This window comes from Blautia sp. CAG:257 (assembly GCF_000433815.1).
GTDB classification, from domain to species: Bacteria; Bacillota; Clostridia; order Lachnospirales; family Lachnospiraceae; genus Blautia_A; species Blautia_A caecimuris.
Genome location: NZ_HF999018.1, coordinates 1 through 57671 on the forward strand (window position 1 = coordinate 1; position 57671 = coordinate 57671).

Sequence of the window (57671 nt, forward strand, 5' to 3'; positions counted from 1 at the left end):
AACACGGGTTCGATTCCCGTACTGGCTGTTAAAATGCAATCAAGCGATTTGATTGCATTTTTTGTTTTGTGTAAAAACATGCGGATAACTAACCATTATTAGAAAAACAGTTGCAAAAAATACAGGAATGGGTTATGATACAGAACGAATGTTTGAAAGAGGTAAGAAAAGTAGAAAGGAATTAAGACAGTCATGGCAAAGAAGGAAACGTATGATGCAGGCAGTATCTCTGTTCTGGAAGGACTGGAGGCAGTGCGGAAACGTCCCGGTATGTATATAGGAAGTGTTTCAAGAAAGGGACTGAATCATCTTATTTATGAGATCGTGGACAATGCGGTGGACGAGCATCTTGCAGGCTACTGTACCAATATCCATGTGGTTCTGGAAAAGGATGGTTCCTGTACAGTTGCGGACAACGGAAGAGGAATCCCTGTGGATATGCATGAAAAGGGCGTTTCTGCAGAACGCCTGGTGTTTACCACCCTTCATGCAGGCGGCAAGTTCGACAATTCTGCCTATAAGACAAGCGGTGGTCTTCACGGAGTGGGCTCTTCGGTAGTTAACGCATTGTCCACATATCTTGATATTAAGATCAGCAGGGACGGCTATGTACACCATGACCGTTATGAAAGAGGAATTCCCACCATTGAACTGGAGGACGGCCTTCTGCCAAAGCTGGGACGTACAAGGGAGACCGGAACCTGTGTGAATTTTCTGCCGGACCCGGAGATTTTTGAAAAAACAAGATTTTCTGCTACAGAGGTAAAAAGCCGTCTTCATGAGACTGCATATCTGAATCCGGAGCTAACCATTCTCTTTGAGGATAAAAGAGGGGATGAGACTGAGGCTGAGGAGTACCATGAACCGGAAGGAATTGTGGGTTATCTTCGTGATCTGAACCATAAATCTGAGGTGCTGCATGAGCCTGTTCTTTTAAAGGGAGAGGCAGACGGCATTCAGGTGGAGGCAGCTTTCCAGTATACAAACGAATTTCGTGAAAACGTTCTGGGCTTTTGCAACAATATCTACAATGCAGAGGGCGGAACTCATCTGACAGGATTTAAAACTACTTTTACTACTGTCATGAATACATATGCCCGTGAGATTGGCGTATTAAAGGATAAGGACGCCAATTTTACCGGAGCGGATATCCGAAATGGAATGACAGCAGTGGTGTCCATCAAGCATCCGGCTCCAAGATTTGAAGGGCAGACCAAGACAAAGCTTGATAATCAGGATGCGGCAAAAGCTACGGGAAAGGTTCTGGGCGAACAGCTGGTTCTGTTTTTTGACCGTAATCTGGAAACCTTAAAAGCAGTTCTTTCTTGTGCGGAAAAGGCTGCCAAAATCCGTAAAACCGAGGAGAGGGCAAAGACAAATCTTCTTACAAAACAGAAATATTCTTTTGATTCCAATGGAAAGCTTGCCAACTGTGAAAAAAAGGATCCTTCCCAGTGTGAGATCTTTATTGTAGAGGGAGATTCTGCAGGCGGTTCTGCAAAGACAGCACGTAACCGGAATTATCAGGCTATACTTCCTATCAGAGGAAAGATCTTGAACGTAGAAAAAGCTACCATAGATAAGGTGCTTGCAAATGCGGAGATTAAAACCATGATCAATGCCTTTGGCTGCGGCTTTTCTGAGGGCTATGGAAATGACTTTGATATCAGTAAGCTACGCTATGACAAGATCGTGATCATGGCAGATGCGGATGTGGACGGCGCCCATATTTCCACTCTGCTTCTGACCTTATTTTATCGTTTTATGCCGGAGCTTATTTATGAGGGACATGTATATATTGCCATGCCGCCTCTTTATAAAGCCATGCCGAAAAAAGGGCCGGAGGAGTACCTTTATGATGATAAGGCTCTGGAAAAATATCGTAAAACCCACAAGCCGGGAAGCTTTACTCTTCAGAGATACAAAGGTCTTGGAGAGATGGATGCGGATCAGCTGTGGGAGACAACCTTAAATCCTGAGACAAGAAGAATGAAACGGGTGGAGATCGAGGATGCCCGACTTGCCTCCAGTATTACGGAGATTCTTATGGGAAGCGATGTTCCGCCTCGAAAAGCTTTTATTTATGAACATGCTGCTGACGCGGAGCTGGATGTATAAAAGACAGGAACAGTATCAGAAGCGTATACGGCCCACTGTTTCAATGATTATAGAAAGACAGAAACGGCATCAGTGCTTTGTTTCAATGATATAGAAATACAGGAACGGTATCAAAATCAGATGCAGTGCTTTGCTTTAAATAATATAGAAATGGCAGCGCCAGAACTGCAGCAATGGAACAAGTGAAAGGAATAACAGATGGAAACAAAACAGGAAAATATTGTCCGGACAGATTATTCGGAGATTATGCAGAAATCATATATTGACTATGCCATGAGCGTCATTATTTCCCGTGCTCTTCCTGATGTAAGAGACGGGCTGAAGCCGGTGCAGAGAAGAACCCTGTACGATATGTATGAGCTGGGGATCCGCTATGACAGACCTTACCGTAAATGCGCCCGTATCGTAGGCGATACCATGGGTAAATATCATCCTCACGGCGACAGCTCTATTTATGAAGCCCTTGTTGTTATGGCTCAGGAGTTTAAAAAAGGAAAAACTCTTGTGGACGGCCATGGAAACTTCGGTTCCATTGAAGGCGACGGCGCTGCGGCTATGCGATATACGGAGGCCCGGCTGGAAAAGCTTACCCAGGAGGTTTTTCTGGATGATCTGGATAAAAATGTGGTGGATTTTGTGCCAAACTTTGATGAGACAGAAAAGGAACCTTCTGTACTTCCGGTAAAAATCCCAAATCTTCTTGTAAATGGCGCGGAAGGAATTGCAGTAGGTATGGCAACCAGTATCCCTCCTCATAACCTGGGAGAGGTGATCGATGCAGTCAAGGCATATATGAAAGACAATCAGATCAGTGTCAGAGGCCTGATGCGCTATATTAAAGGACCGGACTTTCCTACCGGGGGAATTGTGGTCAACAAGGATGATCTGAAAAAAATTTATGAGACAGGAACCGGTAAGCTGAGGATCAGAGGCAGGGTCACAACTGAGAAGCTGAAAGGCGGTAAAAAGCAGCTTGTGATCACAGAGATTCCGTATACCATGCTTGGCGCAAACATCGGCAAGTTTCTGAACGATGTGGCTTCTCTTGTGGAAACGAAAAAAACAACGGACATTGTGGATATTTCCAACCAGTCCTCCAAGGAGGGAATCCGTATTGTCCTGGAGCTGAAAAAGGATACGGATGTAGAAAATCTTACCAATATGCTTTATAAAAAGACCCGGCTGGAGGATACCTTTGGCGTAAATATGCTGGCAGTTGCAGACGGAAGACCGGAAACCCTCAGCCTGAAGCAGGTGATCGAGCATCATGTGGATTTTCTCTTTGAGGTGACAACGAGAAAGTATAATACTCTTCTGGGCAGAGAGCTGGAAAAACAGGAGATCCAGGAGGGGCTTATCAAGGCCTGCGACGTGATCGACCTGATCATTGAAATCCTCCGCGGCAGCAAAAACCGGGAACAGGTAAAGAAATGTCTTGTGCAGGGAGTTACTGAAGGCATCCGCTTTAAGACAAAGACAAGTGAAAAAGCGGCAAAAAAACTTCAGTTTACAGAAAAGCAGGCCACAGCCATTCTGGATATGCGCCTTTACAAGCTGATCGGTCTGGAAATCGAGGCTCTTCAGGCAGAGTATGAGCAGACCATGAAAAATATTGCTCTTTATAAGGATATTCTGGATCATTATGATTCTATGGCAGAAGTGATCATAAAAGAGCTGGATGCCATTAAAAAGGAATACAGTACAAAGAGGCGCACCTCCATTGAAAACGCAGAGGAAGCTGTTTACGAGGAGAAAAAAATGGAGGAAACAGAGGTCTGCTTCCTGATGGACCGTTTTGGCTATATGAAGCTGATCGACAAAAATGCCTATGAAAGAAACAAAGAAGCTGCCTGCAGTGAAAACCGCTATGTGTTTACCTGTATGAATACAGATAAAATCTGTCTTTTTACTGACAGCGGCAAGCTTCATACCATTAAAGCTGCGGACATTCCTCTTGTAAGATTCCGGGACAAAGGAACGCCTGCAGACAATCTGAGTAATTATGACAGTGCAGCAGAGCAGATTCTTTATGTGGCTCCTGTCAGCCAGATTAAAAAGGATGCGCTTCTTTTTGTAACCAGAACTTCCATGTGCAAGCTGGTGGAAGGCAAAGAGTTTGATGTTGCCAAGCGCACCATTGCATCCACAAAGCTTGCGCCGGAGGATCAGGTGATTTTTGTGGGCAGCGCCGGGGAAATGGAGCAGGTGGTTCTTCAGAGTGCGGGAGGAAGCTTCCTGAGATTCTTAAAGCAGGAGGTTTCCACTATGAAAAAGACCTCTATCGGAGTCAGAGGAATGAAGCTGGCAGAAGGAGATTATCTGGAACATGCCTACCTTCTGGGGGGACATCAGGAGTATACGATCACCTTCCGCGACAAGCCCTATGTACTGAACAAAGTGCGCCTTGCAAAACGCGATACAAAAGGGGTCAGACCAAGGCTCTGAAATTAATCCTTGCTTTTCCTTATGGAAGGTGCTATGATAATTGTAACATGATAACGGATAGCATAAGAGTGGACTTCGGTCCACTCTTTTTGCGAAAGTGATTACCCACCGGGAAATAACAGTGTGTGATCCGGCATCCGTATGTGCGAAAGGCAGGTGGAAAACATGAGCAGAAGAGAAGAATACGAACAGAAGGCAGAAGCCCTTCTTGCTCCCATTGTGGAGGAAGCAGGATTTGAGCTTGTGGATGTGGAGTATGTGAAGGAAGCAGGAAACTGGTACCTGAGAGGCTACATTGACAAGCCGGGCGGCATTACAGTAAACGACTGTGAGGCAGTCAGCCGGAAGTTCAGTGACAGACTTGATGAGAATGATTTTATTGAGGACAGCTATATCATGGAGATCAGTTCTCCCGGCCTTGACAGACCTCTGAAAAAAGAAAAGGATTTTGTCAGAAGCATGGGGAAGGCTGTAGAACTCCGTACCTACCGTCCCATAGAAAAACAAAAGGAATTCAGCGGAATTCTGACTGCATATGATGATAACAGTGTGACGATTGAGGAGGACGGTGCTTTACGCACATTTGATAAAAAGGAAATTGCCCTGATCCGTTTGAAAATCGAATTTTAACAGTGTAGAAAAACAGGAGGAAAGAAGAAAAATGAACAGAGAGTTAATGGAAGCACTGGATATCCTGGAAAAAGAAAAAAACATCAGTAAGGATACTCTGCTGGGGGCTATTGAGCAGTCACTGATCCAGGCTTGCAAGAACCATTTCGGCAAAGCAGATAACGTGCATGTGACCATTGATCCGGAAACATGCGATTTCAGCGTTTATGCGGAGCGTATTGTAACAGATTTTGTAGAGGATCCGGCGCTGGAGATTTCTCTTATTGATGCGCAGAAGATCAATGCAAATGCTGAGGAAGGCGATACCGTAAAAGTTCAGATCCAGTCCAAGGAGTTCGGACGGATTGCCACACAGAATGCCAAGAATGTGATCCTTCAGAAGATCCGTGAGGAAGAGCGCAAGGTTCTTTACGATCAGTATTACGGACAGGAAAAAGAAGTTGTCACAGGTATTGTACAGCGTATCATGGGCAGAAATGTCAGTGTGAACCTGGGCAAGGCAGACGGTATGTTAAGCGAGAACGAGCAGGTTAAGGGTGAAGAGTTCCATCCTACTGAGAGAATCAAGGTTTATATCCTTGAGGTTAAGGATACTCCCAAGGGACCGCGTATTCTTGTTTCCAGAACACATCCGGGACTTGTAAAGCGTCTGTTTGAATCAGAGGTGGCAGAGGTAAGAGACGGAACTGTAGAGATCAAGAGTATTGCCAGAGAAGCCGGCTCCCGTACAAAGATCGCCGTATGGAGCAACGATCCGGACGTAGATCCGGTAGGAGCCTGCGTAGGTATGAACGGAGCCAGAGTCAACGCCATTGTTGAGGAGCTTCGAGGCGAAAAGATCGATATCATCAACTGGGACGAGAACCCGGCGATCCTGATCGAGAACGCCTTAAGTCCTGCAAAGGTTATTGCAGTTATGGCAGATCCGGATGAAAAAACAGCTCTTGTAGTTGTTCCGGATTATCAGCTTTCTCTTGCCATCGGCAAGGAAGGTCAGAATGCCCGTCTGGCAGCCCGTCTTACCGGATTTAAGATTGATATCAAGAGTGAGACTCAGGCAAGAGAATCCGGCGAACTGTATGACTATGTCGACGAGTATGAGGATGACGAATACTACGGAGAAGAGGAAAATGGTCAGGAGACAGTTTCTGAGCAGGAAGCTGAGGTAACAGAAGAAGCTTCTGAAGAGGCGGAAAATACAGAAGCCGATGAACAGGCAGAGGTTTCCGCAGAATCCGGTGAAGAAGAGTATGAAGGCGAAAACTAAAATCCCCATGCGCCAGTGTACCGGGTGCAGGGAAATGAAAAATAAAAAAGAAATGATGCGGGTTTTGAAGACTCCGGAAAATGAGATTCTTCTGGACACTACCGGAAGAAAAAACGGAAGGGGCGCTTACCTGTGCATTTCCATGGAATGCCTGAATAAGGCAGTAAAGAATCACGGGATCGAACGTTCACTGAAAACAGAGATTCCGCAGGAGGTCTATGAAGACCTGAAAAAGGAGTTTGAAAAGCTTGAAAAACAGCAGTAAAGTTTTATCATTGGTAGGACTTGCCACAAGGGCGGGAAAAACCGTCAGTGGAGAATTTTCCACAGAAAAGTCCGTCAAAACAGGAAAAGGCTTTCTTGTTCTGGTGGCCGAAGACGCGTCAGAAAATACGCGGAAGAAATTCCGGGACATGTGCGATTTTTACGAAGTACCGGTTTATGTTTTTGGAGATAAAGAAGAACTGGGAAAATACTGCGGAAAGGAGTTCCGCGCCAGCCTTGCGGTTCAGGATGAAAATTTTGCGAAAGCAATCATGAAGGAACTTGAGAAATCACAGACCTGAAGGAGGAAATCGCATGGCAAAAATCAGAGTGCATGAGCTGGCTGCCAGAATCGGCAGACAGAACAGAGAAGTCATAGAAGCTTTAAAAGAAAAAGGTGTGGAAGTCAAAAGCCATATGAGCAGTCTTGACGAAGCATCTGTTGCATATATTAACCAGAAATTTTTACACAGGGGAAAGGAGCAGATTACCAAGGTGGATAATTCCAGAACAGAAGAAAAGATGGTAACAGCGAAGCCGGAAGCAGAAAAAGCGGAGGCTCCCAAAAAGAAAAAAAATATTATTCGCGTGTATCACGCACAGAATGCCAGCGACGGAGGTAAAAACAGACCGAAACGTCAGGCACAGGATAAGAAACCGGGCGCAAGAGGCCCGCAGGCGGCAAAAGCGCCGAGAAATACAGAGACAGCGCCAAAGAAACCTGCTGAAGCAGTAAAACGCCAGCCGGAGACTCCGGCAGAAAAACCGACAGAGCAGGCAAAGGCACCGGAAACAGCAGCGCAGAATCCAGGAAAGAACAGACCTTCCCAGGAGCAGGCAGGAGCCGGAAGAAACCAGAACCGTCAGCCAAGAGAGCGCAGGGAAGGAAGCCGCGACAACAATCGTGACGGACGTGACAGAAACCGTGATTTCCGCGGCGGAGACAGAAGACCTTCTGACAACAGAGGCCAGGGACGTCCTCAGGGCGGCGGCCAGGGCAGACCTGATGGAAACAACCGTTTCGGAGGCGGAAACCGTTCCGGTCAGCGTCCGGGAGGAAGAAGAAACGATGGCGACGCAGTATTTACTCCGGAGCTGACAAAGACTTCCAAGGACAGCAAGAGAGAGCGCGACAGAGAAAACAAAAACAAAAAGAAAGATTTTGATAAATCCCAGGGCGGCGGACACAGACCGAATCAGGGCGGAAGAAGAAACATGTCCAGACTTCCGAAAGCCCTTCAGAAGCCGGCTCCGCAGCCGAAGCAGGAAGAGAAGAAGCCGGAGATCAAGGAGATCACTCTTCCGGAGAAAATGACCATCCGTGAGCTTGCAGAGGCTATGAAAATGCAGCCCTCTGTAATTGTGAAAAAGCTCTTTATGGAAGGAACCATGGTAACAGTAAACCATGAGATCGACTTTGAAAAGGCACAGGAAATTGCTCTGGGCTATGACATTATCGCAGAGCCTGAAGAAAAGGTAGACGTGATCGGGGAGCTTCTGAAAGAAGAGGAAGAGGATGAGGCCGATATGGTTTCCAGACCTCCGGTAGTCTGCGTTATGGGTCACGTTGACCATGGTAAAACTTCTCTTCTTGACGCTATCCGTAACACAAATGTAACAAGAGGAGAGGCCGGCGGAATCACACAGCACATTGGTGCTTACGTGGTAGAAAACAGCGGTCAGAAGATCACTTTCCTGGATACACCGGGACATGAGGCATTTACAGCAATGCGTATGCGTGGCGCTAATGCAACAGATATCGCAGTTCTTGTTGTAGCGGCAGACGACGGTGTAATGCCTCAGACAGTAGAGGCCATCAGCCATGCAAAAGCGGCAGGCGTAGAGATCATTGTTGCCATTAACAAGATCGACAAGCCAAGCGCTAACGTAGAAAGAGTAAAACAGGAGCTTTCCGAGTATGAACTGATCCCTGAGGACTGGGGCGGAAGCACTATCTTTGTGCCGGTTTCCGCACACACAGGAGAGGGCATTGACACTCTTCTGGAAATGATCCTTCTTTCTGCCGAAGTGTGCGAGCTGAAAGCAAATCCAAACCGTGCGGCAAGAGGCCTTGTGATCGAGGCACAGCTTGACAAGGGCAAAGGTCCGGTTGCCACAATCCTGGTACAGAAGGGAACCCTTCATGTAGGTGACTTTATTGCGGCAGGAGCATGCAGCGGCAAGGTACGTGCAATGATGGATGACAAGGGACGCAGAGTAAAAGAGGCAGGTCCTTCTACTCCGGTTGAGATCCTGGGTCTGGGAGATGTTCCCAATGCAGGTGAGATCCTGATGTCCTTCCCAAGCGATAAGGAAGCCAAAAACTTTGCAGGCGCCTTTGTATCTGAGAATAAGAACCGTCTTCTTGAGGAAACAAAAGGCAAGCTTTCCCTGGATAATCTCTTTGATCAGATCCAGGCAAGCGATCTGAAAGAGCTTCCGCTTATTGTCAAGGCTGACGTACAGGGATCTGTGGAGGCTGTGAAGCAGAGCCTTACCAAGCTTTCCAATGAAGAGGTTGTTGTGCGTGTGATCCACGGAGGCGTTGGTGCAGTAAATGAATCTGATGTTTCTCTTGCAGCTACCTCAAATGCCATTATCATCGGATTTAACGTGCGTCCGGATGCCATGGCAAAACAGCTTGCAGATCAGGAGGGCGTAGACCTTCGTCTGTACAGAGTTATCTATCAGGCGATTGAAGACGTGGAGGCTGCCATGAAGGGTATGCTGGATCCGGTATTCGAGGAAAAGGTGATCGGTCATGCGGAGGTTCGTCAGCTGTTCAAGGCTTCCGGAGTGGGAACTATTGCGGGAAGCTATGTGCTTGACGGTATTTTCCAGAGAAACTGCAAGGTTCGTATCACAAGAGAAGGCGAGCAGATCTTTGAGGGCGAGCTTGCATCTCTGAAGAGATTTAAAGATGATGTAAAAGAAGTAAAGGCAGGCTACGAGTGTGGTCTTGTATTTGACGGCTTTAATGATATTAAAGAGGAAGACCGCGTAGAGGCCTATATCATGGTAGAGGTACCAAGATAGGAGTGAGCATAAATGAGAAAAAACAGCATTAAGAATACAAGGATCAACGGAGAAGTTCTGAAAGAATTAAGCTCCATTATCCGTGGGGAGATCAAAGATCCCCGTATTCATCCCATGACATCAGTCATGGCTGTAGAAGTGGCTCCTGATTTAAAAACATGTAAGGCATATATCAGTGTTCTGGGAAATGACGAGGCAAAAAAAGCCACGATCACAGGTTTAAAAAGCGCAGAGGGCTATATCAGACGCCAGCTTGCAAAGAACCTGAATCTCAGAAACACGCCGGAAATCCGTTTTATCCTGGACGAATCCATTGAGTATGGAGTAAACATGTCGAAAATGATCGACGAAGTGACCAGAAAAGATGCTTCTTCTGAGAAGCCTGAGGAAGAATAAGAGGGATGGATATGAAGAATATTTCAGAGGTACTGACTGGTGTAAAAACAATGGGAATCGCCGGACACATCAGACCGGACGGGGACTGTGTAGGCTCCTGTATGGCGCTGTATCTTTATGTGACAGAGCATTTCCCGGAAATTGATGTCAGGATATATCTGGATCATCCCAAGCCTGTCTTTTCTCATATTGACAGAATCGGCGATATCCGTACAGAGACAGACGGAGACAGAGAGTTTGATCTTTTTGTAACCTGCGACGTAAGCGCGTGGGACCGTCTGGCTGTGGCAGACGAATATTTTGACAGGGCAAAAAAGACGGTGTGCATTGATCATCATATCAGCAATCCGGGATTTGCGGACATCAATCATGTAAGAGGGGATGTCAGCTCCTGCTGCGAGGTCCTTTACGGACTTCTGGATGCAGACAAAGTAGACCGTCCGGTTGCGGCTGCCATTTATACGGGCATGATCCACGATACCGGAGTATTCCAGTATTCTTCCACATCTCCGGAAACTATGAGAATTGCCGGAGAACTGATGAAAACGGGATTTGAGTTTAACCGGATCATTGATCAGTCATTTTATGAGAAAACCTATATTCAGAATCAGGTTATGGGAAGAGTGCTGGCAGAAAGCATCCTGCTTATGAACGGCGCGTGCATTATCGGTTATCTGCGCAAAAAAGACATGGAGTTTTATGGTGTGGACGGCAAGGATCTGGACGGCATCGTCAGTCAGCTGCGTCTTACTAAAGGCGTGGAAGTTGCCATGTTCCTTTATGAGACAGACACTCAGACCTTTAAGGTTTCCTTAAGATCCAACGGTCATGTGGATGTCAGCAGAATTGCAGTTTATTTTGGCGGAGGCGGACACACAAGAGCTGCCGGCTGCGATCTTCAGGGTTCCATGTATGATGTGATCAACAATGTGACAAGAGAGATCGAGCGCCAGATCTGCACGGAGAAAGTCAGATGATGGATGGAGTTTTGAACGTCAGGAAAGAAAAAGGATTTACTTCCCATGATGTGGTGGCAAAGCTCCGCGGAATCCTGCACATGAAAAAAATCGGTCACACAGGAACTCTCGATCCGGAAGCAGAGGGGGTTCTTCCTGTTGTTCTTGGAAAAGCCACCCGACTTGTGGATATGCTGACAGAAAAAGAAAAAACTTATGAGGCGCTTCTGCATCTGGGAATTGAAACAGATACCCAGGATATGACGGGAACGGTATTAAAAGAGCTTCCTGTCACAGTTACGGAAGAGGATGTAAAAAAAGCCGCAGAAAGCTTTCTGGGAGAACAGCAGCAGATCCCGCCCATGTATTCTGCACTGAAAGTGGACGGAAAAAAACTGTATGAACTGGCCAGAGAAGGGAAAACTGTAGAACGTAAGCCAAGAACCGTATATTTTCGGGAAATCAGCATACTGGAAATGAAGCTTCCTCTTGTAAGGATTTCTGTTACCTGCAGTAAGGGTACTTATATCCGTACGCTTTGTCACGATATCGGGCAGAAGCTGGGCTGCGGAGGGTGTATGGAAGAACTGCTCCGCACAAGATCCGGTCAGTTTGCTCTGGCAGACAGCCTGACTCTTGATCAGATCCAGACGCTTACGGATCAGGGAGAAATAGAAAAGCATCTGATCGGGATTGAGGAAATCCTGGGAGAGCATCCTGTCCTTTTTGGTCGGAAAATGGCAGACAGGCTTCTGAAAAACGGAAATCCTGTAACAGAGGCGCTGACAGAAGGCAGCTACAGAGACGGATGGGTGCGGATGTATACAAGCGAAGGTGAGTTTATCGGAATTTACCAGTGGCATCAGGCAAGTGAAACCTACCGTCCGGTCAAGATGTTTTTATAATACAGACATCAGGAGTAAGACATGGAATACATGAGAATCGAAGATCAGTTTCCCAGACTGAACAACTGTGCAGTAACTCTGGGGAAGTTTGACGGCATCCACCGGGGACACAGGAAACTGATGGACAAAATTCTGGAGCGGAAAAAAGAAACCGGAGTCCAGGCAGTTGTGCTGGCCTTTGTTTCTGACAGAAAAACAGTTCTTACAAATTCAGAGCGCAGAGATTTTCTGGAACACATGGGAGCAGATATCCTGCTGGAATGTCCGCTGACCAGTGACATCAGGCATATGAAGGCGGATACGTTTGTCCGTCAGGTGCTGGCAGGCTCTCTGAAAGCATCCTACGTGGCGATCGGAGAAGATTTTCGCTTTGGTTTTGAGCGAAAGGGGACTCCGGAATTTCTGAAAAAATCCGGCGTGAAATATGGATTTGAGGTGGAGATCCTTCCAAAGGAGATGGATGGTTCCAGGAAGATCAGCAGTACCTATATCAGAGAGGAACTTGCAAAAGGAAATATGGAAAAAGTATCTTCCCTGCTGGGATTTGATTATTTTGTTTCCGGGATCGTAGAGCATGGAAGAGGAATGGGACGCCGGGAATTTTTTCCTACTGCAAACCTGATCCCCTTGCCGGAAAAGCTTCTGCCTCCAAATGGTGTCTATATTACTCTGTCCAGCTTCGGACAGGAGATTTATCCGGGCATTACCAATGTGGGATATAAACCAACGGTAGGGGAAAACTTTATCGGAGTGGAATCCTATCTTTTTGACTGTGAAAAAAACCTTTATGGAAAAAACTGTACTGTAGAATTCAGGAAATTTCTCAGAAAAGAACAGCGATTTTCTTCCTATGAAGCTCTGAAAGAGCAGATACAGAAGGATATCCGGATGGGCGAGGAATACTTTCGCAGGGACTGATCGGTTCTGAACAGCTACCGGTGTTTTCTGTAAGAGGAGGAATATTGATAAAAGGAGAATATACAAGGGAGAACAGAGAATGGCAGGGATTATTCTAGGTTTGATGGGCGGCCTTGGCATGTTTTTGTACGGCATGAAGCTTATGAGCGATGCTCTGGAAAAAGCAGCAGGGGCCAAAATGAGAAGTATTCTGGAGTTTTTTACTAAAACTCCGTTAAGGGGCATTCTCGTCGGAACATTTTTTACGGCGGTGATCCAGTCCTCCAGCGCGTCTACTGTTATGGTAGTCAGCTTTGTAAACTCCGGTCTGATGAATCTTTATCAGGCGGCAGGAGTGATCATGGGTGCCAATATCGGTACCACAGTAACTTCGCAGCTGATTTCTTTGAATCTGTCTGCACTTGCACCGGCAATCGTCATGGCTGGTGTGGTCATGGTAATGTTCTGCAAAAAAACAAAGATACAGAGAGCTGGAGAGGTTCTTCTGGGCTTCGGTATTTTGTTTATGGGACTTTCAGGAATGTCCGATTCCATGTCAGTTCTTCGTGAATCGCCACAGGTAGTGGAGATCATGAGCTCTCTGACCAGTCATTTCCTGGCAGTTATGGTAGGACTTGTTGTAACAACTGTGCTTCAGAGTTCTTCTGCTACAGTAGGTATTGTCCTTCTGCTGGCACAGCAGGGACTTCTGGATATCCGCATCTGCTACTTTATTATTTTCGGATGCAACATTGGTTCCTGTGTATCTGCGCTGCTTGCAGCGATCAATGGAAAGAAGATTGCAAAACGTGCAGCACTGATTCATCTTTTCTTCAACATTATCGGTACCGGAATCATGTATGTGGTATTCAGCTTTGCGCTGGAACCGATCACAGGCTTTATCAGCATGATCTCTCACGGCAATATTGCAAGAGAGGTGGCAAATGCCCATACTCTGATCAAGCTGGTGGAAGTGCTTCTTCTGTTTCCGTTTATCAAACAGATCGTCAAGCTTACAGGATTCTTTGTACGGGATGAAGAAAAGGTATCACCGCAGGAATTCCAGCTTCAGTACATTGGAGCAAAATCCGTATTTTCACCTGCAACTGCAGTGTTTGAGGCAACCAGAGAAATGGAACGCATGGGAAAAATCGCTATTGAGAACCTGAGACATTCCATGGACGCTTTATTTACCATGAATGACAGAGAAATCCAGGAGGTCTATGAGACAGAAGATCAGATCAACTTCCTGAACCATGCCATTACAGATTATCTTGTAAAGGTAAACCAGACTACCATTCCTACTGAAGATAAAAAGAGCATCGGCGGTCTGTTCCATGTAGTCAACGATATTGAGCGAATCGGCGATCATGCGGAGAATGTGGCAGACGCTGCCAGAAAGCGTATGGAAGACCAGGTGGAATTCAGCCCTCAGGCAAAACGTGAGCTCAGCGAGATGCTGGACGCGGTTGTCACCATCACCACCTATGCGCTGGATATGTTCTCTCATAATAATCAGGAGCATATGCAGGAAATCCTTGACCTGGAAAACAAGGTGGACCGTATGGAAAGAGAGCTTCAGGAATCTCATATTCAGCGTCTTACGAGAAATGAATGTACGGCAGAAGCAGGCATGATGTTCTCAGATCTTCTTTCCGGACTGGAGCGTGTGGCAGACCATGCAACCAACATTGCTTTCTCTCTTACAGAGGAAGACAGTACAGATTCTGTAAAAAAATAAATAATCATTTACAGCCAATATCTTTTGTGCTATACTGGTTTAGGTGTGAATCAGCCCGTATTCAGAGACAGGAATCTCCAACCATTTCTTAATACGAGGCGGTCAGAAAAAGATGTCCTGAGGACAATCTGAAAAATAATATTTTAAGGAGGAAATCACAATGATTTCAAAAGAGAAAAAACAGGCAATTATGAAAGAATATGCAAGATGCGAGGGTGACACAGGTTCACCGGAGGTACAGGTTGCAGTTCTTACAGCAAGAATTCAGGAGCTTACAGAGCATTTACAGACACATCACAAAGATCATCATTCCAGAAGAGGTCTTCTGAAGATGGTTGGTCAGAGAAGAGGTCTGCTGGCATACCTGAAAAAAACAGACATCGAAAGATACCGTGCACTGATTGAAAAATTAGGTTTAAGAAAATAATTAGTTTGCGGAAGGGCGGATTTCCATCCGCCCTGTTTTACTACAAAAAGAAGGGAAATTATGCTGTTTGTCTGAAATCAGTGAGTAATTTCCGAGACTACTGAAAAGCCCGTGTGGAGAGTCAGGCGGGTTTTTCAGTTGTTTCGGACTCCTGTTCGACAGGGCAGCAAACAGCCCGTACAATATTAAAAAAGGAGAAAGACTATGTACAAAAGTTATTCTATGGAACTGGCCGGAAGAACACTTACAGTAGATGTAGGACGTGTTGCAAAACAGGCCAACGGCGCAGCTCTTATGCACTATGGAGATACTACGGTTCTCTCAACAGCAACAGCTTCCAAGGAGCCGAGAGAGGGAATTGACTTTTTCCCGTTAAGTGTTGAGTATGAAGAAAAAATGTATGCAGTAGGAAAAATCCCGGGAGGATTCAATAAAAGAGAAGGAAAGGCAAGCGAGCATGCAATCCTTACTTCCCGTGTGATTGACCGTCCCATGCGTCCTCTGTTTCCAAAGGATTACAGAAATGACGTAACACTTGTAAATATGGTAATGTCTGTTGATCCGGAATGTAATCCGGAGATTCCGGCAATGCTTGGTTCTGCTATTGCAACCTGTATTTCTGACATTCCTTTTGACGGCCCCTGCGCTACCACTCAGGTTGGCCTCATTGACGGTGAGTTTGTGATCAACCCGTCTCTTGCTCAGAAGGAAATTTCTGATCTTCAGCTTACTGTTGCTTCTACAAGAGAAAAGGTCATTATGATCGAAGCCGGAGCAAATGAGATTCCGGAAGACAAGATGATCGAGGCAATTTATAAAGCTCATGATGTAAACCAGGAGATCATCCGTTTTATTGATAAGATCGTTGCAGACTGCGGCAAAGAAAAACATCTGTACGCTTCCTGCGCAGTACCGGAAGAGCTGTTTGCGGCAATCCGCGAGATCGTTCCGCCGGAAGAAATGGAAGAGGCTGTATTCACAGACGACAAGCAGACAAGAGAAGAAAATATCCGCGAGATCACAGCCAGACTTCAGGAAAAATTTGCAGATAACGAAGAATGGCTGAACGTACTGGGTGAGGCTGTTTATCAGTATCAGAAAAAGACTGTCCGCAAGATGATCCTCAAAGATCACAAACGACCGGACGGACGTAAGATCACAGAGATCCGTCCTCTTGCAGCAGAAGTGGATCTGATCCCGAGAGTTCACGGTTCTGCAATGTTTACCCGCGGACAGACTCAGATCTGTACAGTGACAACTCTGGCTCCTCTTTCCGAGGCTCAGAGACTGGACGGACTGGATGAATTTGAAACTTCCAAGAGATATATGCACCACTATAACTTCCCGTCCTATTCAGTCGGTGAGACAAAACCGTCAAGAGGACCGGGACGCCGTGAGATCGGTCACGGAGCACTGGCTGAGAGAGCGCTCGTTCCGGTACTTCCGTCAGCAGAGGAGTTCCCTTATGCGATCCGTACCGTATCTGAGACTTTTGAATCAAACGGTTCCACCTCTCAGGCAAGTATCTGTGCATCCACCATGTCTCTGATGGCAGCCGGAGTGCCGATCCGCAAACCGGTAGCAGGAATTTCCTGTGGTCTGGTAACAGGCGCAACAGATGACGACTATATTGTTCTTACGGATATTCAGGGACTTGAGGACTTTTTCGGCGACATGGACTTCAAGGTAGCCGGAACTCATGAGGGTATCACTGCCATCCAGATGGATATCAAAATCCACGGACTTACCAGACCGATCGTAGAGGAAGCGATCCGCAGAACAAAAGAGGCAAGAGAATACATTCTTACAGAGGTTATGGAAAAATGTATTGCAGAGCCTCGTAACAATGTAAATAAATACGCTCCGAAGATCATCCAGATCCAGATCGACCCTCAGAAGATCGGTGATGTGGTTGGTCAGAGAGGAAAGACTATCAATGCTATTATCGAGCGTACAGGTGTACAGATCGATATCAGCGATGAAGGCGCAGTATCTATCTGCGGCGTAGATCAGAGAGGAATGGACGAGGCTGCTCATATGATCGAAATGATCACAACTGATTTTGAGGCAGGGCAGCTCTTTACAGGAAAAGTTGTCAGCATCAAAGAGTTTGGCGCATTCGTTGAGTTTGCACCGGGCAAAGAGGGCATGGTCCATATTTCCAAGATCGCAAAAGAAAGAATCGACAAGGTAGAAGATGTTCTGAGCATTGGTGATGAAGTAAAAGTCATCTGTCTTGGAAAAGATAAAATGGGCAGAATCAGCTTCAGTATGAAAGATGTGCCGGAAGAGGCATAAAAAAGAGGTTTTATGAGATATCATAATATAACAAAGGACGATATGCTTAATGGAGACGGACTCCGTGTGGTACTCTGGGTAGCAGGCTGTAATCACTGCTGCAAAGAATGTCAGAATCCCATTACCTGGGATCCAAACGGAGGTCTTGCCTTCACAGAAGCAGAGGAAAATGAAATTTTTGCAGAGCTGGACAAGGATTACATCAGCGGGATCACCTTTTCAGGAGGAGATCCCCTGCATCCGGCAAACATTGCGGGCGTAACAGAATTTGCAAAAAAAATCCGTCAGAAATATCCGAAAAAGACCATATGGCTTTATACAGGATCTCTCTGGGAAGAAATTCAGAATGAAGAGATAATTCAGTACCTTGATGTGTGTGTGGACGGAGAATTTCTTGTGAAGCGTAAGGATCCTTCTCTTCGCTGGAAAGGTTCGGACAATCAGCGTGTGATCGATGTTCCTGCAACGCTCCGTCAGGGAGAAATCGTCCTTCACGCATAAGCATTAAGGAGAAAAGCATGAAAAGAATTGCAAAATTTCATAAAGTAAGTGAAAAACGTTTCCTTGAGGATTGGAAAGATACTTTTCCGGATGCAGAGGAAGAAGAGATCAAAAAGATTTATGCAGATATCCTGCTTCCTGAAAGAGCCACTGCAGGAAGTGCAGGCTATGATTTCTTTTCACCTGCAGACTTCAGCCTTGCACCTGGCGGGATCATCAAGATTCCCACAGGAATCCGGGTGGAGATGGAGCAGGACTGGGTTCTGAAATGTTATCCCAGAAGCGGACTTGGGTTCAGGTATCGTCTGCAGCTGAACAATACAGTGGGCATTATCGACAGCGATTATTTTTATTCTGACAATGAAGGCCACATTTTTGCAAAGCTGACAAATGACGGACGTGAAGGAAAAAACGTAGAACTTGCAAAAGGAAACGGATTTATGCAGGGAATTTTTGTAGAATACGGGATTACCGTAGATGACGATGCCCAGGGTATTCGAAACGGCGGATTTGGAAGCACGACAAATAAATAATCAATACATTACAAAAACAGGAGAGCCTGGAAATTAATCCAGAAGCTCTCCTGTTTCTTCTTTATGAGCATTTTCAAGTCCTGTTTCTTCTGCTTTGCGGGCATTCTCAAGGATTGTGTTAAATGCGTCTGCAGCCTTTGCATATTCATCGTCGCTTTCGATATTTTCCAGCATGGGATTTCCGTCCTCTGTGCGGGAGAATACATAAAGATATACTTCTCCGTCACTGTTCTGACCGTTTTCGTCAAGAGGGAGAAGGGCAATGTATTCTTTTTCATCTACAGGATAGATGGTAAGAATCGCACATTCTACTTCTGTATTGTCATCCAGTGTAAGAGTAATGGTATTTGGTGTTTCATTCTGATCAGAGCCGCAGCCTGAGCAGGAAGCGCAGTCGCTTGCGCTGCAGGAACTTGTAAATTCTTCGTTCATGTGGTTTCCTCACTTTTTTGTATTTATCCGGGGTCATCTGACCAGGGATTATGAACCATTTTATCAGATAAGCGTCAGCTTGTAAACAGCTGAAAAAACGCCGTGTCTGCTTTAGGGGCTACGGGATACAGAAAAACAATATACGATCTTCTGATCCGGAGATTTATATGAAGCTGTCAGAATATCGTGGGAAGCCGGTTGCTGCGAACAGTAACAGAAGCCCTGACAGGAAAAGCGGGATTCCGTAAAAACAGGTTTGGTATCAAAGGTTAAATATGGTATACTGTAAGTATCAAAGACTGAGAAACGTTACAGGAGGAAAAAATTGAAGCTTATTTCGTGGAATGTAAATGGGATCAGAGCCTGCATCACAAAAGGTTTTGAGGAGAGCTTTCAGAAGCTGGATGCAGATATCTTTTGTATCCAGGAGACAAAATGTCAGGAAAATCAGGTGAAACTGGAACTTCCGGGCTATTATCAGTACTGGAATTTCGCCAACCGGAAAGGATATTCCGGAACCGCAGTATTTACCAGGCAGGAACCGATGAATGTTGTAAATGGAATCGGGATAGAGGAACACGATAAAGAGGGACGCGTGATCACCCTGGAATTTGAGAAATTTTATCTGGTGACAGTGTACACCCCCAATTCTCAGAGCGAGCTGAAAAGACTTTCTTATCGGATGGAATGGGAAAGAGATTTTCTGGCATATCTTCTGAAATTACAGGAGAAGAAACCTGTAGTCTGCTGCGGTGATCTGAACGTGGCGCATCAGGACATTGACCTGAAAAATCCAAAAAGCAACCGCAAAAATCCGGGATTTACCGATGAAGAAAGAGAATGTTTTACCAGAGTCCTGCAAAGCGGCTTTATTGATACGTTCCGATATTTTTATCCGGATCAGGAAAACATTTATTCCTGGTGGTCTTACCGGTTTAAGGCAAGGGAAAAGAACGCAGGATGGAGAATTGATTATTTTATTGCCTCTCCCCAGCTGGAAAGCCGGCTTGAGGACGGAAAAATACACACAGATATTCTGGGCTCCGACCATTGTCCGGTAGAACTGGATCTTAAAATCTGAGGTTTTCTGTACAGGAAATGGAATAAACGGGACTGAAACAGGCTGTCGAAAAGGAGAGACGATCATGGAAAAATGGGACAGGATAGTGATTCGAAATGGAAATCCCGTAATGCTCGGAGCAAACAAAAATGAAGAAGGAATGAACTTTGCGGCAGAGGTTCTGCCGGGGGCAGAGGCGGCTCTGGTTCTGTACCAGAAAGGCAGCGCAGTTCCATGCAGAGAGATTCCTTTTACAGAACGCATGGGAAAGGTATGTACCATGCTGGTTTCCGGGCTGAACACTAAAAAATATGAATATAATTTCCGCATTGACGGAAAAATCGTGCAGGATCCGTTTGCTCATGGAATCTGCGGAAGGGAACAGTTCGGAATTCGGGGAAACGGAGAAAATGAAAACCAGATCCGCTGTACCTTTCTTACAGAAAAGGAATATGACTGGGAGGAAGACCGGTTTCCGGAGATTCCATACCGGGATCTGATTCTGTATAAGGTACATGTAAGAGGATATACAAAGCAGCAGAAGCTACCTCAGAAACGGAGAGGAACCTTCAGCGGACTGAAAGAAATGATCCCTTACTGGAAGGAACTGGGCATTAACGCTGTGGAATTAATGCCGGCCTATGAATTTATGGAACTGCCGTATTCCAATGGGAAACAAAGCCATATGATCACAGAAAAGAGAAGCCAGGATAGGATAAACTACTGGGGCTATGTAAAGGGCTTTTATTTTGCGCCAAAGCGCTCCTACTGTGCCACAAAGGAACCGGAAAATGAATTCCGGGATCTGGTCAAAGCTCTGCATCAGGCAGGGATGGAATGCATTATGGAGCTGTATTTTCCCGGGGGAACCAACCCTCTTACAGCCCTTCGTGCGGCCTGGTTCTGGAGAGATTATTACCATGTGGACGGCTTTCATTTTATGGGAGACGGCGTGCCAACAGAGCTTCTTGCAGGAGATCATATTCTTTACGGGACAAAAAAGCTTTTTGGGGATTTATCTGTCAGCGCTGAGGATGAAATGTCTGCAGAGTGTACAGATGCCTTTCAGAGGGACATGCGCCGTTATCTGAAAAGCGACGAAGGAATGCTTCCGGCTGTGGAGTATCATCTGCGTCATATTCGGAATGCAGGTGGAACGGTCCACTATATGGCAAGTCAGGACGGTTTTACCCTTTATGATACAGTTGCCTATAATTATCGTCACAATGAAGAAAATGGAGAAAACAATCAGGACGGCAGCGAGTATAATTATTCCTGGAACTGCGGGCTGGAAGGCCCTACCAGAAAGATGGCTGTAAAAAAAATGCGGGATCAGCAGATCAAAAATGCATTTCTTATGCTCCTGCTCAGCCAGGGAACTCCTGTGATCTACGGAGGGGACGAATTCTGCAATTCTCAGAACGGAAACAATAATGCCTGGTGTCAGGACAATCCTGTTGGATGGACAGACTGGAAAGCCTTCCGAAAGAACAAAAATATTTTTGAATTTGTAAAGGAAGCGGTTGCCTTTCGGAAAGCTCATCCCATTCTTCACATGGAGAAAGAGCCAAAAGGAGCTGATTATCTTGCAAAAGGTTTTCCGGATATTTCTTTCCATGGAGAGCGCGCCTGGTATCTGAATCAGGAAAATACCAGCCGCCTTCTCGGAGTGATGTACTGCGGCTCCTATGCCAAAAAAGAAGACGGTTCAGAGGATGATTTCATCTATGTAGGCTATAATTTTCACTGGGAAAACAGAACCATTGCTCTTCCCAACCTTCCGGAGGGTATGACCTGGAAAAAAACAGCCGATACCTCAGACACAGAGGAGGGTGACTCCTTCCGGGAAAGAGAAGAGTCTTATGAAAAAAATATAGAGATCAGTCCCCGCACCATTGTGGTGCTGACAGGTAAAAAGGAGGAATAAGCAGTGCATCCGTGGCTTCATTTTAAGACCATTACCAGACACAAGCTCCTTGTGATGAAATACTGCTTTCGCATCGGGCTTTACAAACAGGGACTTCTGCACGATCTGTCCAAATATTCGCCTGCAGAATTTCTGGTAGGCTGTAAATATTATCAGGGCACAAGGAGTCCAAATAACGCAGAAAGGGAGGACATTGGTGTTTCCACCTCCTGGCTTCATCATAAAGGAAGAAACAAGCATCATTTTGAACACTGGGTGGACTATTCACTGGATGGAGAGCATGTGATCATGGGTGCGCCGATGCCCCGGAAGTATGTGGCGGAAATGGTCATGGACAGGATCAGCGCATCCAGGAACTATCTGGGGGATGCCTATACAGAAAGCCAGCCTCTGGAATATTACCTGAAAAGCAAGGACAGTCTGTGGTTCATCCATCCCCGGACCAAAAAAGAACTGGAAGGACTTTTAAGAATCCTGAACGATCATGGAGAGAAAAAGCTTCTGCATTACATCAGGCATGTATACCTGAAACAGGGGCCAAAAAGCAGAGTAAAATATTAAAAACGGAATAAAAGAGAATGGAACTGTCTGAGAAGGATGGTTTCATTTTTTTTGCGCAAATATAAAAAGGGAATATTGAATCCAGGAATTTGCCGCACTTTTGTATATAAACCAGTTGTAATCTGGATGAAAAGAATAATCATAGGAATATTATGAATAATAATGCAAAATATATAAAAATGATTTTATCAAAACTAATAATATGTACAAAATATATAAAAAACTTCTATGCATGGTGAATATTCTGTGTTAGTATTAGTCGTATAAGGAGGGCAGCCGATGAAGAAAAGAATGTCAAAAAGAATGATGGCGTTTTTTCTGATGTTTCTGTTGATTTTTGGACTGATTCCCCCGGGTACGGGAAATTCTCTGTCTGGATTTAAAACAGCAGAAGCGGCAGAACAGAATATGCCGGAAGCAGATTTTTCTGCAGAGGCAGAAGCAGAGGAAGACTTTGGAAGTATAGAGATCCCTTCGGAATCCTCCGGGCTTCCTCAGATGGATTCAGAACTTCCTCAGGAGGAACCTGAAATATCGGAGGAGGATCTCGGAAGCGCAGATGATGAGCTGGGAGATGACATCATCATAGAAGAGAATACCGATCCGGAGCTGCCGGAAGAGTTTTCGGATGATACTGTGGATTTTTCAGACGATACGGGACTGCTGGTATCCTCTGACGGATCACTGGCAGGTCAGGAACTGTTTTTTGTAAATCTGTACTGGAAAGATTATGATATGGACAATATCATGGCTGTTTTTCAGGGAGGGAAAGACAGTGAGCAGATCATTCCCATGACAAAAGGTGACAGGGGAAGATATTCGGTTCTGATTCCTCAGGGAGATTATTCTGCAGTATCTTTTATCCAGGCAGATGGGCAGTCAGTGGAAAACAGGGAGATTCTCTCCGGATATTTCTATCAGCTTTATGGGATGGAAACGGAAATGCAGGGCTATATTCCGGTGAACTTTTGTGCGGGATCATTTAATACCTTTTATTACGATATGAACGTTCCGGAATATTCCTACTGGGGCGCAGATGCTTTGTATGAGTCAGAGACAGTTATGGCGTATTCTGAACGGGAGATGGTAGATCAGGCCGGCAAAACAATTTACTTTGTAGATATTGCGCAGAGCGACAGAGGCCGGGTAAAACGTGTTACCATGCAGTTTTATGATGAACAGAACACTTCTGATACCCCGGATCACACAACTCTTATGTATGAGGGCAGATCCAGCATTTTTTCTGCTCCTATTCCCCAGGGTGGTTATGAAGAAGTAACTTTTTTGTTGGAATATGAGGATAGTACTTCTTATCAGATTGTAAGACGTTTTAATATTTATAAAGAAAGTGATGCAGGAATAGAAGACCCTAATTATACGGAATCCCTGATTTTTGAAGAGGGTATCATGGATACGTTTTTCTATAACCATGAGGGACAGCCGGGAGTGGAGTCCATCAGTGATTCCTATTGGGGATCGCATCCCTCTGTTGCAGACAGAAGTCTTGACGGACAGAAAATTTTTGTGAATACAGCCGATCTGAATCACAATGGGATATATCTGGATCCGAATACACTGGAACTTTACTATAATGGAGTTTCCTTTAAATTAACAAGAGAGACAAGAGAACCCGGAGTAAGGTATTATCAGTTTCCCCAGGCCTGCGGAGCTACAGAGCAGACGCTTCTTACGCTGACAGGAAATCTGGCATATAATGAAGATTATCAGGGAACGGAGGAAGAGAAAACCTATGAAAAAATAACCTTCCGGTTTTATTTTCCTTATAATACAAACAGAAAGATGATTCAGGCAGATAACATCCGTGAGATGAAGCCTGTTTTTACAGAAAGAATTATCAGTGAACAGTCCAGAATTTATGTGTGTTATGACAATACTCTTACAGGATTTGAAAACATACAATATTCTGTCAGCAGGGATGGGACAGACTGGACAAATCAGGAAGACTTAATAAAAACAGATCCAGACAGCTGGCAGGGTGAAATTAGTTCTGACTTTGTAAAAAATGTATGGGGTGTTGAAATAAGCTCCGAATACAAATATGTACGGTTTTATGGGAAAGAAACCGGCTCATCTCAACATGAGTGGAACAGCAGCAAAGATATTGCGGATAAATGGGTGACGATTCCTGTAACAGAATATTCCTACCCCTGTTTTGTGGGGGCAAAAGAAACGAAACCAACTTTGACAGGCTCCTGGAAATCTGTTCTTGATATTAAGTCCATGGGAGATAAAACGGTTTCTGTTCCCGAGGGATCTTTTGTTCAGGAAAACGATACATACTATGGAAATGCTGAGTTTTATGATTATTACAGCAATTATGAGCTGAAGGGAATCAGCCTTTCTACATTGGACGCCAGTTATTATGGAAAAATAATTTCCAGTGTGTTTAATGATGCGGCAGAAGATTACTATGAAGAAGCTGGAAGTGAGAAAGCTCTGTATTTAAGCGAAGCACCGGATAAGCCAAATAAAGACCGATATCAGTATGGCGGCAGCCATGAGTGGAATGACTGGACTGGCCGGGAAGGAGGACCAGTACCCCAGATTGTATCGGACACGTTGACAGATGATACTCTGAAAATGTCTGACGGTGTAGAACTCCCTTTGTTCAGTGAGGATTTTCTAAGAGGAAACAACAGCCTTGGAGCAGCAGTGGGAAATGTATATAAAAATGTAAGCTTTCCGTTTACGAAAAATCAGAAGGGATACTGGGAGTTTGACAGTATGAATGAAGAGCAGTCTGTACGCCTGTATCAGGATTCCGATACAGGATATTATATGGAACGGGTTGGAAAAGACGGCAATAACTATATTGCAACAGAAAGTACGGAAAAAGGACCTGATAATCAGCCTCTTAACGGATTCTTTCCATATAATACAGCCTATGGAGAACATCAGAATGTCAAAAATCCAGCGAGGGTAGGAAATCTTGGCGTGAATTATCTTTTTGGCACACACTTTACCATTCCCTTTACCTTACCGGAAGGCAATGAGCTTGTAATGGATAAGGATGACAAAGACCCCAAGCCGGTTACTTTTGAGTTCTCAGGCGATGATGATACCTGGATCTATATTGACAATCATCTGGTACTTGATATTGGTGGTATCCATGACCGATGTACGGGAACCATTAATTTTAAGGAGAAAACATGGGAAATTAAAAACCGTGTTGACAAGGTGATAAAGGCAGGAACATTTGAACTTGATGAAAGCATCCGGGAGCATAAGCTGACCATGTTCTATATGGAGAGGGGACTTGGTGCATCCAATCTTAGGATTACGTTTAACTTTCCGAAAAGCAATACTCTGGATGTAACCAATAAAATTATTACAGACGGGGCAAATGAGATTTTTCGGGAATCACTGGAAAGAATCGGAAGCTTTGAGTATGAAATCCGAAACCGGGCAGTATCCGGAGAGCCTTTAGCGGTAGAGGATTCTGCAGGATATTTTAAAGACGGAGAAAATACTGCTTTTGACAGTATTACTATGACAAGTAATGTTCAGTTCGGATATTCTGTTAACATAAAAATGGTGTATGACGCAGTAGTCTCATCACAAAAAAGAGAATGCGTTCTGTGTATTCTGGAACAGTCTGAACTGAAGCATGGCGTACAGCCTCCGGAGGAAGCGTTAGTATCATTCAGTATCGACAGACCAAAGGACATCAGCAAATATAATTATCTGAGGCTGGAAGCAAATAATCAGAGCCACAAAATGGATACTGCAGGAGAAAGTCTTTATGTTTCGCTGGAAGATAACAATGGCAATCGTATTGGCGGCTGGGCAGATATGCTGACTTATAACGGAACCAGCAACGGCATTGGACAGGACAGCTGGAACATGGTGCGTCTTGATCTGGACAGTATGAAATATCAGAAAAAAGAAAACGGTTCAGACAGCGTAAGCTTTGACCGCACCAGGGTAAAAAAAGTAAATATCGCATCAGCCATAACAGAGCCGCTGTATGTAGATAATCTGGAATTTTATGCGGATCTGGAGGATATACCAGGACATGGTTTTTCTGTGGAGGAAGATCAGATTTCTGATTATGGTTCCATTGAATCCAACCAGTTGTCACCGGCCACAGGCGCATGGTACGGCCATTACAGTACGGATTTTGCTCAGGCGAAACTGCGTATGGTAGATGACGGGGTGTTCAGTCTGGGAAGCGGAGAACGGGCAGAATTTCTGGACAAGTTCCGAATGGGAAGTTATCTTCAGATCCAGCAGAGTAATGTAGACCCCAGAGTGTTTGATACTGTGTGGAGTATTCTGGAAGGAAGAGAAAAAAAGGATATTGATGAAAACTATCTTCTTCCGGCAAGAAATGATATCCATACACTGGAAAATACAGGGGCGATTCTGGACCTGACAGAGGTTCCGCAGGGATCCCAGAAAAATGCGTTCCCTTATGACGGAAGGATTTCAGTTCCCAGAATTTCTATGTCAGATAATGAAAACGGACAGACGGCATTTGTATACAGAAGCTATGAGGATCCTGATAATAATGAAATTAATCCGGTGTACCTTACAGCAGCGTTTGTGAACAGGCTGAAGTTCGGGTCTCTGGAAATCGTGAAAAAATTAAATGTTCCAGAAGAGGAGCTGGGAACTTATGCAGGTCAGACCTATCGGTTCCGGGTTGAGTTTTCTGACATTGCCGGAATGGGACTGGAAACAGAACCTGTTGTAAAAGATGTGGAGGTTACAGTAAACGAAAAGGGTGAAGGAAGAACTGTTATCGACGGTATCCCGGCAGGAACTTCGTACACGATCCGGGAGCTGGCAGGCGACGGACTCCAACTGGAACAGATTCAGGGTACCCTGAATGCACATGAGGGACATGATACAGATGAAATTCGTGACGGCGTGGTTCCGGCAGAAGGACAGGAAGCTCCCTATGTGGATGCAGAAGTTTACACAGGAGACGCGGCAGTTTATACTTTTACCAACACAGTTGCTCCTTTTAAGATCAAAGTAAGAAAAATCTGGGATGATAAAGGATTTGAAGAATTTCGTCCAGATGAGATCAGAATCAGAATTCTCAGAAAAGCAGTGGGAGAGCCTGACAGTGCCTACAGTCCGGTAACAGAAGACTTTGACGGAAATCCTCTTGCAGAGGGAGTGGATGAGAACGGTTATTTTATACTGTCTACAAAAGACGCTGTTTCCGGCAATGATTCTGTGTGGGAATTTACAACTCCCAAGCTTCCTGTTGTAAACGAGACAGGAACTGCCTATACCTACAAAATTCAGGAAACAGCTTCTCTGAATGCAGGTGACGGAAAATGGGATCTTAATAATTATGATGCTGTTTATACAGCCGGAGAACCGGAAAGTCAGGATGGAATCCCTGTTTCTGTTTATGTGGTAACAAACCGTACACACTCTCTTACGGTAAAAAAAGTATGGAAGGATTCCAATGACCCTGCCCGTCCGGTTTCTGTGAAGGTGGAACTTCAGAGAAAACTGGAATCTGAAGAGGATTCGGCATACAAAAAGATTGCGGAAGCAGAGTTTGGCGTAAACAGCAGCCCGGCGTGGCAGCATGTATTTAAGGGCCTTGAAAAAACAGACAAAGGAACAGGAGAAACCTATCAGTACCGTGTTCTGGAAACAGCGTTTATTCTGAAAAACGGAGAAACGATCTCTGTAGACAACAAGGATAATATTCCGGCAAAAGAAAGCGGAGGATATTCCATTTCCTATTCACAGGAGGGCGATATACTGACCGTTACCAATTCCAAAGGTACGGGAAAAGTGATCGTAAGAAAAGCGGACAGACAGGAGCCGGATAAATTTCTTCCCGGAGCCGAATTCCGGCTGGAACGTCTGAAGCCCATAAAAGGAAAAGAAGAGGAAGCGCTGAAATCTTTTGAAACCGGAAAGTACAATAAGGACTGGGAAGTGGATCAAACATATAATACTTCCAGTTTTACGACAGATGATAAAGGTGAAATTGATATCACAGGACTTCCTTATGGTTATTACAGGCTGACAGAGACAAAGGCGCCTTCCGGATATGTGACGCCCGGTGAAAAAGAGGCAGTGGATTTTCTTTTAAATGAAGAGACGCTGAAGGAGTCTCCTCATGAAGATGAGGAGGGTGTAAAATATCTTCTGATAGAAATTTTTAATCGTTCTACCATTCTTCTGCCTCTGGCGGGATCAGGAGGCACAGCTTTATTTACGGCAGCAGGAGTGATCTTCATTGCTGTGGCATTGATTCTATATAAGCGTTATCTCTGCCAGAAAAGACGGCAGAGAAACAGATAAAAAAGAAGAGAGGAAAAGGTATATGAAGAAAAAAAGTATGTTAAAACGTATGGCAGCTGTATTTATGGGAACAGTAATGCTTCTGGGAACTGCAGGAGCAGTAAGCGCAGCCACCGCCCCTGATCTTAGCGGACAGGGTTCCCTGCAGATTTTTAAGCAGGATGAGAATAAAGAGCCGATAGCAGATGTTACTTTTAACTATGTGGAAATTGGTGAATTTTATCAGTCAGAGGGGACTCCTGTGCTGGGATACACCATCACGAATGATGAATTGCTCGGTTATCTGAAGACAGAAGGACTTGCTCCTGTTTATACAGATAACGGAACAGAGGTATATGATGGAGCGGCTATGCAGTCCGCGTTGGCTGAGGCAGTAAAAACAAAGAAAAAAGAGATTACCGCATTAGCTGTCAATACATTAGGTGTTACCGGAACAGACGGAAAAACACCCGGAAAGTTTGTGGACAAGGCGGTTTATCTTGTGGCAGAAACAAAGGCGCCTGCAGGAGTCAAAGAATTCTGTAATCCTTTTATTGTCTCTGTGCCGATCCTGGTAAATAATCAGTGGGTTTATGATGTTGTTGCAGAACCCAAAAACTCAGTGGATGAGATCATCGGAAAAAAAGAAATTGACAAAATTGAGGGAACTCAGGATCAGACAAATGCAAGTGCAGGAGTAGGAAATACGGTTACCTTTAAAATTACTTCCGAGGTTCCTTCCGGAGACGGAACTCTGAAAAAGTATATTATCCGTGATATCATGAGCAAAGGCTTGGCCTTCCAAGCAGGTTCCTGGAAGGTGACAGGATATAAGAGTGACCAGGATGCTGAAGGAACTGATCTGAAAGCTCTTGTGACAGCAGAGCCTGCGGAAAATTCTGACGGAGCAGCGGAGACAAACATTACCTTTACCTTTGCAGAACCAGATAAAAATCTGAAAAATACCTATATAAAGGTGGTAATCACCTATGATGCTATTCTGACAAAAGATGCAGTTGTCAGAGATGAAGTAACAAACACAGCAGGACTTGATTATCAGAATGATGATAGCATTGACGTACAGTTTGATGAGGTAAAAGTAAAAACTTACGGATATCAGTTTACTAAGAAGGATGATAAGAAAAACGGACTTGCAGGCGCTGAATTCAGAGTGTATGCAGATAAGGAATGCAAGCAGGAATTAACCGTTTATGATAAGGCAGGAAACAAATTAGATCCGATTGTTTCCGGTGATGACGGTATTGTAAAATTCTACGGACTTTCTGCAGGGACCTATTATCTGAAAGAGACAAAGGCTCCGTCCGGATATACAGCGCTGAAGGATCCGGTAGAGTTTTCAGTAACAAAAGATTCTGCAAACAGCTCTCAGCTGGATATCATTAACACAAAAGGCTTCACTCTTCCGTCTACAGGCGGTATTGGCACAGTGGTATTTACTGTAGTTGGTATTGGTGTGATGGTTGGTGCAGCCGTACTTCTGGTCAGACTGAACAAAAAAGAAAACAAATAACTGATGAAAGACAATGAAAATAAGGATTTTTGCAGGTGTTTTATTTCTGCTGGGTGCTTCGATCCTTCTGTATCCGTCTGTCAGTGCTTATCTGAACAGCCAGAATCAGGCAAAAGTAGTAGAAGATTACAGTAACCAGGTAAAGCAGATGAATGATGCGGAAACAGAAAAAGAACTGCAGAAAGCAAGAGAATTTAATGAAAATCTGAAGAGGACAGTTGTGATCGATCCTTTTACAGAAGAGATGAATCAGCAGTTATCGGAAGAGTATCTGAAAATCCTGAACAAAAATAACGGTCAGATTGGCACCCTTATTATTCCAAAGATTCAGCTGAAGCTCCCTGTTTATCATGGAACAGAGGCAAAGGTTCTCAAAAAAGGCGTCGGACATATTCAGAATACTGCATTTCCTGTGGGCGGAGGCGGAACCCATGCGGTTCTCAGTGCCCACAGGGGACTTCCGGAAGCCAGGCTGTTCACAGATCTGGATAAACTGGAAAAAGGAGATATGTTTTTTATTCAGGTACTTGATGAGACGCTTGCCTATGAAGTAGATCAGATCAAAACCGTTCTTCCTGAAGATACCGGGGATCTGCAGCCGTCAGAGGAACAGGATTACGTCACTCTTGTAACCTGTACGCCATATGGCGTTAATACCCACCGTCTTCTTGTGCGGGGAAAAAGAGTACCTTATGATCAGAAAGTACAGAAAACATGGAAAGACTGGAACCAGAAGGATACGGCTGACAACAGGAAAAATAAGATTCTGATTGCCATAGTTGTAGTGGCAGCAGTGATTTTCTTTTACTATCTGCTGATAAGGCCGGTTGTGAAATACAGGAAGGAAAAGCGACATGAGAAATAAGGGCCTGAAAATATTTCTGATCATGCTTATGCTTACTGGCGCAGGAATCTTCCTTTACCCTGCTTTTTCTGGATATCTGGAGCATATCCGGCAGGCTGAGGTAGTTCGTCAGTACCGTGAAGCCGGAGAGTCTGTTACAGATCTTCAGTATCAGGAGATGAAAGCTCAGGCAGATCAATATAACCGGGAACTGGCAGAACAGCCGGATTTTAATCACGGGGCTTTTTATGCCAGTCAGCAGGATCCGAAAAGATATGAAAATCTTCTGAAAACAGGAGAAATCGGAGTGATGGGAAGCATCACGATTCCCAAAATAGAAGTAGAGCTTCCTGTTTATCATGGAACAGAAGAAAAGGATCTTGCAAAAGGTGTGGGACACTGTGAGGGTTCTTCTCTTCCGGTAGGAGGAGAAAGTACGCACACAGTCTTTTCCGGACACAGAGGGTTGCCCTCTGCTGACCTTTTTACCAGACTGGATGAAGTGGAAGAGGGGGATCTGTTTGTGATCAGCACTCTGGGTAAAGACCTTTTTTATCGAGTGGATCAGATCTGTACAGTCCTTCCGGATCAGACAGAGGAGCTGTCTGTGATTCCTAGGCAGGATTATGCGACCCTTGTGACCTGTACGCCCTACGGTGTCAATACTCACAGGCTTCTGATCCGGGGAAAACGCACAGAAATGGTAACGCCTCAGGAAAAAGATACAGTCAGTTCTGTGGAACACAAAAAAGACAGAAATCTTTCAAGACTTATAGTCAGTCTTGCAGTGGTTTTTGTGATACTGGCTGTTACAGTATTTGTAATTCGCATCAGAAAGAAAAAATTCAGGCAGGGAGAGAAGGAATGAAAAAGTTTATTTTTAATATGATTGTTCTGGCAGCGGTGCTGCTTGTAACGGCATCAGGTGTGCGGGCTTCGGAAAATGATGCCGTTACACTGAAGGTCAGTCTTCCGGATCTGAATACATCTGCGGAGCATGTGGGAATTGCCGTATATCAGGTAGCAGAGCCGGAAATACCGGGAAAGACAGATAAATTTGTCTGGATTCCTTCGCTTAATGATATTGGGATTACTCCTGAAGAATTGGACACTGCTGCCAGTGTAAGAGAAACAGCAGAAAAACTTGTGCAGGAAGTTCAGAAAAAAGAGATTCCTTCCAGAAATGCAATGACAGACCAGTCAGGAACTGTTCTGTTTGCAGGGCTGAAGCCGGGCGGTTATCTGATCACACAGATGTCCGGACAGGAGACCTATGGAAAAATACAGAACACGTTGATTTTTCTCCCTTATACAGATGAAAGCGGAATGGAGATTTTTCATGGAGAGGCAATGGTAAAGGCAGAAAAACCAGAGTGTCCGGAACCATCTCCCACCTCTGCTCCCAGGGTGACTGTTACTCCTGTGGAAAAAAATCCAGGCAGCGGAAATGAGCCGTCTTATCACTATGGCTCCGGAGATCAGACTGTTTATAAAAAGACTGCCAGAACAGGAGATTCCACACAGATACTTCCGGTTCTGATTCTGCTTATTGCAGCATCCGCAGCTCTGGCGGCTCTTGGAATCATAATTTATAAGAGAAGAAAAAAACTTCATAAGGATAAATAAGGAAAAACGGCTTGTCTTACATATGAGGCAAGCTGTTTCTTTTTTATAGACAAAAAGAAAAAAGAACAAACAGTATATAACACTTGACAACAGTTACATACTGTTATATACTGTTTGCACAGGAGGAGAAGATATGCATATCATTATTAATCATACATCCATGACTCCTATATATGAACAGATCGTATCACAGATCCGGGCAGATATCATCAATGGTGATCTGGCTCCGGGGACAGCGCTTCCGTCAGTCCGGATGCTTTCCCGTGAGCTGAAGATCAGCGCTCTGACTGTAAAAAAAGCATACGATTATCTGGAAGAAGAAGGGCTGGTGCATACTGTCCATGGAAAGGGCAGCTTCATTGCAGAGGCCAATCAGGGGATGATCATGGAAGAAAGAAGAAAAGAGCTGGAACATGATCTGGACGAGGCTGTGCGCAAAGCGCGGGCAGGCGGGCTGACAGATGAGGAAATCTGCGATCTGTTCCGGCTGATAATGGAGGGAGAATAAACTATGCTTGCAGAACTTGATCAGGTAAAAAAACAATATAAAGATTTTACCCTTGATTGTTCCATGAAGATTCAGGAAGATTGCGTTACCGGACTTATCGGGGCCAACGGAGCAGGAAAAAGTACAACCTTTAAAATGCTTCTGGGCCTTGTACAGCCGGATTCCGGAGAAATACGGATTTTTGGAAAAAACAGAAAAGATCTGTCAGAAAATGACAGAAGAGAGATAGGTACGGTTCTTTCGGACAGCTTTTTTTCCGGATACCTGACAGTGGCTCAGCTAATGAGTTTTATGGGAGACTTTTATCCGGGATTTCAGAAAAAGGAATTTGAGAAGCAGTGCCTGCGTTTCCAGCTTCCTGTTGATAAGAAGCTGAAGGAATTTTCAACAGGAATGAAAGCAAAGCTGAAAATACTTTTTGCCATAAGTGTGAACGCAAGATTTCTGATTCTGGATGAGCCTACAGCCGGACTGGATGTTATGTCCAGGGAAACGATTCTGGATCTTCTCAGAGAGTATATGGAGGTTCCGGGCAGGGGAATTCTGATCAGTTCCCATATTTCTTCAGATCTGGAGCAGTTCTGTGATGAGATTTATATGATCCATCAGGGAAAAATCGTGATGAAAGAGGAAACTGACAGGATTCTGGGTAATTACGGGGTACTGAAGACAGATGAAAGAACCTTTTCTTCTCTGGATAAAAGATACCTTCTCAGGATCAGAAAAGAAGCCTTCGGCTATAGCTGCCTTACAGATCAGAGACAGTTTTATCAGGAAAACTATCCGGATCTTACAGTGGAAAGGGGTACTGTAGACCAGGTACTGACCATGATGACGAAAGGAGAAGCATTATGAAAGGATTTTTGAAAAAAGACCTTGCCTTGCTTTATAATACAGGTAAAGTATATTTGGCAGTAATAGCAATGGGGATTGTTTTAGGACTTGTCAATAAGGAGATGAGAAGTTTTTCTTCCAGTTTTATTATGATCATGCTGGCGCTTGCCGGAGCTTCTACACTTTCCTATGATGATTTTGAAAACGGAATGCCGTTTCTGATGAGTCTTCCTGTCAGCAAAAAAACTTATATAAAAGAAAAGTATCTGATCTGTTTTTTATCCGGAGCGGTGGGACTTGTCATTGCGGCAGTTCTGGGAACTGTGATATTTAAAATGCCCCTGATTCATGGAGAAGAACCGATGCTGCTTGTTTTTCCTGTTTTTTTTGCTATTGCTGAGATTATGACAGCGGTAATGATCCCTACGAGAATTAAATTTGGACCGGAAAAATCCCGCATTGTGGGAATGGGATTTGTTGTAGCGATTTTTCTGGCCAGTTTTTGTATCGGATATCTTTTTAAGCTGTTTTCTGTAGACATAGACGCTCTTATCAGAGACGCCCAGGAAAATATCCCCAAGCTGGCGCTTGTGTTGGGCGTTATGGTTTTTTGTATGGTGATCATGCTGATCTCCTATACATTTAGCGTAAAGGCCCTGGAGAAAAAAGAATTTTAAAATACCTGGTCCGTATGTTTCCTGTAGAAAAGGCTCTGGAATTTTCCGGGAAAATAAGGTATCCTGTATAAAAAGTGATTTATCTGTTACAGGAGGAACGGCATTTATGGAAAAAAATCAGATTTTTATAACATGTGGAACAGAGTATAAGGAAATGACAAAAAGGATTCTGGAAGAAAGCGGGCTGGCAGAGCAGATTGGAAATAAAGCTTTTCGTATCGGAATCAAGCCCAATATGGTTTCCCCTTCTCATCCGTCTAACGGGGCAACCACCCACGCTGAGGTTCTGGCAGGCATTATTGAATATCTTCAGGAAAGAGGGTTCCGAAATCTGACGCTGATGGAGGGTTCCTGGGTGGGAGATAAAACCATGGATGCCTTCTATGCCTGCGGATATGACAGACTCTGTGATGAGTACGGAGTAGTCTTTCATGACACACAAAAGGACAAAAGCTATACGGCAGACTGTGGGGGAATGGAGCTTCATATCTGCACCAGCGTAAAGGACATTGATTTTCTCATTAATGTTCCTGTGCTGAAGGGACATTGCCAGACCAAAATTACCTGCGCCCTTAAAAATATGAAAGGCCTGATCCCGAATTCGGAAAAAAGGCGTTTTCATTCACTGGGGCTTCATAAACCGATTGCTCATCTGAATATGGGTATCCGTCAGGATTTTATTGTGGTAGATAATATTTGCGGGGATCTGGATTTTGAGGATGGAGGAAATCCCGTTGTAATGAATCGGGTGCTGACAGGCCGGGATCCGGTCCTGATGGACGCCTATGTGTGCAATCTGATGCATTATGAGATTTCGGACGTTCCCTATGTGGAACTGGCAGGCAGACTGGGCGTAGGATGCTCTGAGCTTGAAAAAGCTGATATCCGGGCGTGTGGAGCGGATACAGGAGAACAGCTTCCGAAATCACGTAAGGTTGTAGAACTGGCAGATGCTGTTGAGGAAGTAGAATCCTGCAGCGCCTGTTACGGATATCTGATTCCGGCGCTTGATATGCTGAAACAGGAAGGCCTTCTGGAAAAGCTGCACGAAAAAATCCATATCGGACAGGGATTCCGGGGAAAAACAGGAGAACTTGGCATTGGACACTGTACAAGAAATTTCCGACATCATCTGGAAGGCTGTCCCCCTGTAGAAACGGAAGTATATAAATTTTTGAAGGATTACATCGAAAATCATCAGAATTAAAAAAGATCACCGGCTGTTCTGAAATTGCAGGTCAGCCGGTGATTTTCTGTATGCTCTGTACGTTGTACATATAGGAACCGAAAATTCTTTTATGCCCGTATATTACGGATTATATTACAAAAAATCCAGTATTTGATCATTTGCGAAATAAAATATAAAATTTTAAGCAATTGAAAATATCTGTCGGGATATCAGAAAGAGACTCCATGACTCAGAAACCGGATTCAGCATTCTCTGGCAGCCTCTGTGAGAATTTCCAGAATCTGATCCTGAGTAAACCGGCTGCTGTCAATGCACAGATCATACTGGCTTAAGTCTGTCCATTTGGCATCTGTAAAAAATTCATAATAGGCCCGGCGTTCTTTGTCTGTACGCTTTACCATTTTTCGTGCGCTGCGTTCTTCTCTTCCGGTCCGTGCCTGTACATTTCTGACCCGGAGATCAAAGGGTGCATGAATAAACACACTGAGAGAACGGCCTTTCAGGATCTGGTTGGCGCAGCGTCCCACGATCACGCAGCTGCCCTTTTCTGCCAGAGAAAGAATGATATCTCTCTGGGCTTCATAGAGAACGTCATTCATGGGAACGGTGTAGAAGTCAGGGGTGATCTGAACATCATGATCTCCGGAAAAGCGCCACTGATGGGGCTTTTTTTCGTCTACTTTTGCAAGCTCATGAAAAGGAATCTGCTTCTCTTTTCCTGCAAGCTCGATCAGTTCTTTGTCATAAAATGCATAGCCGAGCTTTTCTGCCAGCGCTTTTCCAAGTACCCGGCCTCCGCTTCCGTACATGCGGTTGATGGTAATAATACGTTTACTCATATGGAATCCTCCCTTCTGAACACGCTTTTTATATGTTTTTATCATATCATAATTATCAGGTAATTTCTACGAAAACTTTTTAAAAATATGAAAAATATAAAAAGAAACTGCAAATATATCAGAAAATACAAAACCACATTTTTTAGGTCCGGGAAACGAAATTACACATAAAAAAGAAAGAATAAGAGACTTTTTTACTGTCGGAACCAGTCGATGTAAAATGGTTGACGAAGTCATCAGATGTACTTATAATGAGTTTAGAAAATGTAATTTTTTCTTAAAAAATAATTTTTACTACATGAAAAAATCATGAAAATTCATGGAATTCATGTGATATAATTGGTGAAATAGTATAAAAACAAAAAATATAGCTTGACATATGAGCTGATATTAAATATAATTTTCCTATGCATTACGAAAATGTTACAAAAGAAATAAAAGATGACATAATAAAAATGCAAGGAAAGTAAAGTTATGAGGAACAGGAAAGTATCACAAAATCATGAATTACAGAAAGGGAACAAAACAACAGGAAATGCATCGGTACACGGGTTTCTTTCGCTGAGTGTATGTGCTCTGGCAGCGGTAGGAGTCCTGGCAGGCGGCATAGTGACAGGCAGTGACCGGGAGCATAAAGTTTACGCTGCTTCCGAAGCAGAAAGTACATATGATTTTTCTGAAGGTACAGATTATGAACTTCCTACAGGAATAGCAGGAGTAGTTTCCGGACTCAGTGCAACTCCGGCAGAAGGCTCTGACATATACCGGATCGGAACCTCCTGTGAACACGTTGTGGTAGGGCAGAGAGTTCAGAGAGTTGGAAAAAGCGCAGAGGGAATTGATCTCAGTGAATCTATGGCTGCTGCTGTTAATGATTTTGATTCCAGAATGGTATCCATGTCATCCTCTGCAACTATGATGTCAGATGAGGATTATCAGAATCTTCTGCAGATCGTGGAGGCAGAGGCAGGGACCGAAGATATCAAAGGCCGTGTACTGGTTGCCAATGTGATCATGAACCGGGTGAAGCATCCGGAGTTTCCGGATACTGTAACCGATGTGATCTGGGAGTACGATAATGGGGTACCTCAGTTTTCGCCTGTGGCAGACGGACGTATCAATGAGGTTACAGTTACAGAGGAAACAAAAGAAGCGGTCAGACAGGCACTGGAGGGTACGGATTATTCTCAGGGAGCGCTGTTTTTCATCCAGAAATCGGCAGCGGAAAAACACAACATTGCCTGGTTTGAAAAAGATCTTGTAAAACTGTTTAAACACGGCGTCCATGAATTTTATACCTATCCGGAGGAAGCGCCGGCAGATAAAAAATCCTCCGAAAAACAGAACACGGAAAAGTCCGAAAAAAATAAAAAGAACAAAAAGAATAAGAAATCAGATTCCGATCTGGTTCAGATGGTAAAAGCAGAATAAAAATGAAATACAGGCCCTGCGGAAAAGCTCCGCGGGGTTTTCTGTGTCTTTTTGTGATTTTACTATGGTATTTTGCTAAAGTTCATGATACAATGGTGCAAAAATAAATCATAACAGAAGAAAGGCAGGAACGACAATGCAGGTATTATATAAAAGTACCAGAGGTAAAAAAGAAGAAACAGTAACAGCCTCCGTGGCAATTTTAAAGGGGCTTTCAGAGGATGGAGGTCTGTTTGTTCCTACGTCCATTCCAAAGCTTGACGTACCTATGGACCGTCTTTCAGAAATGACCTATCAGGAAACAGCCTATGAGGTTATGAGCCGTTTTCTTACAGATTTTACAGAAGAAGAGCTGAAAGACTGTATTGCCAGAGCTTATGATTCCAAATTTGATACAGAGGAGATCGCTCCTGTAAAAAAAGCAGGAGGAGTATATTTCCTGGAACTGTTCCATGGTTCTACCATTGCGTTTAAAGATATGGCGCTTTCTATTCTTCCTCATCTGATGACAACTGCAGCCAGGAAGAATCATGTAAAAAATGAGATCGTAATTCTCACTGCAACCTCAGGAGATACAGGAAAGGCTGCAATGGCCGGATTTGCGGATGTTCCCGGAACAAGGATCATTGTTTTTTATCCTAAAAACGGTGTCAGCGCCATTCAGGAAAAACAGATGGTCACACAAAAAGGTAAAAACACCTCAGTGGTGGGAATCACAGGAAATTTTGACGATGCTCAGAGCGCGGTTAAGAGGATGTTTAATGCTCAGGAGCTGGCAGCAGAGCTTGACAGAAACGGTTTTCAGTTTTCCTCAGCCAATTCCATTAATATCGGCCGTCTTGTACCTCAGATCGTATACTATGTTTATGCGTATGCAAAACTGGTAAAAGCAGGAGAGATCAATACCGGTGAAAAAATCAATATTACAGTTCCTACCGGAAACTTTGGAAATATCCTTGCTGCTTATTATGCAAAGCAGATGGGACTGCCGATTCATAAACTGATCTGTGCTTCCAATGAAAACAAGGTTCTCTATGATTTCTTCCGGACAGGAACCTATGACAGAAAACGTGAGTTTATACTGACCGCTTCCCCTTCCATGGATATTCTGATCTCCAGTAACCTGGAACGTCTGATCTACCGTCTTACCGGAGAGGATTCCCAGGCGTGTGCGGAGCTTATGAGATCTCTGAGCGAAGGCGGAGAATATACGATCACCGAAGAAATGAAAAAGGGACTGGAAGATTTTTACGGAAATTACTGCAGCGAGGGAGAAACGAGAGAAGCCATCAGCGCTACCTGGTATGGCAGTGATTATGTGATCGATCCTCATACTGCAGTGGCAGCAGGAGTATACCAGAAATACCTTCGGGAAACAGAGGATGCCACTCCTGTTGTGATCGCCTCTACAGCAAGCCCGTATAAATTTGCAAGAAGTGTAATTACTGCTATTTCTGACAGATATGAGGGACTGGATGATTTTGCGCTCTGTGACGCGCTGTCTGCGCTCAGTGGAGTCAGACTTCCGGCAGCAGTGGAAGAGATCCGTACAGCGCCGGTGCTTCATGATACAGTTGTGGCTCCGGAGGACATGCCTGAAGCCGTAAGAAAAATCCTCGGAATCTGAGGCGGAGCGAACTGAACCGTGACATTTTATATAAATTTTATTATTCACATTACAAATAATATGTTGAAAAAATACATATAATAGGGTACAATAGTAATAACAGAAAAGAGAAATCCTGGAATGTGCGAGGCCCCTTTTTATTTTGAACCTACATTGACATGAAGGGACTCCAACATCGCAGATCGTGATGTCAGACCTCTCGTTGTGGTAGGCAGATCATCTGTTGAGGACACCCACCTGGCTTCGGCTAGGCGTCAAAAGGAAGGGAACGGCATTCCGGGACTTTCTGTAAAAAGCGAGCCATATACAGGGCTCTTTTTTATTTATAAAAATGATTCCATGATGTTCTGGCAGACATTGAAGGAAAAAAAAATACATGGTATTGCGGGAGGAAAAGACATGGTAACAGAAAGAAGTTTTGGAACACTGCCGTCCGGCGAGGAAGTAAAATGTTTTCATCTGGAGAACGCCTCAGGCGCTTATGCAGAGGTGCTTTCATTTGGAGCTGTGATCACAAAGATCTGCGTTCCTGACCGTCAGGGGAACCTGATAGATGTAGTTTTGGGATACGATACACTGGAAGGATATATGAAAAACGGATGCTTTTTCGGCGCATGCATCGGACGCAGCGGAAACCGGATAGAAGGCGGACGTTTTAAACTGGACGGACAGGAAGTGATTCTTGCCCAGAACGAGGGAAACAATAATCTCCACAGCGGTCCGGATGGTTTTGAAAAAAAACTCTGGACGGCAAAGCACATAGATCAGGAAAATAACAGTGTGACGTTTTCCAGGATCAGTCCGGATGGAGAAAACGGATTCCCCGGAGAATTCGATATCAGTGTTACATATGAATTTACAGAAAAGAATGCTGTGCGTATTGTTTATACCGGTGTGTGCGATAAGACGACGGTTGCCAATATGACAAACCATTCTTACTTTAATCTTGCAGGTGAAGGCAGCGGAAATGTTCTGGATCAGTATCTGACCATTCACGCTCAGACCTACACCCCGGTAAGAGAAGATTCCATTCCTCTGGGAGAAAATGTTCCGGTAGAAGGAACACCAATGGATTTCCGAAAAGAAAAACAGATTGGAAAAGATATTGAGGCAGAATTTGAACAGCTGAAATTTACAGGCGGATTTGATCACAATTACGTGACAGACGGATATACTCAGGCAGAGATCAGGGAAATTGCCTGCGCCCGCTGTGAAAAAACAGGAATTGTAATGGAGGTTCTCAGCGACTGCCCCTGTGTTCAGTTTTATGCAGGAAATTTTGTGGAACAGGAGGCTGGCAAAAACGGACATACCTATGACAAAAGAGATGGTTTCTGTCTGGAAACACAGGTAGAGCCCAATGCTGTAAATGTTGAAGAGTTCCACTCACCGGTTCTGGAAAAAGGAGAACGTTATTATTCTGAAACCGTTTATCGTTTTTCAGTAAGAGATTAAACATATTTTTCTGGTTTTTCTCATACAATGGTAATATGAGGAAAACCAGAATTTTTTTTAGATATCAGATTTTATTCCTGCTTCTTTTTTCGTGGATGATGCTGTTAAACAGGGCGGCAGAATCGCGGCTGAGAGAAAAACAGGAATACATAAAAGTGGCAGAGCAGCAGAGTCGGTCTGAAAGAGAGACTGTAAAAGAACCGGCACAGAATACAGAGTATCAGGAGAGCTTTGAATCTGAAATACAAAGCACAGGAGAGTTCTCCGGAGCCGGGAAAGAAAAAGTACCGAGTGCGGGAAAAAACAAAGGCGCCGGGAAAGTGGAGACACGGGAGGAAAAAGCCGGAAACATACGGGTTCTTCTTATGACAACAGATTATCAGTCGTATTTTCATCCTCGGGTAACTGCTTTGCGTGATGGAAAAGAGATTGTCTGCAGCTTTGAAAATATGGCGGCTTCAGAGGAACCTGTGGTGATACCGGCTCATGAAAATGGGATTCAGCTTACATCAATACAAAGGCAGTGCGGAAATCCTGTTTATCAGGGAAGTCTGGAGATACAGAGGACCGATCAGGGATTTACTGTGATCAATGAGCTGCCTCTGGAAACGTATCTGGAAGCAGTGGTGCCAAGTGAAATGCCTTCCGGCTATCATAAGGAAGCTTTGAAAGCTCAGGCGGTATGCGCCAGGACCTATGCGTGGAAACAGATGCAGGAAGGACGACTTTCAAAGTACGGAGCAGACGTAGATGACAGTGTAAACTATCAGGTATACCAGAATATCGCTCCTCAGCAGGCAACATCAGAGGCGGTCAGGGACACAGAAGGAAAAATTCTCTGTCAGAATGGAAAGCCTGTTCAGGCATATTATTTTTCAACTTCTTCCGGCGTCACCAGTACAGACGAGATATGGGGAGCGGAGGAACCCGCGCCTTATCTGAAAAGCGTTGACTGTGGTTTTGATTCGGAAGAACCGTGGAGCCAGTGGGAGACAGAGATCCTTTGGGAAACGCTGGAAAGGCGCGCACAGGAAATCCAGGGAGCTTCAGGAAAGCTTCTCGGTGTTTCTGTTTCCAGAATAAATCAGAGCGGCGCTGTAACCGGGCTTCAGGTAAATACAGAAAACGGAGATTTTCTGGTTGAGACCGAGTATGATATCCGTCAGTTTCTGTCCCCAAAGGGAAGTATGATCACAGAAAAGGACGGGACTCAGGTGCAGGGAAGCGAGCTTCTCCCAAGCGCCTATTTTGATATCAGCGCAAAGCCGGGAAATTCTGTGGTTCTCACAGGCGGCGGCTATGGTCACGGGGTGGGAATGAGTCAGACAGGAGCGGACAGAATGGCGGAACAGGGATATACCTGTCAGGAGATTCTTGAGTATTTTTTTAAAGATATTGAAATATTGCAGACTGGGGGCTAGAAACGCCTCCGCTCATGTGCTTGTCACAGGAATATTTTCATGGTATCATAATAAAAGACGTATCTGACTTCAGGCACTGGACAGAAAATAAACCGTCGTAAGCTGGATAACGGGAGAAGTAATTATGGAAAAGAAGAATGATAAGGGAGCTCTTCATCTGGCTCTGGGCTTTATGGAGAGAATGAGAAAAGATCATGTCAGCGCATATGCGGCTCAGGCAGCGTACTTTCTGATCATGTCTTTTATCCCTTTTGTTTTGTTCCTGACCGCGATCGTGCAGTATACACCTCTGACCTACCGGGAAGTACGTCAGGCTATTATGAGTGTTGTACCGGAAAATCTGCAGGGATTTGTTTTAAATATTGTGGCAGAGGTTTTTTCAAAAAGCGCGGCTGTGCTGCCTCTTTCTGCTCTGGTGGCCCTCTGGTCCTCGGGAAAGGGCATGCAGGCTCTGATCAATGGACTGAACACCATTTATCATGTAAAGGAAACACGAAACTGGCTGGTAAACAGAATCTACTCCATGTTCTATATGTTTCTGTTTGTACTTGCCCTGATCGCCAGTCTTTTGCTTCTGGTTATGGGAAACAGGATCCATGTTCTGATTTCCGGATATGTTCCGTTTCTGGGAAATATGATCGGAAGGATCCTGGGGGCAAAAACCTTTCTGGTCTTTGTGATGCTGTTTCTTGTTTTTCTGGTGCTGTACCGGTATCTGCCAAACAGAAGGGCATCTCTGAAAAGCCAGGTTCCGGGAGCTTTTCTGACAGCTGTGGCATGGTCTGTGTTTTCGTATCTGTTTTCTCTGTATTTTACATTTTTTCCGGATTTCAGTATCATGTACGGAAGCCTTTCCACTTTGATCCTGGTTATGGTATGGCTGTATTTCTGTATGAACCTTCTTTTGTACGGAGCAGAGATCAACGCATACTTTGAAAGTCAGTTCCGCCAGGCAAAGCTGTCTTTCTGGCAGCTGATCGCAAGAAAACGCAGGGAATGGAAGCTGGAGCGAAAAAAAGAAATAGACAGGAACTAAAAAAATAACGGAAAAATCTTGACAGGAAAAATTTTCTGTGGCATAGTAAACAAAGATATAAAAGCGTTGAAGGCGTTATAGGGAGTTGTTTTCTTTCAGAGAGAAGAAGTCACCGGCTGCAAGCTTCTTTAAGTTCAGACAGTTCCTCAGTTTCCCGCCGGAGCTGCATTTCTGAACCCCGGAGGCAGTAGGAAATGACGTAGCTGCGCGTTAAGCAGATACTTTGAGCGCCTGTATGTACACGCAGGAAACAGGGTGGTACCGCGGATATTCCGTCCCTCTTTTGAGGGGCGGGTTTTTTGTATATGGAGAAATTACTTCCGTAATATTCTCATATACAAAATAAAGTTCCGGACAGCGGGCACAGTTTACGCATGCCTGCATGCAGGAGACTGTGCACATTGGACGGGCTGACAGGAATGAGCAGGCAGGACAAAAGCCCGGATTGCGAATTGCTGACGATTACGGGAGTGCATAAGCGCAGAGTAATCGACTTTATCAATGATACTGCAGATTTATCCGGCAGGTGCAAATATGAAATGAAATAAGAAAAAAGGAGAATACAACCATGGATATGAAGGAAAAACTTCAGGAACTGGCAGAAGCAGCCAGAAAACGTATTGAAGAAGCTGAAGGTCCTGACAAACTCAATGAAGTAAAGGTGGCTTACCTTGGTAAAAAAGGTGAGCTGACAGCTATTTTAAAGAGTATGAAGGATGTTGCTCCGGAAGACCGTCCGAAAGTAGGACAGCTGGTAAATGAGACAAGAGCAAAAATCGAGGAGCTTCTGGAAGCTTCCAGAAAGAAACTGGAGGAAGCTGCCCGTGAAGCAAAAATGAAAGCAGAGGTTATTGACGTAACCCTTCCCGCGAAGAAGTCAATGATCGGACACCGTCATCCAAATACCATTGCCCTGGAGGAAGTGGAAAGAATCTTTATCGGAATGGGCTATGAGGTAGTGGAAGGTCCTGAGGTAGAGTATGCAGACTATAACTTTACCAAGCTGAACATTCCGGAGGACCATCCGGCAAGAGATGAGCAGGATACATTTTTTATTAACAGCTCCATTCTGCTTCGTTCTCAGACATCTCCGGTACAGGCCCGTACCATGGAGGAAGGCAAGCTGCCAATCCGCATGATCGCTCCTGGACGAGTGTTCCGTTCTGATGAGGTAGACGCTACCCATTCTCCGTCCTTCCATCAGATCGAGGGCCTTGTAATTGACAAAAATATTACTTTTGCAGATCTGAAAGGAACTCTTCAGGAGTTTGCAAGAGAATTGTTCGGACCGGAAACAAAAACAAAATTCCGTCCTCATCATTTCCCGTTTACAGAGCCAAGCGCAGAGGTGGACGTATCCTGTTTTAAATGCGGCGGAAAAGGCTGCCGTTTCTGTAAAGGCTCCGGATGGATCGAGATTCTGGGCTGCGGAACCGTTCATCCAAACGTTCTTCGTATGTGCGGCATTGATCCGGAGGAGTATACAGGCTTTGCTTTCGGTGTGGGTCTTGAGAGAATCGCGCTTCTGAAATATGAGATCGACGATATGAGACTCCTTTACGAAAACGATATCCGCTTCCTGAAACAATTCTAGTAAAGATTAAACATACGAAAGGATATTTATCTTTGCGGTCTCTTCAATCCTGTATCGGGGAACTTCATTGATTTTCCGATACAACCGAAAGGAAGCAGGAGCGAAGCGAGTATTTGCTTTTACGAATCTTATCTATAAACAACAAGAAAGGTGGATATAAACATGAATACATCAATGTCCTGGATTAAAATGTATGTGCCGGATCTGGATGTGACAGCTCAGGAATATACAGATGCCATGACCTTGTCAGGAACAAAGGTTGAGGGCTTTGAAAAGCTGGATGCAGATCTGGAAAAAATCGTAATCGGACAGATTGAAAAAATAGAAAGACACCCGGACGCAGATAAGCTTATTATCTGTCAGGTGAATGTGGGAACAGAAACCGTACAGATCGTAACCGGAGCTCCCAATGTAAAAGAAGGAGACAAGGTTCCGGTAGTTCTGGACGGCGGCCGTGTGGCAGGAGGCCATGACGGCAAAAAAACTCCAGGCGGCGTAAAGATCAAAAAAGGCAAGCTCCGCGGGGTAGAGTCTTTTGGCATGATGTGCTCTATTGAGGAGCTGGGAAGCACAAGAGAAATGTATCCGGAAGCTCCGGAATACGGAATCTATATTTTTCCGGAGGATGCCCCGGTAGGCGAAAGCGCCATCAAAGAGCTTGGACTTGACGATGTTGTTTTTGAATACGAGATCACATCCAACCGTGTAGACTGCTATGGCGTTCTGGGTATTGCCAGAGAGGCAGCAGCGACCTTTAACAAAAAATTCTGTCCTCCTGTTGTAAAAGCTACAGGAAATAATGAGGACGTTTCTGATTACATTAAGGTGACAGTAGAGGATCCGTCTCTTTGTCCCCGTTATACCGCAAGGGTAGTAAAAAATGTAAAAATCGGTCCTTCTCCGAAATGGATGCAGAGATGCCTGGCTGCCAATGGAATCCGTCCGATCAATAACCTGGTTGATATTACAAATTATGTAATGGAAGAATACGGACAGCCCATGCACGCATATGATCTGGATCTGATCGAAGGAAATGAGATCATTGTCCGCAGAGCAGAAAACGGAGAAAAATTTGTAACTCTGGACGGACAGGAACGTATCATGGATGAAAACGTCCTGATGATCTGCGACGGCAAAAAGCCGGTAGGCATTGCGGGAATCATGGGCGGCGAAAACTCCATGATCACAGATCAGGTAAAAACAGTGCTTTTTGAAGCAGCATGCTTTGACGGTACAAACATCCGTCTGTCTTCCAAGAGAATCGGCCTTCGTACGGATGCATCCGGCAAGTTTGAAAAAGGTCTTGACCCCAATAATGCTCAGGCAGCCATTGACCGCGCGTGTCAGCTGATGGAAGAGCTTGGCGCAGGTGAGGTTGTGGGCGGCATGGCAGATGTGTGCAGTGAAACAAGAGAACCGTCCAGAGTGCCTTTTGAGCCGGAAAAGATCAATGGGCTTCTTGGTACAGACCTTACAAAAGAAGAAATGCTGGAATACCTTGGCAGAGTGGAGCTGACTCTTGATCCGGAAACAAATGAGATCGTGGCTCCTACCTTCCGTCAGGATATTCACTGTATGGCAGATGTGGCAGAGGAAGTGGCAAGATTCTTCGGCTATGATAAGATTCCAACCACTCTTCCTACAGGGGAAGCTACCACAGGCCGTCTTCCTTTTAAGCTGAGAATTGAGCAGATTGCAAGGGACATTGCAGAATACTGCGGATTCTCTGAAGCAATGAGCTACTCCTTTGAAAGTCCTAAGGTGTTTGACAGGCTGCGTATCTCTGAGGACAGTGAGCTGAGAAAGGTAATTACCATCAGCAACCCTCTTGGGGAAGACTACAGCATCATGCGTACTACAACTCTGCATGGAATGCTTTCTTCTCTCGGAACAAATTATAACAGAAGAAATAAAGATGTACGTCTTTATGAGATCGGAAAGGTTTATCTTCCGAAATCTCTGCCTCTTACAGAGCTTCCTGACGAGAGAGTTCATTTTACTCTTGGTATGTACGGAGCAGGCGATTTCTTTGATATGAAAGGTGTCTGCGAAGAGTTCTTTGAAAAGGCAGGCATGAAGAAAAAAGTCTCCTATACACCGGACAGCAATAAACCGTACCTCCATCCGGGAAGACAGGCAAATATCATTTATGAAGGAAAGACCGTAGGTTATCTTGGAGAGGTTCATCCGATCGTTGCAGATAATTACAATATCGGAGAAAAAGCCTATGTTGCAGTGATCGATATTATGGATATTCTGGAATTTGCCGGATTTTCTCATAAATTCACAGGAATTGCAAAATATCCGGCAGTTACCCGTGATTTAAGTATGGTTGTACCAAAGGATGTTCTCGCAGGCCAGATTGAAGCGGTTCTGGACCAGAGAGGCGGAAAGATCCTGGAATCCTATGAGCTCTTTGATATTTATGAGGGGGCCCAGATCAAGGAAGGCTATAAGTCTATGGCGTATTCTGTTGTATTCCGCGACCATGATAAAACTCTGGAAGAGGCTGAGATCACAGCAGCTATGAAAAAAATCCTTAATGGTCTTACAGACCTTGGAATCGAGCTGAGAAGCTGATGAAGCTTTATATTCTGAGACATGGAAAAACAGAATGGAACCGTTTAGGCAAGGTTCAGGGATGTGTGGATATCCCTCTTGCAGAAGAGGGGATTTCTCTTGCCGCCAAAGTAGGCAGGGCATTGAAGGAGGTTCCCTTTGATCTCTGCTTTACCAGTCCTCTTACAAGAACAAGGCAGACTGCAGAGCTTGTTCTCGGGGAACGGGCCAAACAGATTCCGGTTATTGTGGAGCCGAGAATCCAGGAGATTAATTTTGGTGTTCTGGAGGGTTCCAGGTTTAAGGATGAAAACGGAACTATCCTCAGTGAGGAAATGAAGACCTTTTTTACAGATCCGAAGAATTTTATCCGGCCGGAAAAGGGGGAAAATATTTCAGATATTCTGAAAAGAACAGAGGAGTTCTGGAAGGAGATCACAACAGCTCCTGATCTGCAGGACAAAACGATTCTGATCTCTTCTCATGGCTGTGCCATACGGGCGCTGCTTCAGAACATCTACCATGATCCGGAAGATTTCTGGCATGGCTGCGTTCCGCCTAACTGCAGCATTAATGTTGTGGAAGTAAAAGACGGACGGGAAATCCTTATAGAAGAAGATAAATTATATGCATAAAAGCCCGGGCTGCCGTGAATGATTTCGCGGCAGCCTGTTTTTGGCCGTGGCAGAAAACAGGAGATGATCCGTTGCTGTGAAGGTGGTGAACAGTAATGATAATCCGGAGTTTGCCATAGTTAGCTGAATATTACAGCTTGTACTGGCGCATATGATATGATATTATGGAAAAAAGGGTAAATTGTGCGTTTATTTGCCCGCTGTACAAGGCGGAGCCTAAGATAATAACCAATGAGGAGGCTTACTATGAGGAAAAAAATTGTAAATGTTGTTTTGTTTCTTGCGGTACTGGCAGCCGCGGTAGCCATGACCCTGTATGTGGGACAGGGCGCGGTCAGCGTTATGGTTTATAATTTTATCTTTCTTGGCGTTATGGTGGCAATTTATGTTGTGGGAATGTTCGGAGGCATGTTCCGGATGAACCATCTTACTCAATCGCTTGAGAATGCAGCCGCAGAGTTGGGAAACCTTTTCCGCAAACCGGGAAGGATCGGAACAGATCAGGTAGAAACACTGAATGGCATTTTTCATCATCCGTATCTTGACGGAACAATGAATTCCTTTACAGACGGTGTTCTGAAAAGTGAAGAGGGCATTGATGATATTGAAGAATATCTCAATGAAGAGGAACTGGATAATCACATACATAAACGACTTCTGGAAATGGTGCCGGATATTTTTACAAGCCTTGGTATCCTGGGAACCTTTGTGGGACTGGTGTGGGGACTTAAAAATTTTGAGCCCTCCAATTATGAGGCTATGACAACTTCGGTGGCCTCTCTTGTAGACGGCATCAAGGTTGCCTTTCTTACGTCTATTTATGGTATTTCTCTGTCCATTGTCTATACCTATGGAATGAAGATCGAGTACTCTTCCATGGCAGAGGCCCTGCAGGCATTTCTGGCAAAGTTTCACAGTCATGTAATGCCTTCCGCAGAAAATGAGTCAAGAAATCTTCTGATCTCCAGCCAGAAGATCCAGACAGCAGCCATGAACCAGATGGCAGAACAGTTTTCCGTACAGATGGCGGACAGCTTTGAGAAAGTGATCACTCCTACCTTCAAAAAAATGAATGATTCTCTGGATACGCTGGTATCTTCTGTTACCCGGTGCCAGGAAGACGCGATACGGGAGATCCTGAATGTATTTTTAAAGGAAATGAACGATTCTTTCGGAGTACAGTTTTCGGAGTTTGGAAAAACATTGTCCCAGCTGAAAGAGGCTCAGGCAGACAATGTGAACTACACTACGAATCTTTACCAGGCAATGAGCAGACAGCTCAGCGATTCCTATGCGCAGCATGAGCAGATCATGAAAAAGATCATGGAGGATGCAGGCGCTTCTCATAAAGAATATATTGAGACAGCGAATCGTATTGTTCAGGATAACCAGCTGATCCAAAAACAGCAGCAGGCAGATTACCAGCATCTTGCGGATTATCTCAAGGAAGCAGAAACATCATCTGCCAAATTCTGGGTAGCCTGCAATCAGACCATGCAGAAATATGTGGAAGCTGCGGCTCAGGGTATGGACAGAGTGTCTTCTGCCGGCAAAGTAAGCGGAGAGGTTCTCGCTGCCAATAAACGTGTAGTTGAGGCATTTGACGCAAAAATGCAGGAGTTTGCAGAATATCAGAAAAGATCCTACCGTACCATGGAACAGGTCCGGAGACTGCTTGCAGATATTTCTGTGGCGAAAAATAACGGGGAGATCCGCCTCAGCGCAGGAAAGACCGCTCAGACGGAAGCTCTGGAGCAGCTGAAAGAAATCCTGGAGGCGCAGGGAGAACAGCAGCAGGAGCTTCTGGAAGAAATGTCAGGAAATATAAGGGAGCTGTCCAGAAACGCACAGAAAGGAAAATTCGGCTTATTCAGATAAAAGGAGAAACAGATGCGCAAAAAAAGAAAATCAGAAGACGGGGGATTTAATGTCTGGCGTTCTTATTCAGATATGATGGCAGGCGTATTGCTTTTGTTTGTACTGATCATGTGCGTGACCCTGTTTCAGGCACAGAAAAGCTATAATGAAAGTATTGAGGAACGGGATGAAAAGATTGCTCTGCAGGAGGAGTATACTCTGGAGATCCTTGCCCAGCAAAATGAACTGAATGAGAAGGAAGGTCAACTGAAGGATCAGAACGAACAGCTGAAAACACAGGACGAAAAACTGAAGGATCAGGAAACGCTGCTTTCGGAGCTGGCAGCCAAGCTGAAGGATCAGGAGGCGACACTGAGCACACAGAAAGCGGATCTGGATGAAAAAACAGCTCTTTTAAAGGAACAGCAGGCCCAGATCGACCAGATCATCGGAGTAAAGGCTGATGTGATCGAGGCTCTGAGACAGGAATTTGCAAAAAATAATATCAACGTGGATATTGATACACAGACAGGCGCTCTGACTTTGGAGGCAAGCGTTTTGTTTGATTATGATGAAGCAGAACTGACAGAAGAAGGAAAGCAGGCGCTGGAGCAGGTTCTTCCCATCTATTGTAAAGTTCTTCTTCAGGAAGATTACAGGCAGTATCTTGCAGAGATCATTATTGACGGATATACGGATACAGACGGTGATTACAGCTATAACCTGTATCTGTCCCAGCAGCGTTCTCTGGCAGTGGCTCAGTATCTTCTGGACATTCAGGGCAATTTTCTTAGCGGGGATCAGAGCCAGCAGCTTCAGGATTATCTTACAGTCAATGGTCATTCCATGGCCAATCCGGTTCTGGATGCCAACGGAAATGTAGATAAAGACGCGTCCAGGCGTGTGGAGGTAAAATTCCGTTTAAAAGATGATGAGATGATCGAAGAGCTGAACAAGGTGATGACAGAAGCAGATGCTGAAAATAACGCTGCAGACAACACAGAGAAGAAAACTGCGGAAAAATCACAGAAACAGCCGGCTTCCTAAAATCAGGGACTGTATGTTTTCGGAACAAGAACTGCAGATGCGGCATAAAATAACAATAACATGGTTTATGTACTGCGAGCACAGGGAATACTCTGTGGAAGGAGCTATATAAACATCAGGAAAGGTATTGCACATGAATGTATTTTTTGGACTGATGATTCCGTTTGTAGGAACGACTTTTGGAGCTGCCTGCGTACTGTTTATGAAAAAGGAACTGAATCCTCTGGTTCAGAAGGCTTTTCTGGGCTTTGCGTCAGGGGTGATGGTGGCGGCGTCCGTATGGTCGCTTCTGATTCCGGCTATGGATATGAGTGGGTCAATGGGAAAGTTTGCTTTTATCCCGGCAGCGGCGGGACTGCTTCTGGGAGTGGGATTTCTGCTTGTGATGGATAAGGCGGTACCGCATCTTCATCTTGGCAGTGAAGAGTCTGAAGGTCCGAAGGTGGCTTTAAAAAAAACAACAATGCTTGTCCTTGCGGTAACTCTTCACAATATTCCGGAAGGGCTGTCTGCCGGAGCGGTATTTGCAGGTGTGCTGGCCGGAAATGATACAGTGACCATGGCAGGAGCCTTTGCGTTGGCAATTGGCATTGCCATTCAGAATTTCCCTGAGGGAGCCATTATTTCCATGCCTCTCAGAGGCGCGGGGATTTCCCGGGGGAAAGCCTTTCTCTGGGGTGCGGCTTCAGGTATTGTGGAACCCATTGCAGGAGGCGTTACACTTCTTCTGGCATCGCAGATCCAGCCCCTTTTACCCTATCTCCTTGCTTTTGCAGCAGGAGCCATGATCTATGTGGTTGTGGAAGAACTGATTCCGGAGGCAAATGAGGGAGAACACAGCAATGTGGGAACCATTGCCTTTGCGGTGGGCTTTGTGCTGATGATGGTGCTGGATGTGGCTTTGGGATAAAGGAAAGAGGTTATAATAAAACAGCGATCTATGTCCTGACAGAATTTCAGAAAGCTGCAGTCAGTCGAATGTGTTAAATGAACATGTATACAGTATGCGATAACTGAGAAAATATAAATAAAAAAAGCTTGCAATGGCGGAGGTACTATAGTATAATCTAAGCTGTTGTAAAAAAGATGGTCCTCTGTTACAGAATTTATGTATTAAGAACATCCAGAAGAATAGGAGAGAAAAACATGAACGACATTATCAGAAACATTGAAGCTGCTCAGTTAAAAGCAGAAGTGCCGGAGTTCCGCACAGGTGATACTGTAAGAGTACACGCACTGATCAAAGAGGGAAACCGTGAGAGAATCCAGATCTTCGAGGGAACAGTCCTGAAGAGACAGGGTGGAAGCACAAGAGAGACTTTCACAGTAAGAAAGAGCTCCAACGGAGTAGGCGTTGAGAAAACATGGCCGCTTCATTCCCCACATGTAGTTAAGGTAGAAGTAATCCGTTACGGTAAAGTACGCCGTGCAAAACTGAACTACCTGAGAGATCGCGTTGGTAAAGCTGCTAAGGTTAAAGAGCGCGTTAGATAATGACAATTTCAGAGATTTAAAAAGCAGGGACAATAACGACAGCTATTGTCCCTCTTTTTTCAACAGTTGTTGCTCTGATTTTGTTTTGTGCATGGAGAAATCAGATATGGACATCGCAAAAATTAAAAACTGGAAAGAGCATCCGAAGGTTCTGGAGCTGAAAGCAAAGCTGGAAAACAAAAAAGTGCGGGATTCTCTGCGCTGGATCTTTGAGCTTGCCGTTACCCTTGTATTCGCTGCCCTGGTGGCGGTATTAATGTTTCAGACCGTTACCATGCAGGAAAGCTCCATGGAGCCCACTCTTGCAGTGGGGGATCGCTTTTTTATGAATCAGGCAGTATATAAATTTTCTTCTCCTCAGAGAGGAGATCTGATCGTGTTCCGTACAAATGCCAGTGATGATGCAGCTCTTCATATCCGTCGTGTTATAGGACTGCCCGGAGAGACTGTTCAGATCCGGGACGGCGTGATCTACATAGACGGAGAAGTATATGACGAGGCGGCAGACTACCCGGAAATCCAGAATCCGGGACTGGCAGAGAATGGCGTGAGCCTGAAATCCAATGAATATTTTGTACTGGGAGACAACAGAAACAACAGTGAGGACAGCCGGTATGCAGATATCGGTACAGTAAAAAAACGCTATATTGTGGGTAAGCTCTGGTTCCTCTGTTCGCCCATAGAAAAAGTGGGATTTTTGAAAGGCTAGGTAATATATGAACGTACAGTGGTATCCTGGTCATATGACCAAGGCAAAAAGACAGATGCAGGAAGATCTTAAGCTGATCGACCTGATCATAGAGCTGGTTGACGCAAGAGTTCCTCTTTCCAGCAGAAATCCGGACATTGACAGACTGGGACAGAACAAGTCCAGGCTGATCCTTCTGAACAAAGCGGATCTGGCAGATGAAAGACAGAATGAAGCCTGGAAAGAATATTTTCAGGGAAAAGGCTTTCATGTGGTAAAAGTAGATTCCCGAAACGGAGCAGGAATGAAAAATATCCAGAATGTGATTCAGGAGGCCTGCAAAGAAAAAATAGAAAGAGACAGAAAACGCGGAATCAAAAACCGTCCTGTCCGGGCTATGGTGGCAGGAATCCCCAATGTGGGAAAATCTACATTTATTAATTCATTTGCAGGCAAGGCCTGCGCCAAAACAGGAAACCGTCCCGGTGTTACAAAGGGAAAACAGTGGATCCGTCTGAATAAGAATGTAGAGCTTCTTGATACGCCGGGAATCCTCTGGCCGAAATTTGAGGATCAGGAGGTAGGGATCCGTCTGGCTTTTGTCGGCTCTATCAAAGACGATATTCTGAATATGGAAGAGCTTGCACTGACTTTGATCGGATATCTGAAAGAAAAATATCCGGGCGTATTAAATGCCCGTTATGAGGTAAGTGAAGAAGAGGAGAACCTGGGTGTTCTGGAAGGAATTGCCAGAGCCAGAGGCTGCCTGAAAAAAGGGGAAGAGCTGGATTATGCCAAGGCTTCGGGGATTCTTTTTGACGATTTCCGAAGCGGAAAGCTTGGCCGTATTACCCTGGAATGGGCGCCTGCGGAGTAAAAAAGATGAAAACGATCACAGAGATAAAAAATGAGTTTGCCTCTGCTTCTTTAGAGGAAAAGAAAGCTCTCTGTCAGCTGTATGCAGAGGATGAGAGAAGCGGAGTAAGGAAGCTGATTGAGAAGTGCCGTAAAGAAGAAGCAGCTCTTGAAAAGGAGCTCTTACGTATGGAGCACATGATGGAATACGAACATAAATATGAGCATCTGGGATATTTATGCGGTATTGACGAAGTGGGAAGGGGACCTCTTGCAGGCCCTGTGGTTGCCTGCGCTGTGATCCTTCCAAAAGATCATGGGATTCTTTACCTGAATGATTCCAAAAAGCTGACTGCAAAAAAGCGGGAAGAGCTTTATGAGGTGATTCTTGAGAAGGCAGTTTCAGTGGGAATTGGAATGGCAGGACCTGCCCGCATTGATGAGATCAATATTCTTCAGGCAACCTATGAGGCTATGCGCCAAGCAATCGAAAAGCTTTCTGTACGGCCGCAGCTTCTTCTCAACGATGCAGTGACCATTCCGGCAGTGGAAATCCCCCAGGTTCCCATTATCAAGGGAGATGCCAAAAGCGCTTCTATTGCCGCAGCCAGCATTGTGGCAAAGGTTACAAGGGACAGGCTTATGGAAGAGTATGATGCGGCTTTGCCGGAATACGGATTTGCCTCCAATAAGGGATATGGTTCTGCGGAGCATATAGAAGCCTTAAAAAAATACGGGCCGTCCCCTATCCACAGAGCCAGCTTTATTACTCATTTCGTATAGAGAAAAACGAAAAGGCAAAAGCTCTTTCGGGAAGTAATTACATAAGATACCTACACAGACAGGAAATGAGAGAGAAGGATCAATAAACGTGAGCTGGGCAGTCGTTATGAAAAACAGGCGGCTGCTTTTTTAAAACAACAGGGATTGTATATAAAAGCCCGGAATTTCCGCTGCAGATCAGGGGAAATAGACCTGATCGCCAGAGACGGAAGATATCTGGTTTTTGTGGAAGTAAAGTACCGGCATACTTCCGGCAGCGGCGGAGCATCGGCAGCGGTAAATTATAAAAAGCAGAAAATGATCAGCCGGGCTTCTCTGTTTTATCTTGTACGCTATGGGTATCCGGAGGATACGCCCTGCAGATTTGATGTTGTGGCTATTGACGGACAGAATATCCAGTGGATAAAAAATGCTTTTGATTACTGCGGATAAAAAAGGAGAGATTTTATGAAAATCCTATGGCATCAGGAAAACATGCCTCATATGAATGTCAGAAAAAATAAGGGAGTGACTTATCTTACCTGGCCGGAGTTTGAAAAAATTCCGGGTTTTGTACACGGGTTCAGCACCAGGCTTGGAGGAGTCAGTGAGGGGATTTATTCTTCTATGAATCTGAGCTTTACAAGAGGCGATAAGGAGGAGGCTGTGCGGGAAAACTATAACAGGATTTCTGCTGCCCTGGGCTTTTCGCCGGAGGACATTGTAACCTCGGATCAGACCCACACTGCCAATGTCCGTGTGATAACCGCTGAGGACAGGGGAAACGGAATCACAAAGCCCCGTCCTTACACGGATGTAGACGGAATGATAACCAATGTGCCGGGCCTTGTACTGGCAACCTTTTATGCGGACTGTGTGCCTCTTTATTTTGCAGATCCTGTTCATAAGGCAGTGGGCCTTTCTCATTCTGGATGGAGAGGTACTGCGGCAGGGATCGGGGCGGTTACGGTAAAAGAGCTTCAGAAGCATTATGGGACCCGCCCGGAGGATATTTATGCGGCTGTAGGGCCTTCCATCTGTCAGGACTGCTATGAGGTCAGTGAAGATGTGATCCTGGAATTTCAGAAAACATTTTCCAGGGAATTATGGAAGGATATTTTTTACAGAAAAGAAAACGGGAAATATCAGCTGAATCTCTGGGAGGCAAACCGTCAGATCCTGCTTGGGGCAGGGATTCTTCCGGAACATATTTCCATGCCGAATCTCTGTACCTGCTGCAATCCGGAGTTCCTTTATTCTCACAGGGCCTCTCAGGGAAAAAGAGGAAATCTGGGAGCGTTTCTGGGAATAAAGCGGTAAGACAGGGGTTCATCCGGAGAACCTTATTCTGCAGCGTTTTTACAGATGCTGTCCTGAATGATAAGTAAAAGCAAAAAAAAAGCACAGAAGTCTGTGCTTTTTTTGATGACAGAAACTATTATTTACTGTCCGTTTACTCTGGTCATCAGATCCATGATCTTTTCGTTGCTGGAGCGTACCTTTTCAACAGAAACATCATGATTGATAATATCGATAATACTTGCAAGATATTTGCTCATATTTGCTTCTACATAGTACGGTTTGGTAAGAAGCTCCGGAATACGGTAGTTCAGGTTTGTGGTGATAACCTTATCGATCCAGCCTTTTTCATAATATTCATCGAATTTAGCCAGTCCGTCTGTGAACAGTCCGTATGTAGTGCAGATAAACACACGTTTTGCGTGACGCTCTTTGATCTGCTTTGCCACATCCAGCATACTCTCTCCGGAGGAGATCATATCGTCGATAATAACAACGTCCTTGCCTTCTACAGAATCGCCAAGGAACTCGTGTGCCACGATCGGGTTCTTTCCATTTACGATAGTAGAGTAATCTCTTCTCTTATAGAACATACCCATGTCTACGCCAAGGATATTGGAGAAATAAACCGCTCTTGACATAGCGCCCTCGTCCGGGCTGATGATCATCAGATGATCGTTGTCCAGTTTGAAGTCAGGAACATTTTTTACAAGCGCCTTCAGGAACTGATAGGTTGGGAAAAAGTTGTCAAATCCATTCAGCGGGATGGAGTTCTGTACACGGGGATCATGAGCGTCAAAAGTAATGAAGTTGGATACGCCCATATCGCTTAATTCTTTCAGTGCCAGAGCGCAGTCAAGGGACTCTCTCTTGGAACGGCGGTGCTGACGTCCTTCATACAGAAATGGCATGATCACATTGATTCTGTGAGCCTTTCCTGTAGCTGCGGAAATGATTCTTTTCAGGTCCTGATAATGATTGTCCGGGGACATATGGTTCTCGTGACCGCATACAGTGTACGTTTCGCTGTAATTTGTAACATCCACCATAATAAAAAGGTCTGTTCCGCGGACGGATTCTTTGATATAGCCTTTTCCTTCTCCGGTGCCAAAGCGTACACATTCACATTCTACAAGGAAGGATGGTTCGCAGTATCCCTGAGGAATGATCTCAGATTTTTTCTTGGCAAC

Annotated in this window: 49 protein-coding genes, 1 other RNA gene and 1 other annotated feature (1 of these 51 running past the window's edge); of the genes, 47 read left to right on the forward strand and 3 right to left on the reverse strand. The window is 44.8% G+C overall.

The annotated features are described in order from the left end of the window. Nucleotides 1-192: 192 nt before the first annotated feature. The 16 genes from QVP40_RS03635 to QVP40_RS03710 all read left to right on the forward strand — a co-directional run bounded on the left by QVP40_RS03635 (nt 193) and on the right by QVP40_RS03710 (nt 18414). A complete protein-coding gene (locus QVP40_RS03635) occupies nt 193-2118 on the forward strand; it encodes a DNA gyrase/topoisomerase IV subunit B (RefSeq protein WP_022067137.1) in 1926 nt (641 codons plus the stop codon). Between the two features lie 198 nt (nt 2119-2316). Next, a complete protein-coding gene (locus QVP40_RS03640; RefSeq protein ID WP_022067138.1) occupies nt 2317-4563 on the forward strand; it encodes a DNA gyrase/topoisomerase IV subunit A in 2247 nt (748 codons plus the stop codon). A gap of 165 nt (nt 4564-4728) precedes the next feature. Beyond that, the gene (gene rimP / locus QVP40_RS03645) at nt 4729-5193 is read left to right on the forward strand and encodes a ribosome maturation factor RimP (RefSeq protein ID WP_022067139.1); all 465 of its coding nucleotides are present in this window, start codon (nt 4729-4731) and stop codon (nt 5191-5193) included. A 31-nt stretch (nt 5194-5224) separates the two neighbouring features. Continuing rightward, the gene (gene nusA, locus QVP40_RS03650) at nt 5225-6460 is read left to right on the forward strand and encodes a transcription termination factor NusA (protein ID WP_022067140.1); all 1236 of its coding nucleotides are present in this window, start codon (nt 5225-5227) and stop codon (nt 6458-6460) included. Next, nucleotides 6444-6725, forward strand: coding sequence for an RNase P modulator RnpM (rnpM, locus tag QVP40_RS03655; RefSeq protein WP_138269889.1), 282 nt, complete (start codon nt 6444-6446; stop codon nt 6723-6725). Before nusA ends, rnpM begins: the two co-directional genes overlap by 17 nt. Next, a complete protein-coding gene (locus QVP40_RS03660; RefSeq protein ID WP_022067142.1) occupies nt 6709-7026 on the forward strand; it encodes a L7Ae/L30e/S12e/Gadd45 family ribosomal protein in 318 nt (105 codons plus the stop codon). The genes rnpM and QVP40_RS03660 overlap by 17 nt, the downstream gene beginning before the upstream one ends. A 13-nt stretch (nt 7027-7039) precedes the next feature. Beyond that, on the forward strand, nt 7040-9760 hold the full coding sequence (gene infB, locus QVP40_RS03665; RefSeq protein WP_022067143.1) for a translation initiation factor IF-2: 2721 nt from the start codon (nt 7040-7042) through the stop codon (nt 9758-9760). A 12-nt stretch (nt 9761-9772) separates the two neighbouring features. Then, on the forward strand, nt 9773-10156 hold the full coding sequence (rbfA, locus tag QVP40_RS03670) for a 30S ribosome-binding factor RbfA (RefSeq protein WP_022067144.1): 384 nt from the start codon (nt 9773-9775) through the stop codon (nt 10154-10156). A gap of 11 nt (nt 10157-10167) precedes the next feature. Next, nucleotides 10168-11133, forward strand: a complete 966-nt coding sequence (locus QVP40_RS03675) for a DHH family phosphoesterase (protein ID WP_022067145.1) — start codon at nt 10168-10170, stop codon at nt 11131-11133. Beyond that, nucleotides 11130-12017 carry a tRNA pseudouridine(55) synthase TruB gene (truB, locus tag QVP40_RS03680; RefSeq protein WP_022067146.1) on the forward strand — a complete coding sequence of 296 codons (888 nt, stop codon included), beginning with the start codon at nt 11130-11132 and terminating at the stop codon, nt 12015-12017. Before QVP40_RS03675 ends, truB begins: the two co-directional genes overlap by 4 nt. Before the next feature lie 21 nt (nt 12018-12038). Then, a complete protein-coding gene (locus QVP40_RS03685) occupies nt 12039-12935 on the forward strand; it encodes a bifunctional riboflavin kinase/FAD synthetase (RefSeq protein ID WP_022067147.1) in 897 nt (298 codons plus the stop codon). Between the two features lie 79 nt (nt 12936-13014). Continuing rightward, on the forward strand, nt 13015-14655 hold the full coding sequence (locus tag QVP40_RS03690; protein ID WP_022067148.1) for a Na/Pi cotransporter family protein: 1641 nt from the start codon (nt 13015-13017) through the stop codon (nt 14653-14655). A 160-nt stretch (nt 14656-14815) separates the two neighbouring features. Beyond that, nucleotides 14816-15082: a 30S ribosomal protein S15 gene (rpsO, locus tag QVP40_RS03695; RefSeq protein ID WP_015542977.1), complete on the forward strand. Its 267-nt coding sequence runs from the start codon at nt 14816-14818 to the stop codon at nt 15080-15082. Between the two features lie 204 nt (nt 15083-15286). Continuing rightward, nucleotides 15287-17380, forward strand: coding sequence for a polyribonucleotide nucleotidyltransferase (locus tag QVP40_RS03700; RefSeq protein WP_022067149.1), 2094 nt, complete (start codon nt 15287-15289; stop codon nt 17378-17380). Nucleotides 17381-17392: 12 nt separating this feature from the next. Then, complete coding sequence (gene nrdG / locus QVP40_RS03705) at nt 17393-17881, forward strand: anaerobic ribonucleoside-triphosphate reductase activating protein (protein WP_022067150.1); 489 nt, start codon at nt 17393-17395, stop codon at nt 17879-17881. Between the two features lie 17 nt (nt 17882-17898). Further along, on the forward strand, nt 17899-18414 hold the full coding sequence (locus QVP40_RS03710) for a deoxyuridine 5'-triphosphate nucleotidohydrolase (RefSeq protein WP_022067151.1): 516 nt from the start codon (nt 17899-17901) through the stop codon (nt 18412-18414). A 33-nt stretch (nt 18415-18447) separates the two neighbouring features. On the opposite strand, the gene QVP40_RS03715 is transcribed toward QVP40_RS03710, so the two are convergent. After that, nucleotides 18448-18846, reverse strand: coding sequence for a DUF1292 domain-containing protein (locus QVP40_RS03715; protein ID WP_022067152.1), 399 nt, complete (start codon nt 18844-18846; stop codon nt 18448-18450). A gap of 325 nt (nt 18847-19171) precedes the next feature. Between QVP40_RS03715 and QVP40_RS03720 the strand changes: the two genes are divergently transcribed. The 12 genes from QVP40_RS03720 to QVP40_RS03775 all read left to right on the forward strand — a co-directional run bounded on the left by QVP40_RS03720 (nt 19172) and on the right by QVP40_RS03775 (nt 35900). Next, entirely contained in the window at nt 19172-19927 is a 756-nt protein-coding gene (locus tag QVP40_RS03720) for an exodeoxyribonuclease III (protein WP_022067153.1), read from the forward strand. A gap of 64 nt (nt 19928-19991) precedes the next feature. Then, nucleotides 19992-21833, forward strand: coding sequence for a type II secretory pathway pullulanase PulA and related glycosidase (locus QVP40_RS03725; protein ID WP_022067154.1), 1842 nt, complete (start codon nt 19992-19994; stop codon nt 21831-21833). Nucleotides 21834-21836: 3 nt separating this feature from the next. Next, a complete protein-coding gene (locus QVP40_RS03730) occupies nt 21837-22394 on the forward strand; it encodes a DUF5662 family protein (RefSeq protein ID WP_022067155.1) in 558 nt (185 codons plus the stop codon). 279 nt (nt 22395-22673) lie between these two features. Then, nucleotides 22674-28694: a Cna B-type domain-containing protein gene (locus tag QVP40_RS03735; RefSeq protein WP_022067156.1), complete on the forward strand. Its 6021-nt coding sequence runs from the start codon at nt 22674-22676 to the stop codon at nt 28692-28694. A gap of 22 nt (nt 28695-28716) precedes the next feature. Next, on the forward strand, nt 28717-30204 hold the full coding sequence (locus QVP40_RS03740) for a SpaH/EbpB family LPXTG-anchored major pilin (protein ID WP_022067157.1): 1488 nt from the start codon (nt 28717-28719) through the stop codon (nt 30202-30204). 13 nt (nt 30205-30217) lie between these two features. Continuing rightward, nucleotides 30218-31069 carry a class C sortase gene (locus tag QVP40_RS03745; RefSeq protein ID WP_022067158.1) on the forward strand — a complete coding sequence of 284 codons (852 nt, stop codon included), beginning with the start codon at nt 30218-30220 and terminating at the stop codon, nt 31067-31069. Next, the gene (locus QVP40_RS03750) at nt 31059-31916 is read left to right on the forward strand and encodes a class C sortase (RefSeq protein WP_022067159.1); all 858 of its coding nucleotides are present in this window, start codon (nt 31059-31061) and stop codon (nt 31914-31916) included. The genes QVP40_RS03745 and QVP40_RS03750 overlap by 11 nt, the downstream gene beginning before the upstream one ends. After that, on the forward strand, nt 31913-32674 hold the full coding sequence (locus tag QVP40_RS03755; RefSeq protein WP_022067160.1) for an LPXTG cell wall anchor domain-containing protein: 762 nt from the start codon (nt 31913-31915) through the stop codon (nt 32672-32674). The genes QVP40_RS03750 and QVP40_RS03755 overlap by 4 nt, the downstream gene beginning before the upstream one ends. A gap of 133 nt (nt 32675-32807) precedes the next feature. Next, nucleotides 32808-33182, forward strand: coding sequence for a GntR family transcriptional regulator (locus QVP40_RS03760; protein WP_022067161.1), 375 nt, complete (start codon nt 32808-32810; stop codon nt 33180-33182). Between the two features lie 3 nt (nt 33183-33185). Beyond that, on the forward strand, nt 33186-34037 hold the full coding sequence (locus QVP40_RS03765; RefSeq protein ID WP_022067162.1) for an ABC transporter ATP-binding protein: 852 nt from the start codon (nt 33186-33188) through the stop codon (nt 34035-34037). After that, nucleotides 34034-34693, forward strand: coding sequence for an ABC-2 transporter permease (locus QVP40_RS03770; protein ID WP_022067163.1), 660 nt, complete (start codon nt 34034-34036; stop codon nt 34691-34693). Before QVP40_RS03765 ends, QVP40_RS03770 begins: the two co-directional genes overlap by 4 nt. A gap of 106 nt (nt 34694-34799) precedes the next feature. Next, complete coding sequence (locus QVP40_RS03775; RefSeq protein WP_022067164.1) at nt 34800-35900, forward strand: DUF362 domain-containing protein; 1101 nt, start codon at nt 34800-34802, stop codon at nt 35898-35900. 224 nt (nt 35901-36124) lie between these two features. On the opposite strand, the gene QVP40_RS03780 is transcribed toward QVP40_RS03775, so the two are convergent. Continuing rightward, entirely contained in the window at nt 36125-36721 is a 597-nt protein-coding gene (locus QVP40_RS03780; protein WP_022067165.1) for an AAA family ATPase, read from the reverse strand. Between the two features lie 474 nt (nt 36722-37195). On the opposite strand from QVP40_RS03780, the gene QVP40_RS03785 reads away from it, so the two are divergent. The 19 genes from QVP40_RS03785 to pgeF all read left to right on the forward strand — a co-directional run bounded on the left by QVP40_RS03785 (nt 37196) and on the right by pgeF (nt 56502). Continuing rightward, a complete protein-coding gene (locus QVP40_RS03785) occupies nt 37196-38152 on the forward strand; it encodes a cell wall hydrolase (protein ID WP_022067166.1) in 957 nt (318 codons plus the stop codon). A 136-nt stretch (nt 38153-38288) separates the two neighbouring features. After that, a complete protein-coding gene (gene thrC / locus QVP40_RS03790) occupies nt 38289-39779 on the forward strand; it encodes a threonine synthase (protein ID WP_022067167.1) in 1491 nt (496 codons plus the stop codon). 109 nt (nt 39780-39888) lie between these two features. Continuing rightward, nucleotides 39889-40066: non-coding RNA, 6S RNA (gene ssrS / locus QVP40_RS03795), on the forward strand. A gap of 112 nt (nt 40067-40178) precedes the next feature. After that, nucleotides 40179-41234, forward strand: a complete 1056-nt coding sequence (locus tag QVP40_RS03800) for an aldose epimerase family protein (RefSeq protein ID WP_022067168.1) — start codon at nt 40179-40181, stop codon at nt 41232-41234. A gap of 155 nt (nt 41235-41389) precedes the next feature. After that, nucleotides 41390-42655, forward strand: coding sequence for a SpoIID/LytB domain-containing protein (locus QVP40_RS03805; RefSeq protein ID WP_022067169.1), 1266 nt, complete (start codon nt 41390-41392; stop codon nt 42653-42655). A gap of 124 nt (nt 42656-42779) precedes the next feature. Then, nucleotides 42780-43691, forward strand: a complete 912-nt coding sequence (locus QVP40_RS03810; protein ID WP_022067170.1) for a YihY/virulence factor BrkB family protein — start codon at nt 42780-42782, stop codon at nt 43689-43691. Nucleotides 43692-43748: 57 nt separating this feature from the next. Then, nucleotides 43749-43974, forward strand: a binding site (T-box leader). A 118-nt stretch (nt 43975-44092) separates the two neighbouring features. Continuing rightward, nucleotides 44093-44239 (forward strand): hypothetical protein, encoded by a 147-nt coding sequence (locus QVP40_RS03815; protein WP_288200311.1) that lies wholly within the window; start codon nt 44093-44095, stop codon nt 44237-44239. Between the two features lie 26 nt (nt 44240-44265). Continuing rightward, nucleotides 44266-45285, forward strand: a complete 1020-nt coding sequence (pheS, locus tag QVP40_RS03820) for a phenylalanine--tRNA ligase subunit alpha (RefSeq protein WP_138269939.1) — start codon at nt 44266-44268, stop codon at nt 45283-45285. A 162-nt stretch (nt 45286-45447) separates the two neighbouring features. After that, a complete protein-coding gene (gene pheT, locus QVP40_RS03825) occupies nt 45448-47865 on the forward strand; it encodes a phenylalanine--tRNA ligase subunit beta (RefSeq protein ID WP_022067172.1) in 2418 nt (805 codons plus the stop codon). Further along, entirely contained in the window at nt 47865-48479 is a 615-nt protein-coding gene (locus tag QVP40_RS03830) for a histidine phosphatase family protein (protein WP_022067173.1), read from the forward strand. Before pheT ends, QVP40_RS03830 begins: the two co-directional genes overlap by 1 nt. 246 nt (nt 48480-48725) lie before the next feature. Next, on the forward strand, nt 48726-50357 hold the full coding sequence (locus tag QVP40_RS03835; RefSeq protein WP_022067174.1) for a MotA/TolQ/ExbB proton channel family protein: 1632 nt from the start codon (nt 48726-48728) through the stop codon (nt 50355-50357). A gap of 12 nt (nt 50358-50369) precedes the next feature. Continuing rightward, a complete protein-coding gene (locus QVP40_RS03840) occupies nt 50370-51383 on the forward strand; it encodes an OmpA family protein (protein ID WP_022067175.1) in 1014 nt (337 codons plus the stop codon). 133 nt (nt 51384-51516) lie between these two features. Beyond that, entirely contained in the window at nt 51517-52293 is a 777-nt protein-coding gene (locus QVP40_RS03845) for a ZIP family metal transporter (protein WP_022067176.1), read from the forward strand. 236 nt (nt 52294-52529) lie between these two features. Next, complete coding sequence (gene rplS, locus QVP40_RS03850) at nt 52530-52877, forward strand: 50S ribosomal protein L19 (protein ID WP_022067177.1); 348 nt, start codon at nt 52530-52532, stop codon at nt 52875-52877. A 106-nt stretch (nt 52878-52983) separates the two neighbouring features. After that, on the forward strand, nt 52984-53586 hold the full coding sequence (lepB, locus tag QVP40_RS03855) for a signal peptidase I (RefSeq protein WP_022067178.1): 603 nt from the start codon (nt 52984-52986) through the stop codon (nt 53584-53586). Nucleotides 53587-53593: 7 nt separating this feature from the next. Then, a complete protein-coding gene (gene ylqF / locus QVP40_RS03860) occupies nt 53594-54442 on the forward strand; it encodes a ribosome biogenesis GTPase YlqF (RefSeq protein WP_022067179.1) in 849 nt (282 codons plus the stop codon). Between the two features lie 5 nt (nt 54443-54447). Further along, the gene (locus tag QVP40_RS03865) at nt 54448-55203 is read left to right on the forward strand and encodes a ribonuclease HII (RefSeq protein ID WP_022067180.1); all 756 of its coding nucleotides are present in this window, start codon (nt 54448-54450) and stop codon (nt 55201-55203) included. A 78-nt stretch (nt 55204-55281) separates the two neighbouring features. Further along, entirely contained in the window at nt 55282-55635 is a 354-nt protein-coding gene (locus QVP40_RS03870) for a YraN family protein (protein ID WP_138269903.1), read from the forward strand. Nucleotides 55636-55650: 15 nt separating this feature from the next. Next, nucleotides 55651-56502, forward strand: a complete 852-nt coding sequence (gene pgeF / locus QVP40_RS03875; RefSeq protein ID WP_022067181.1) for a peptidoglycan editing factor PgeF — start codon at nt 55651-55653, stop codon at nt 56500-56502. A 122-nt stretch (nt 56503-56624) separates the two neighbouring features. On the opposite strand, the gene QVP40_RS03880 is transcribed toward pgeF, so the two are convergent. Further along, a protein-coding gene (locus QVP40_RS03880; protein WP_022067182.1) for a ribose-phosphate pyrophosphokinase crosses the window boundary here: on the reverse strand, nt 56625-57671 show its 3' portion. The gene runs 126 nt beyond the window's last position; the window shows 1047 of its 1173 coding nt (coding positions 127-1173); its start codon lies beyond the right edge, outside the window; the stop codon is at nt 56625-56627.

Excerpts from the sequence above, each read along its gene's own strand:
- nusA (WP_022067140.1), top strand. The coding sequence starts at position 5,225 with ATGAACAGAGAGTTAATGGAAGCACTGGATATCCTGGAAAAAGAAAAA.
- pheS (WP_138269939.1), top strand. The coding sequence starts at position 44,266 with ATGAAGGAAAAACTTCAGGAACTGGCAGAAGCAGCCAGAAAACGTATT.
- QVP40_RS03675 (WP_022067145.1), top strand. The coding sequence starts at position 10,168 with ATGAAGAATATTTCAGAGGTACTGACTGGTGTAAAAACAATGGGAATC.
- QVP40_RS03755 (WP_022067160.1), top strand. The coding sequence starts at position 31,913 with ATGAAAAAGTTTATTTTTAATATGATTGTTCTGGCAGCGGTGCTGCTT.
- QVP40_RS03830 (WP_022067173.1), top strand. The coding sequence starts at position 47,865 with ATGAAGCTTTATATTCTGAGACATGGAAAAACAGAATGGAACCGTTTA.
- pheT (WP_022067172.1), top strand. The coding sequence starts at position 45,448 with ATGAATACATCAATGTCCTGGATTAAAATGTATGTGCCGGATCTGGAT.
- QVP40_RS03840 (WP_022067175.1), top strand. The coding sequence starts at position 50,370 with ATGCGCAAAAAAAGAAAATCAGAAGACGGGGGATTTAATGTCTGGCGT.
- QVP40_RS03700 (WP_022067149.1), top strand. The coding sequence starts at position 15,287 with ATGTACAAAAGTTATTCTATGGAACTGGCCGGAAGAACACTTACAGTA.
- infB (WP_022067143.1), top strand. The coding sequence starts at position 7,040 with ATGGCAAAAATCAGAGTGCATGAGCTGGCTGCCAGAATCGGCAGACAG.
- QVP40_RS03745 (WP_022067158.1), top strand. The coding sequence starts at position 30,218 with ATGAAAATAAGGATTTTTGCAGGTGTTTTATTTCTGCTGGGTGCTTCG.
- QVP40_RS03845 (WP_022067176.1), top strand. The coding sequence starts at position 51,517 with ATGAATGTATTTTTTGGACTGATGATTCCGTTTGTAGGAACGACTTTT.
- QVP40_RS03715 (WP_022067152.1), bottom strand. The coding sequence starts at position 18,846 with ATGAACGAAGAATTTACAAGTTCCTGCAGCGCAAGCGACTGCGCTTCC.
- QVP40_RS03800 (WP_022067168.1), top strand. The coding sequence starts at position 40,179 with ATGGTAACAGAAAGAAGTTTTGGAACACTGCCGTCCGGCGAGGAAGTA.
- QVP40_RS03785 (WP_022067166.1), top strand. The coding sequence starts at position 37,196 with ATGAGGAACAGGAAAGTATCACAAAATCATGAATTACAGAAAGGGAAC.
- QVP40_RS03835 (WP_022067174.1), top strand. The coding sequence starts at position 48,726 with ATGAGGAAAAAAATTGTAAATGTTGTTTTGTTTCTTGCGGTACTGGCA.
- QVP40_RS03780 (WP_022067165.1), bottom strand. The coding sequence starts at position 36,721 with ATGAGTAAACGTATTATTACCATCAACCGCATGTACGGAAGCGGAGGC.
- QVP40_RS03710 (WP_022067151.1), top strand. The coding sequence starts at position 17,899 with ATGAAAAGAATTGCAAAATTTCATAAAGTAAGTGAAAAACGTTTCCTT.
- QVP40_RS03775 (WP_022067164.1), top strand. The coding sequence starts at position 34,800 with ATGGAAAAAAATCAGATTTTTATAACATGTGGAACAGAGTATAAGGAA.
- QVP40_RS03760 (WP_022067161.1), top strand. The coding sequence starts at position 32,808 with ATGCATATCATTATTAATCATACATCCATGACTCCTATATATGAACAG.
- rpsO (WP_015542977.1), top strand. The coding sequence starts at position 14,816 with ATGATTTCAAAAGAGAAAAAACAGGCAATTATGAAAGAATATGCAAGA.
- QVP40_RS03750 (WP_022067159.1), top strand. The coding sequence starts at position 31,059 with ATGAGAAATAAGGGCCTGAAAATATTTCTGATCATGCTTATGCTTACT.
- nrdG (WP_022067150.1), top strand. The coding sequence starts at position 17,393 with ATGAGATATCATAATATAACAAAGGACGATATGCTTAATGGAGACGGA.
- QVP40_RS03640 (WP_022067138.1), top strand. The coding sequence starts at position 2,317 with ATGGAAACAAAACAGGAAAATATTGTCCGGACAGATTATTCGGAGATT.
- QVP40_RS03810 (WP_022067170.1), top strand. The coding sequence starts at position 42,780 with ATGGAAAAGAAGAATGATAAGGGAGCTCTTCATCTGGCTCTGGGCTTT.
- QVP40_RS03690 (WP_022067148.1), top strand. The coding sequence starts at position 13,015 with ATGGCAGGGATTATTCTAGGTTTGATGGGCGGCCTTGGCATGTTTTTG.
- QVP40_RS03765 (WP_022067162.1), top strand. The coding sequence starts at position 33,186 with ATGCTTGCAGAACTTGATCAGGTAAAAAAACAATATAAAGATTTTACC.
- QVP40_RS03770 (WP_022067163.1), top strand. The coding sequence starts at position 34,034 with ATGAAAGGATTTTTGAAAAAAGACCTTGCCTTGCTTTATAATACAGGT.
- rimP (WP_022067139.1), top strand. The coding sequence starts at position 4,729 with ATGAGCAGAAGAGAAGAATACGAACAGAAGGCAGAAGCCCTTCTTGCT.
- QVP40_RS03725 (WP_022067154.1), top strand. The coding sequence starts at position 19,992 with ATGGAAAAATGGGACAGGATAGTGATTCGAAATGGAAATCCCGTAATG.
- lepB (WP_022067178.1), top strand. The coding sequence starts at position 52,984 with ATGGACATCGCAAAAATTAAAAACTGGAAAGAGCATCCGAAGGTTCTG.
- QVP40_RS03865 (WP_022067180.1), top strand. The coding sequence starts at position 54,448 with ATGAAAACGATCACAGAGATAAAAAATGAGTTTGCCTCTGCTTCTTTA.
- thrC (WP_022067167.1), top strand. The coding sequence starts at position 38,289 with ATGCAGGTATTATATAAAAGTACCAGAGGTAAAAAAGAAGAAACAGTA.
- rbfA (WP_022067144.1), top strand. The coding sequence starts at position 9,773 with ATGAGAAAAAACAGCATTAAGAATACAAGGATCAACGGAGAAGTTCTG.
- QVP40_RS03635 (WP_022067137.1), top strand. The coding sequence starts at position 193 with ATGGCAAAGAAGGAAACGTATGATGCAGGCAGTATCTCTGTTCTGGAA.
- QVP40_RS03740 (WP_022067157.1), top strand. The coding sequence starts at position 28,717 with ATGAAGAAAAAAAGTATGTTAAAACGTATGGCAGCTGTATTTATGGGA.
- truB (WP_022067146.1), top strand. The coding sequence starts at position 11,130 with ATGATGGATGGAGTTTTGAACGTCAGGAAAGAAAAAGGATTTACTTCC.
- pgeF (WP_022067181.1), top strand. The coding sequence starts at position 55,651 with ATGAAAATCCTATGGCATCAGGAAAACATGCCTCATATGAATGTCAGA.
- rplS (WP_022067177.1), top strand. The coding sequence starts at position 52,530 with ATGAACGACATTATCAGAAACATTGAAGCTGCTCAGTTAAAAGCAGAA.
- QVP40_RS03685 (WP_022067147.1), top strand. The coding sequence starts at position 12,039 with ATGGAATACATGAGAATCGAAGATCAGTTTCCCAGACTGAACAACTGT.
- ylqF (WP_022067179.1), top strand. The coding sequence starts at position 53,594 with ATGAACGTACAGTGGTATCCTGGTCATATGACCAAGGCAAAAAGACAG.
- QVP40_RS03735 (WP_022067156.1), top strand. The coding sequence starts at position 22,674 with ATGAAGAAAAGAATGTCAAAAAGAATGATGGCGTTTTTTCTGATGTTT.
- rnpM (WP_138269889.1), top strand. The coding sequence starts at position 6,444 with ATGAAGGCGAAAACTAAAATCCCCATGCGCCAGTGTACCGGGTGCAGG.